General features: G+C 52.5%; 40 protein-coding genes and 1 pseudogene (1 of these 41 cut by a window edge). 22 read left to right on the top strand and 19 right to left on the bottom strand.

The features are described 5' to 3' along the window. The 4 genes and pseudogenes from A0G03_RS08315 to A0G03_RS08300 form a co-directional block, all read left to right on the top strand. A pseudogene (locus A0G03_RS08315) lies at positions 1 to 1,763 on the top strand (carbon starvation CstA family protein); the annotation flags it as partial. A gap of 145 nt (positions 1,764 to 1,908) precedes the next feature. Continuing rightward, positions 1,909 to 2,112 carry a YbdD/YjiX family protein gene (locus A0G03_RS08310; protein WP_005976130.1) on the top strand — a complete coding sequence of 68 codons (204 nt, stop codon included), beginning with the start codon at positions 1,909 to 1,911 and terminating at the stop codon, positions 2,110 to 2,112. A 16-nt stretch (positions 2,113 to 2,128) separates the two neighbouring features. Further along, on the top strand, positions 2,129 to 3,115 hold the full coding sequence (gene yjiA, locus A0G03_RS08305; protein WP_048259173.1) for a GTPase: 987 nt from the start codon (positions 2,129 to 2,131) through the stop codon (positions 3,113 to 3,115). 279 nt (positions 3,116 to 3,394) lie between these two features. Further along, positions 3,395 to 4,777 carry a glycoside hydrolase family 28 protein gene (locus A0G03_RS08300; RefSeq protein ID WP_048259174.1) on the top strand — a complete coding sequence of 461 codons (1,383 nt, stop codon included), beginning with the start codon at positions 3,395 to 3,397 and terminating at the stop codon, positions 4,775 to 4,777. Positions 4,778 to 5,156: 379 nt separating this feature from the next. Here A0G03_RS08300 and ybaK read toward each other — a convergent pair whose 3' ends face one another. From ybaK to copA, 3 genes are all read right to left on the bottom strand, one after another. Further along, positions 5,157 to 5,636 (bottom strand): Cys-tRNA(Pro)/Cys-tRNA(Cys) deacylase YbaK, encoded by a 480-nt coding sequence (gene ybaK / locus A0G03_RS08295; protein ID WP_048259175.1) that lies wholly within the window; start codon positions 5,634 to 5,636, stop codon positions 5,157 to 5,159. A gap of 70 nt (positions 5,637 to 5,706) precedes the next feature. Further along, positions 5,707 to 6,525 (bottom strand): TraB/GumN family protein, encoded by an 819-nt coding sequence (locus tag A0G03_RS08290; RefSeq protein ID WP_048259176.1) that lies wholly within the window; start codon positions 6,523 to 6,525, stop codon positions 5,707 to 5,709. 155 nt (positions 6,526 to 6,680) lie between these two features. After that, positions 6,681 to 9,404, bottom strand: coding sequence for a copper-exporting P-type ATPase CopA (gene copA, locus A0G03_RS08285; RefSeq protein WP_048259177.1), 2,724 nt, complete (start codon positions 9,402 to 9,404; stop codon positions 6,681 to 6,683). Positions 9,405 to 9,520: 116 nt separating this feature from the next. Between copA and cueR the strand changes: the two genes are divergently transcribed. Next, the gene (gene cueR, locus A0G03_RS08280) at positions 9,521 to 9,937 is read left to right on the top strand and encodes a Cu(I)-responsive transcriptional regulator (protein WP_048259178.1); all 417 of its coding nucleotides are present in this window, start codon (positions 9,521 to 9,523) and stop codon (positions 9,935 to 9,937) included. 76 nt (positions 9,938 to 10,013) lie between these two features. On the opposite strand, the gene A0G03_RS08275 is transcribed toward cueR, so the two are convergent. The 7 genes from A0G03_RS08275 to ubiG form a co-directional block, all read right to left on the bottom strand. Next, the gene (locus A0G03_RS08275; protein WP_048259179.1) at positions 10,014 to 10,469 is read right to left on the bottom strand and encodes an NfeD family protein; all 456 of its coding nucleotides are present in this window, start codon (positions 10,467 to 10,469) and stop codon (positions 10,014 to 10,016) included. Next, positions 10,469 to 11,383, bottom strand: a complete 915-nt coding sequence (locus A0G03_RS08270; RefSeq protein ID WP_048259180.1) for an SPFH domain-containing protein — start codon at positions 11,381 to 11,383, stop codon at positions 10,469 to 10,471. Before A0G03_RS08270 ends, A0G03_RS08275 begins: the two co-directional genes overlap by 1 nt. A gap of 184 nt (positions 11,384 to 11,567) precedes the next feature. Continuing rightward, positions 11,568 to 13,178 carry a methyl-accepting chemotaxis protein gene (locus A0G03_RS08265; RefSeq protein WP_048259181.1) on the bottom strand — a complete coding sequence of 537 codons (1,611 nt, stop codon included), beginning with the start codon at positions 13,176 to 13,178 and terminating at the stop codon, positions 11,568 to 11,570. 200 nt (positions 13,179 to 13,378) lie between these two features. After that, positions 13,379 to 13,639, bottom strand: a complete 261-nt coding sequence (yfaE, locus tag A0G03_RS08260; protein ID WP_010284079.1) for a class I ribonucleotide reductase maintenance protein YfaE — start codon at positions 13,637 to 13,639, stop codon at positions 13,379 to 13,381. 3 nt (positions 13,640 to 13,642) lie between these two features. After that, complete coding sequence (gene nrdB, locus A0G03_RS08255; protein WP_048259182.1) at positions 13,643 to 14,773, bottom strand: class Ia ribonucleoside-diphosphate reductase subunit beta; 1,131 nt, start codon at positions 14,771 to 14,773, stop codon at positions 13,643 to 13,645. 110 nt (positions 14,774 to 14,883) lie between these two features. Continuing rightward, the gene (nrdA, locus tag A0G03_RS08250; RefSeq protein WP_048259183.1) at positions 14,884 to 17,169 is read right to left on the bottom strand and encodes a class 1a ribonucleoside-diphosphate reductase subunit alpha; all 2,286 of its coding nucleotides are present in this window, start codon (positions 17,167 to 17,169) and stop codon (positions 14,884 to 14,886) included. 343 nt (positions 17,170 to 17,512) lie between these two features. Further along, complete coding sequence (gene ubiG, locus A0G03_RS08245) at positions 17,513 to 18,238, bottom strand: bifunctional 2-polyprenyl-6-hydroxyphenol methylase/3-demethylubiquinol 3-O-methyltransferase UbiG (protein ID WP_011092791.1); 726 nt, start codon at positions 18,236 to 18,238, stop codon at positions 17,513 to 17,515. A 248-nt stretch (positions 18,239 to 18,486) separates the two neighbouring features. On the opposite strand from ubiG, the gene gyrA reads away from it, so the two are divergent. Next, positions 18,487 to 21,126 carry a DNA topoisomerase (ATP-hydrolyzing) subunit A gene (gyrA, locus tag A0G03_RS08240; RefSeq protein ID WP_048259184.1) on the top strand — a complete coding sequence of 880 codons (2,640 nt, stop codon included), beginning with the start codon at positions 18,487 to 18,489 and terminating at the stop codon, positions 21,124 to 21,126. 115 nt (positions 21,127 to 21,241) lie between these two features. Continuing rightward, positions 21,242 to 24,097: a two-component system sensor histidine kinase RcsC gene (gene rcsC / locus A0G03_RS08235; RefSeq protein ID WP_072062003.1), complete on the top strand. Its 2,856-nt coding sequence runs from the start codon at positions 21,242 to 21,244 to the stop codon at positions 24,095 to 24,097. A 37-nt stretch (positions 24,098 to 24,134) separates the two neighbouring features. On the opposite strand, the gene rcsB is transcribed toward rcsC, so the two are convergent. The 4 genes from rcsB to A0G03_RS08215 all read right to left on the bottom strand — a co-directional run bounded on the left by rcsB (position 24,135) and on the right by A0G03_RS08215 (position 29,217). Then, the gene (gene rcsB, locus A0G03_RS08230; protein ID WP_011092794.1) at positions 24,135 to 24,779 is read right to left on the bottom strand and encodes a response regulator transcription factor RcsB; all 645 of its coding nucleotides are present in this window, start codon (positions 24,777 to 24,779) and stop codon (positions 24,135 to 24,137) included. An 8-nt stretch (positions 24,780 to 24,787) separates the two neighbouring features. After that, positions 24,788 to 27,475: a phosphotransferase RcsD gene (gene rcsD, locus A0G03_RS08225; RefSeq protein ID WP_048259185.1), complete on the bottom strand. Its 2,688-nt coding sequence runs from the start codon at positions 27,473 to 27,475 to the stop codon at positions 24,788 to 24,790. A gap of 16 nt (positions 27,476 to 27,491) precedes the next feature. Further along, the gene (locus tag A0G03_RS08220; RefSeq protein WP_048259186.1) at positions 27,492 to 28,661 is read right to left on the bottom strand and encodes an MFS transporter; all 1,170 of its coding nucleotides are present in this window, start codon (positions 28,659 to 28,661) and stop codon (positions 27,492 to 27,494) included. Positions 28,662 to 28,797: 136 nt separating this feature from the next. Next, complete coding sequence (locus A0G03_RS08215; protein ID WP_048259187.1) at positions 28,798 to 29,217, bottom strand: winged helix-turn-helix transcriptional regulator; 420 nt, start codon at positions 29,215 to 29,217, stop codon at positions 28,798 to 28,800. Between the two features lie 377 nt (positions 29,218 to 29,594). Between A0G03_RS08215 and A0G03_RS08210 the strand changes: the two genes are divergently transcribed. The 8 genes from A0G03_RS08210 to menE all read left to right on the top strand — a co-directional run bounded on the left by A0G03_RS08210 (position 29,595) and on the right by menE (position 38,637). Next, positions 29,595 to 30,365, top strand: coding sequence for an SDR family oxidoreductase (locus A0G03_RS08210; protein WP_048259188.1), 771 nt, complete (start codon positions 29,595 to 29,597; stop codon positions 30,363 to 30,365). A 280-nt stretch (positions 30,366 to 30,645) separates the two neighbouring features. Further along, positions 30,646 to 30,861 carry an SDR family oxidoreductase gene (locus A0G03_RS21965; RefSeq protein WP_053075297.1) on the top strand — a complete coding sequence of 72 codons (216 nt, stop codon included), beginning with the start codon at positions 30,646 to 30,648 and terminating at the stop codon, positions 30,859 to 30,861. Positions 30,862 to 31,285: 424 nt separating this feature from the next. Further along, positions 31,286 to 32,608, top strand: coding sequence for an isochorismate synthase MenF (gene menF / locus A0G03_RS08200; RefSeq protein WP_048259189.1), 1,323 nt, complete (start codon positions 31,286 to 31,288; stop codon positions 32,606 to 32,608). Between the two features lie 288 nt (positions 32,609 to 32,896). Next, a complete protein-coding gene (gene menD / locus A0G03_RS08195; protein WP_048259190.1) occupies positions 32,897 to 34,579 on the top strand; it encodes a 2-succinyl-5-enolpyruvyl-6-hydroxy-3-cyclohexene-1-carboxylic-acid synthase in 1,683 nt (560 codons plus the stop codon). Continuing rightward, positions 34,567 to 35,367, top strand: coding sequence for a 2-succinyl-6-hydroxy-2,4-cyclohexadiene-1-carboxylate synthase (gene menH / locus A0G03_RS08190; protein ID WP_223250582.1), 801 nt, complete (start codon positions 34,567 to 34,569; stop codon positions 35,365 to 35,367). Before menD ends, menH begins: the two co-directional genes overlap by 13 nt. A gap of 5 nt (positions 35,368 to 35,372) precedes the next feature. Continuing rightward, complete coding sequence (gene menB, locus A0G03_RS08185; RefSeq protein ID WP_005976180.1) at positions 35,373 to 36,230, top strand: 1,4-dihydroxy-2-naphthoyl-CoA synthase; 858 nt, start codon at positions 35,373 to 35,375, stop codon at positions 36,228 to 36,230. Continuing rightward, entirely contained in the window at positions 36,230 to 37,201 is a 972-nt protein-coding gene (gene menC, locus A0G03_RS08180; protein WP_048259192.1) for an o-succinylbenzoate synthase, read from the top strand. Before menB ends, menC begins: the two co-directional genes overlap by 1 nt. Continuing rightward, complete coding sequence (gene menE, locus A0G03_RS08175; protein ID WP_048259193.1) at positions 37,189 to 38,637, top strand: o-succinylbenzoate--CoA ligase; 1,449 nt, start codon at positions 37,189 to 37,191, stop codon at positions 38,635 to 38,637. The genes menC and menE overlap by 13 nt, the downstream gene beginning before the upstream one ends. A 17-nt stretch (positions 38,638 to 38,654) precedes the next feature. Here the strand turns inward: menE and A0G03_RS08170 are convergent, their stop codons facing one another. Then, the gene (locus A0G03_RS08170; RefSeq protein ID WP_053075298.1) at positions 38,655 to 38,888 is read right to left on the bottom strand and encodes a hypothetical protein; all 234 of its coding nucleotides are present in this window, start codon (positions 38,886 to 38,888) and stop codon (positions 38,655 to 38,657) included. A 216-nt stretch (positions 38,889 to 39,104) separates the two neighbouring features. Between A0G03_RS08170 and A0G03_RS08165 the strand changes: the two genes are divergently transcribed. Next, on the top strand, positions 39,105 to 39,644 hold the full coding sequence (locus A0G03_RS08165) for a YfaZ family outer membrane protein (protein ID WP_048259194.1): 540 nt from the start codon (positions 39,105 to 39,107) through the stop codon (positions 39,642 to 39,644). A gap of 190 nt (positions 39,645 to 39,834) precedes the next feature. Here A0G03_RS08165 and tyrP read toward each other — a convergent pair whose 3' ends face one another. Continuing rightward, positions 39,835 to 41,043: a tyrosine transporter TyrP gene (gene tyrP, locus A0G03_RS08160; RefSeq protein ID WP_048259195.1), complete on the bottom strand. Its 1,209-nt coding sequence runs from the start codon at positions 41,041 to 41,043 to the stop codon at positions 39,835 to 39,837. Positions 41,044 to 41,388: 345 nt separating this feature from the next. On the opposite strand from tyrP, the gene A0G03_RS08155 reads away from it, so the two are divergent. Continuing rightward, positions 41,389 to 42,582 carry a nicotinamide mononucleotide deamidase-related protein YfaY gene (locus tag A0G03_RS08155; RefSeq protein ID WP_048259196.1) on the top strand — a complete coding sequence of 398 codons (1,194 nt, stop codon included), beginning with the start codon at positions 41,389 to 41,391 and terminating at the stop codon, positions 42,580 to 42,582. Between the two features lie 335 nt (positions 42,583 to 42,917). On the opposite strand, the gene A0G03_RS08150 is transcribed toward A0G03_RS08155, so the two are convergent. From A0G03_RS08150 to tesA, 3 genes are all read right to left on the bottom strand, one after another. Continuing rightward, positions 42,918 to 43,778 (bottom strand): co-chaperone YbbN, encoded by an 861-nt coding sequence (locus A0G03_RS08150; RefSeq protein ID WP_048259197.1) that lies wholly within the window; start codon positions 43,776 to 43,778, stop codon positions 42,918 to 42,920. 110 nt (positions 43,779 to 43,888) lie between these two features. Beyond that, positions 43,889 to 44,659: an SDR family oxidoreductase gene (locus A0G03_RS08145; protein ID WP_048259198.1), complete on the bottom strand. Its 771-nt coding sequence runs from the start codon at positions 44,657 to 44,659 to the stop codon at positions 43,889 to 43,891. Between the two features lie 28 nt (positions 44,660 to 44,687). Then, on the bottom strand, positions 44,688 to 45,371 hold the full coding sequence (gene tesA / locus A0G03_RS08140; protein WP_072062005.1) for a multifunctional acyl-CoA thioesterase I/protease I/lysophospholipase L1: 684 nt from the start codon (positions 45,369 to 45,371) through the stop codon (positions 44,688 to 44,690). Here tesA and ybbA point away from each other — a divergent pair. From ybbA to hybB, 5 genes are all read left to right on the top strand, one after another. After that, positions 45,294 to 46,025, top strand: coding sequence for a putative ABC transporter ATP-binding protein YbbA (gene ybbA / locus A0G03_RS08135; RefSeq protein ID WP_005976200.1), 732 nt, complete (start codon positions 45,294 to 45,296; stop codon positions 46,023 to 46,025). The genes tesA and ybbA overlap by 78 nt on opposite strands. Continuing rightward, entirely contained in the window at positions 46,022 to 48,451 is a 2,430-nt protein-coding gene (ybbP, locus tag A0G03_RS08130) for a putative ABC transporter permease subunit YbbP (protein ID WP_048259200.1), read from the top strand. The genes ybbA and ybbP overlap by 4 nt, the downstream gene beginning before the upstream one ends. A gap of 572 nt (positions 48,452 to 49,023) precedes the next feature. After that, positions 49,024 to 50,157 (top strand): hydrogenase 2 small subunit, encoded by a 1,134-nt coding sequence (gene hybO, locus A0G03_RS08125; protein WP_048259201.1) that lies wholly within the window; start codon positions 49,024 to 49,026, stop codon positions 50,155 to 50,157. A 3-nt stretch (positions 50,158 to 50,160) separates the two neighbouring features. Then, entirely contained in the window at positions 50,161 to 51,171 is a 1,011-nt protein-coding gene (hybA, locus tag A0G03_RS08120; RefSeq protein ID WP_048259202.1) for a hydrogenase 2 operon protein HybA, read from the top strand. Then, on the top strand, positions 51,158 to 51,614 hold the 5' portion of the coding sequence (hybB, locus tag A0G03_RS08115; protein ID WP_048259203.1) for a Ni/Fe-hydrogenase cytochrome b subunit. 743 nt of this gene lie beyond the right edge of the window; the window shows 457 of its 1,200 coding nt (coding positions 1–457); the start codon lies at positions 51,158 to 51,160; its stop codon lies beyond the right edge, outside the window. Before hybA ends, hybB begins: the two co-directional genes overlap by 14 nt.

Here is a 51,614-nt window from a genome sequence, read left to right as displayed (position 1 = left end):
GGGCAGGATTTCATGGTGTTGTTTTTATTTCGACCCGCCGTAATGGTGCGTCGTTAGGCGAAATCGTTAAGAAAGAACTCGGTCCTGTACCGGGTACGATTGCGCTGTTCGGCTGCTTCCTTATCATGATCATCATTCTTGCCGTACTGGCGCTGATTGTGGTGAAAGCGCTGGCAGAAAGCCCGTGGGGCGTCTTTACCGTTTGTTCTACGGTACCGATCGCGCTGTTTATGGGCGTCTACATGCGCTTTATCCGTCCGGGTAAAGTCGGTGAAATCTCGGTGATGGGGATCGTGCTGCTGGTTCTGGCAATCTGGTTTGGTGGTGTCGTTGCACACGACCCGTACTGGGGCCCAGCGCTGACCTTCAAAGATACGACAATCACCTATACGCTGATTGGCTATGCTTTCGTATCCGCATTGCTGCCAGTATGGTTGATTCTGGCTCCGCGTGACTATCTGGCGACCTTCCTGAAAATCGGTGTCATCGTCGGTCTGGCGATTGGTATCGTGATCCTGAATCCCGATCTGAAAATGCCAGCGATAACGCAGTTTGTGGATGGCACCGGTCCGGTCTGGAAAGGTACGCTGTTCCCGTTCCTGTTTATTACTATCGCCTGTGGTGCTGTATCTGGCTTCCACGCGCTGATTGCTTCCGGCACTACGCCGAAATTGATGGCTAACGAAAAAGATGCACGTTTCATCGGTTACGGTGCGATGTTGATGGAATCTTTCGTGGCGATCATGGCTTTGGTTGCGGCGTCTATCATCGAACCGGGTCTCTACTTCGCGATGAATACCCCGCCAGCAGCATTGGGTATTACTATGCCGGACCTGCATCGACTGGGCACGGCGGATGCGCCGATGATTCTGGCACAGTTGCAGGACGTATCCGCACACGCGGCGGCGACCGTTAGCTCCTGGGGCTTCGTGATTTCTCCTGAGCAGATTATGCAAACGGCGAAAGACATCGGTGAACCTTCTGTTCTGAACCGCGCAGGCGGTGCACCAACGCTGGCTGTCGGTATCGCACACGTGTTCCACCAGATCATTCCTGGTGCCAACATGGGCTTCTGGTATCACTTCGGTATTCTGTTTGAAGCGCTGTTCATTCTGACAGCACTGGATGCGGGTACACGTGCCGGTCGCTTCATGTTGCAGGATCTGTTGGGTAACTTCGTTCCTTTCCTGAAGAAAACTGACTCTCTGATTGCCGGTATGATCGGTACGGCGGGCTGCGTCGGTCTGTGGGGCTACCTGCTGTATCAAGGCGTGGTTGATCCACTGGGCGGCGTGAAGAGCTTGTGGCCGTTGTTCGGTATCTCTAACCAGATGCTGGCTGCGGTGGCGCTGGTACTGGGTACTGTTATCCTGATTAAGATGAAACGTACGCAGTACATTTGGGTAACGCTGGTTCCTGCGGTTTGGCTGCTGATCTGTACCACTTGGGCGCTGGGTCTGAAACTGTTCAGCGACAACCCACAGCTGGAAGGCTTCTTCTACATGGCGAACATGTTCAAGGGTAAAATTGCAGAAGGCGGTGCCGATCTGAGCGCGCAGCAGATTTCGAACATGAACCATATCGTGACTAACAACTACACCAACGCCGGTCTGAGCATTCTGTTCCTGATCGTGGTGTACAGCATTATCGCATACGGTATTAAAGCGGCATTGGCTGCACGTAAAGTGGCTGAACGTACCGATCAGGAAACACCGTATGTTCCGGTTCCTGAAGGTGGCGTGAAAGTTTCTTCCGGTCACTAAGCCACACGCGCCCGTCAGATTTTGCGAGACAGCTTGCAAGGTTGAACGTGAAAGATGACGGGTACAGATACCCTGTATAATGTATAACGTTATACAGGGTATTTTTTATCTAGCCGCTATTGCAGGCGATGGTCTGGAGGTAATGATGTTTGGCAATCTGGGAAAAGCAGGAAAATATTTGGGCCAGGCGGCGCGTATGCTGGTCGGTATGCCAGATTATGATACCTATGTGCAGCATATGCAGACCAATCACCCGGATAAACCTGCGATGACGTACGAAGAATTTTTCCGCGAACGCCAGCAGGCGCGTTACGGCGGAGACGGCAAAGGCGGGATGCGCTGCTGTTAACGACTTGGAACCGGTTATGACTCAACCTTTATCATCTGATGTAACTAAACCCGTGTACGTCACTATTCTGACCGGGTTTCTCGGTGCAGGAAAAACCACCTTATTACGGCATATTTTGAATGCCGAACACGGCTACAAGATTGCCGTGATTGAAAATGAATTTGGTGAAGTTCCGATTGATAACACGTTAATCGGTGAACGTGCCAGCCAGATTACGACGCTGAGTAACGGCTGTATCTGCTGCACGCAGTCCAATGAACTGGCCGATGCGCTGCTCGATCTGGTTGATGGTGTGGATAACGGCACGTTGGATTTCGATCACGTTATCATTGAATGCACTGGTATGGCCGATCCGGGGCCGGTGGCGCAAACCTTCTTCTCTCATGAAGTTATCTGCGAACGCTTTGTTCTGGACGGAATCATCACGCTGGTTGATGCGGTGCATGCGCAACAACAGCTCGATCAGTTCACCATCGCGCAGTCGCAGATTGGCTATGCCGACCGCATATTGCTAACCAAAACTGATGTGGCAAGCGAAGATGAGACGCTGCTACCGCGTTTGCAACGCATCAATGCGCGTGCGCCGATCTATCCTGTGGTACACGGTGATATCGATCTGAGCGTGCTGTTTAACATCGATGGCTTTGTTCTTAGTGACAAGCTGGACGTGAAAACGCCGGTATTTCGCTTTGTCGCCCCTACGCAGAATAACGTGCAGTCGATTGTTGTGTATCTCGATGATGCCGTTGAGCTTCAGGCAGTCTCCGATGTGATGGAAAACCTGTTGCTACAATTCTCCGATAACCTGCTGCGTTATAAAGGCATTTTGGCCATCAACGGTGATAACCGTCGCCTGCTGTTTCAGGGTGTCCAACGCTTGTATAGCGCTGACTGGGACAGAGAATGGCTTTCTGATGAAGAAAGAAAGAGCGTGATGGTCTTTATTGGTGTGGATTTACCTGAACAGGAAATCCGTGACGCTTTTGCTCGTCTGACGGCATAACGCTATTTTTCTTATCTGTGCTGGCCGCCCAGGTCAGCACAATCTCTCTGGTCTACGTTCTTTCGTGCTTTCTGCTCTGCTTGTATAGCGCCGCGTCTAACGGAGGCGGTACGCGTCATACGCCTATTCTCTGAATGGGAATCGTGCAATTGCACGAAAAAATCCCTACCTTATTGTAATTATTACGAATACATCTAAAACGTGATCGTCTCTCGCTTTTTAATGGAATGTTGGTGGTATTTTATTAAAACGATATTTCATTATTTAGTGGGGTTAAGTATGCGTAGTGGTCTTGCTCTGTCATTAATGGCTTCCTGCATCACGCTGGGTATTCAAGCTGGTACGGCACAGGCCGCCAGTTCAGTGAAATTCCCAGATAAAATCTGTGACGTCACACAATACGGGGCCGAAGGTCACCGCCTACAGATCGCACTAAATACCGAAGCTTTCCAGAAAGCGATTGATGATTGTGCTGCGGCGGGTGGCGGAACGGTACACGTTCCTCGCGGTAACTATCTGGTCGATCCGTTGTTCCTGAAAAGTAACATCCGACTGGATTTGGCAAAAGATGCAACTATTGTTGCGTCGACCGAAGTGGCGGCGTATCGCGCAACGGAAAAAACCAAGTACACTGAAGCGGAAAATGGCTGGCTTCCCTTTATCAGTATTGCTGATGCGCAGAACGTGGCTATCACGGGACAGGGCACGATTGATGGGCAAGGCGCCGTCTGGTGGGAGCGCTGGCGTGAGAATATTCGCGCAACCGGTAAGAAAGGCGGGACCGATCGCCCCCGTCTGATTTATATCAAAAGCTCCAGTAATGTGCTGGTGGACGGTGTCACGCTTACGCATTCCCCGAGCTTCCACGTTGTGATGCGTTACTCGCATGATGTGGATGTGAACGGCACTCGGATTCTGTCACCGTGGCATGCACCAAACACTGATGCTATCGACCCGATCGACAGCCAGAATATCCGCATTACTAACAACTATATCGACTGTAATGACGACCATATCGCGATAAAAGCCGAGAAGCCGGATAGTCGCTTCCCGAATGGCGTCGTGGATAACATCTATATCGCTAACAATATACTGAAGCAGGGGCGCGGTATTTCCATCGGCAGCGAAACTTCTGGTGGTGTGAATAACGTGCTGGTTGAAAACAACCAGTTTGAAGGTTCCATGTACGGTATCCGCATTAAAACCCTGCGTGGTAAAGGCGGCGAAGTGAAAAACATCACTTACCGTAATACCAAAATGGTAGATGTCGAAATACCGCTGGTTTTTGCCGCTTACTATAAAGCTGCGCCGATTGTGCAGGCTGAGGTAGACAAAATGCTGGCCGAAGGCGGCTTCACGATGGGTGAGCAGATTTATCCACCGGATACCGATCCAGAGCAGCCATTTGATCAGTACAAGACACCGCATTTCAGCAATGTCACCATTGAAAATCTGGAGTCCACCGGTAAGACCAAGGCCGCTGCGTACATTATCGGCGTGCCGGAAGCGCCACTCAGTGGTTTCCACTTTGATAACGTGCGGATTGATGCGGATAAAGGTATTCGCGTAAGGAATGCGGAACTGCAAACCAAAGGCCTGATGGTCAATGTGAAGGAAGGCCCGGTGATGCAGTTGGATAAAGGGGCGAAAGTCGATCAGTAATCGATTATACCCTAAATAATTCGAGTTTCAGGACAAAAACGGCAAGGCGTTTTTGAACAGTGCTTGCGCTGACCCCGAAGGGGTGAGGCCATAAGGCCGAATAACGCGGCAAGGGAAGGAGTCCCGATGAGCTTACTCAAGTAAGTGATTCGGGCGACTGACAAATCTGCCAGAGGCAGGTTTGAACGCTGCTTGCAGCGGCCCCAGCGGGGCGAGACACACATTAGTGTGTCGAGTAGTGCAGCCAACGTACATGCAACTTGAAGTATGACGAGTATATGAAGCGGTAGCAGGGGACACACTGGCCGTGGAGTCCTCTGCTATCTGCTTCGCTTTGATACAATATAGCCAGGCAGGTTATGCTCGTTTAATCGCGGTATTAATCATGCTTGGCGATATCGGCAAAGGTGGCGCGCAGTAGCCGCGCCAGATCGTCTGCCGACAATTCGATATCCAACCCACGTTTACCGCCGGAAATGAAAATGGTACCGAACTGGCGTGCCGGTTCATCAATCACGGTCGGCAGCAGTTTCTTCTGCCCAAGCGGGCTGATCCCTCCCACTAGATAACCTGTTACGCGCTGAGCGATGACCGGATCGGCCATATCGGCTTTTTTGGCGGACAGTGCACGGGCGACTTTCTTGAGATCCAACATTCCAGCGACTGGCGTGATGGCCACAGCAAGATTTTTTGCATCACCATTCAGAGAAACGAGCAGCGTTTTATAAACCTGTTCTTTATTCAGCCCCAGCTTTCTAGCCGCTTCCTCACCAAAGTTGGTTTCGTCGCTGTCGTGGTGGTAGCTGTGTAGCGTAAAGGCGATCTTGTTCTTTTCGAGTAAATTGACTGCGGGTGTCATGACTTCACTATCCTTAAACCCTTTTTGGGTCTTATCTTGCGGACGCGCTGATGCGTCATAGTGTGTTCTTTCACGGAGTGGTTGAATGACAGTTGTTGAGCAGCGTAGGTAAATTCTCATCGCCATACAGATGCAGCGCACCGACGGCTACCACGTAGTTTCCGGGCGGCAGCGCCTGAAGCTGTTGTTGCCAACGACGGTTACGCTGACCCATCAGCAGGTCGGTCATTTCATTGCTGAACGTTGCGGGGATATCCGGTTTATAGGTGCCGGGCTTGCTGTCTAGCCACCAGCCCACCATCGTTTGCAGTAAACGCGCGTTGGTGTGCCAGTGCTTAATGGTGTCTTCCAGCAACAGCAGACCGCCCTGAGGCAACTGTTGTAATAGGTCAACCTGCGTCTGCTGTCCTTCCAGTTCAATAACCTGAATACCATGAGATTTCGCAGCGTTAATCAACTGATAATCAATACCGTAATTGGGGCGTAAGCCCAGCAGCTGTGCCTGTCTCGCTTGCAGCATCAGCGCGGCCTGCCAGCTTGGAAGCGTATTGATATTACTCTCATCGAAAGAGAGCGATTCACAGATTTTTTGTAGCTGGCGGTAGTTCTCCGGGCTGAGGCGCTGCAAGAGCGGTAGCTCGGCATCACTGTGTCCGAAGGGAGAATGAGAGTCAGAGATATCGGCTTCTACAATGAGTGCAGTCGCCTGCTTGAGCTGTTGCAGCAGTGCATCGGGCAGCGGTGCCATATCCAGGCTACCCATATGAATACTGCCGACCAGATGCAACTGTCGTTCATTGGCAAGCTGAACATCTATCGCCGGGTAGGCATAAGCCAGCGGTGAAATAAAACCAAGAAAAGTCGCGATTCTACGCAGCAGTTGCCCCATTGATTCCGCCTCCTGATGTGGGAATAGCTATGCTAAACGCTAGATGCAGAACAATACAAGGTATACCGCGGGTCGAGCTACTGTAGTGGTGTGGTAAGACGATTATGCGTAAGAAAGGGGGCGCCATCATTCGCGATGAAGATGGCGCACTAACATTACTGATTTTTAGGTTTAAAACGCAGTAAGCGGTTGGCGTTACTGACCACCGTGATGGAGGACAGTGCCATGGCAGCACCAGCGACGACCGGGCTAAGCAGCGTTCCGGTCAGTGGATAGAGCACGCCAGCAGCAATCGGAATACCCAGCGAGTTATAGATAAATGCGCCCAGCAGATTCTGCTTCATGTTACGCAGCGTGGCATTGGACAGTGCCAGCGCATCGGCGACGCCGTGCAGGCTGTGGCGCATCAGTGTGATAGCCGCGGTTTCAATCGCAATGTCGCTGCCGCCGCCCATCGCAATACCGACATCGGCCTGCGCCAGTGCGGGGGCATCGTTGATGCCATCACCAATCATTGCTACGCGTTTGCCTTGAGCCTGTAGCTTTTTGATGGCCTCCGCCTTGCCGTCTGGCAGTACGCCTGCGATCACCTGATCGATACCCGCTTCTTTAGCGATACTCTTCGCCGTTAGCGGGTTATCCCCCGTGAGCATAACGAGCTGATAGCCCTGCTGATGCAGGCGCTGCAAGGCGCTGACGCTATCTGCTCGCAGCGGATCGTGGATAGAGAACACCGCGATGATGTGACCATTCACCGCAAGCAGCACAGGTGTTATACCGCGCTGAGCTTGTTCGTTGATCAGCGTTTCACCTGCAGCGATATCGACCTGATGCTGTTTGAGCAGAGGCGGATTCCCCAGCAGCAGATTGGCGTCGCCAATCTTACCGCTGACGCCGAGACCGCGCAGCGTGCGGAACTGCTCGACTTGCGTTAGCGTAAGATTTTCCGCTCGTGCAAGAATTGCCTTCGCCAGCGGGTGATTAGACCCCTGTTCCAGCGAGGCCGCCCATGCCAGTGCCTGCTCCTCTGTTACGCCGCCGAACGTGTGAATTGCCACGACGCGCGGTTGTCCCTCAGTTAGCGTACCGGTCTTGTCAAACACCAGCACATCCAACTTGCTGGCCTGCTGTAACGCATCGGCATCCCGCACCAGTACGCCAAACTCTGCTGCTCGCCCGACGCCGGAAATGATCGACATCGGCGTTGCCAGCCCAAGCGCACAAGGGCAAGCAATGATCAGGACGGTTGTGACGATAATGAGCGTATAGACTATCTGCGGCTGTGGCCCCACGAAGAACCAGATCGCGCCGCTGAGAAGCGCGATGGCAACAACAACGGGAACGAATACGGCAGAAATCCGATCCGCGAGCTGCCCGATAGCGGGTTTGCTGCTTTGCGCCTGCCTGACCAGTCGGATGATACGCGACAGGGTGGTTTGGTTGCCGATCGCGTCCGCACGGAAGAGAACGCTGCCATCCGAAACCAATGTGCCTGCGTGAACCGTATCGCCGGACGTTTTGGATTGTGGGATCGGCTCACCAGTCAACATGGCTTCATCTACCCATACTTCGCCTTGCAAAATCTCGCCATCGACTGGAATACGGTCGCCAGTTGTCAGGCGTAGCGTCATGCCGGACTGGACTTCAGACAGTGGAATAGATTTCTCACCTTCCGGCGTCACGACGCGAGCAGTTGGAGGCGTTAAATCCAGCAGCCGTTCTAAAGCGCGTGAAGAGCGTTGGCGAGCACGTTGTTCCAGAGCATGACCGAGATTGATTAAACCGATGATCATCGCGCTGGCTTCATAGTACAGATGACGCGCCGCCATCGGGAAAAGATCCGGCCACAGGTTAACGGTAATCGAGTAAAGCCATGCCGCGCCCGTTCCCAGCGCGACCAATGTATCCATGGTCGCCGCCCCGTTTTTTAGGCTGCGCCAGCCGTTACGGTAAAAATGATTGCCAGCTAATACCATCACCGCCAGCGTCAGAATACCGATGACGAGCCACGGAGTTTGGTTCTCCGGTGTCAGGCTCATGCTGCCGCCCAATACACCCCACAGCATCAACGGTACACCCAGCAGTAAACCTAGTGCGGCCTGCCATTGAAAACGGCGAATGGCCTGCTGAGACGTTTGCTGCTGGCGCGCGCGGCGTGCTTCTTCGTCCTGAATAATTTCAGCGCCATAGCCCGCCTGCTCAACGGCAGCAATCAGCGCTTCCGGTTTGGCGTGACCGCTCACTAACGCGCTACGCTCAGCCAGATTCACCCGCGCCTGCGTGACACCGCTGACGTTTTGCAGCGCCGTCTGTACGCGGTTCACGCAGCTGGCACAGCTCATCCCCTGAAGCAGGAGCTGTACGCTGTCGTCAACATTGGTGGCCTGGGTAGTTATTGCCGGAAGAATACTCTCGGCCGCTGGCAGCGTTTCCGGCGTCGTCGCTACCTGTGCCAGCGGCTCAGTTTTTGGGTGAACATTCTCCAGCACGCTGGCGTGATAGCCAGCTTCTTCAATGGCGCTAATCAGTATGGTGGCTTCGACGTTGCCATACACGGCGGCTTGTTCTTTAGTGACATCCGTCGCCACGACGCCGGGAATGGCTTCCAGCACTTTACGCGTAGCGGCGACACAGTGGTTGCAGCTCAGGCCTGAAAGCTGAAGAGATACATCCGGCGTGGTGGCAAGCTGTGCGTCGTAGCCTGCCAGCTCGATAGTGTCGATCAACGTTTGGGTATCAATGTCGCCGCTGACTCTGGCGTACTGCTGAGTGACGTCGGTTTGTTCGATAGCGGGTAGCGCGTCCAGTGCTTTTTTAACGCGTTGGACACAGTGCCCGCAGGTCAGTCCCTGCAACGACAAGACGATAGTTTGAGACATAATAATTTTCTCCCGTGATCACAGCCGGAGGTGAAAGACGTTGACCGGCCATCTGATTTCTACTAGTTATTGAATAAGGTAAACCTTCTAGCAAGGGGAGGGTCAAGGGGGAAATCATGAATATCAGTGATGTTGCGAAAAAAACCGGCCTCAGCAGTAAAACCATTCGCTTCTATGAAGAGAAAGAACTTCTGACTACGCCGCTGCGTTCTGAAAATGGTTACCGCAGCTACGATGAGCATCACGTCGAAGAGCTAACGCTGCTGCGTCAGGCACGTCAGGTGGGTTTTAATCTGGATGAATGTCGGGAACTGGTTACGTTATTTAACGATCCGCTGCGGCGAAGTGCGGATGTCAAAGCGCGGACCTTGCAGAAAGTGCAGGAAATCGAGATGCATATCGAAGAGTTGAAAACGATGCGTGAACAGTTGCTGGCGCTGGCTGAACAGTGTCCGGGGGACGGTGGCGCGGAATGTCCGATAATCAATAATCTGGCAGGCTGTTGTCAAAACGATAAATTGTCAAAAAGATAAACCGGCAAAAGAGTAAATGATCAAAAAAGTAAACTGGCATAAAGGGGAGACAGGCTCCCCCAAATAATGCGTTATGTTAGCGCTCGGTTGGCCGCACATGCAGCGTGATGCCATCAATGGCAATCACTTCAACATGAGTACCGACAGGCAGATCCTGCTCTGATTTTACGCGCCAGCTGCTGTCGCCGATGTTTACCCGACCAAAACCGTTAGTAATGGGTTCTGACAGGGTAGCTCGCAGGCCAACCAGCTGTTGTCCGCGCTGGTTGAGCGTCGACTGAGGACGGGACAGCGTCCGTTTACGCAGCCAGTACCACCAAAGCAGCGCCGTGACGATGGTCAGAACGGCGAAAATCGTTCCCTGCCATGGCCAACCCAGCGGCATCACCCACGTTAACAGCCCAACCAATACCGCCGATAGGCCGCTCCACAGTAAATAGCCACTGGCACCCAGCATTTCGGCGGCCAAAAGCAGACCGCCGAGTGACAGCCAGAACCAGTGTGCATTTTCCATCACCAGTTCAATGCCCATTATTGACCTCGGCTATTTTTACTGTCTTTAATCAGTTCCGTGATCCCGCCAATAGCGCCCATCAGGTTGCTGGCTTCCAGCGGCATCATGATCACTTTGCTGTTATTAGAAGAACCGATTTGCTGTAAGGCATCGGTATATTTCTGTGCGACAAAGTAGTTAATCGCCTGAATGTTACCTGCCGCGATAGCTTCAGATACCATTTTGGTTGCCTGCGCTTCTGCTTCCGCTGCACGTTCACGCGCTTCCGCTTCCAGGAACGCGGACTGACGCAAGCCTTCGGCTTTCAGAATCTGTGACTGCTTTTCCCCTTCGGCTTTCAGGATTGCTGCCTGACGAATCCCTTCGGCTTCCAGAATATCGGCACGTTTGTTACGTTCTGCTTTCATCTGCGCGTTCATCGCAGCAATCAGTTCCGCTGGCGGGCGTACGTCACGGATCTCAATACGTGTGATTTTAATGCCCCATGGGTTGGTGGCTTCGTCAACGATATGCAGCAGGCGCGTGTTGATGCTATCGCGCTGAGACAGCATTTCGTCTAGTTCCATCGAACCCAGTACGGTACGGAAGTTGGTCATGGTGAGGTTTACGATAGCCTGTTCCAGATTGCTAACTTCATAGGCAGCACGTGCGGGATCGATCACCTGAATAAAGCAGACGGCATCAATGGCTACATTGGCATTATCGCGTGAGATAATTTCCTGAGAGGGAATATCCAGCACCTGTTCCATCATATTAATCTTGCGGCCGATACGATCCATAAACGGCACGACTAGGTTAAGCCCCGGCATCAGCGTTTTGGTATAGCGACCAAAACGTTCTACAGTCCATTGGTATCCCTGCGGTACGACTTTGATGCCAGACCAGACGATGATAAGTGCAACAAAGATCAAAACGGGAATGACGGTGAGCATAGTATTAACCTCTATCTTATGGCTGTTTTTGTGAGTGTCCCAGAGAAAATTAGACGGAAATGTATTGCGTTGACGATTCTAGCGCCATCCTCGGCTAAAACCTATCTTTGACGGCAGTCGGCCGGATTATCCAGGCCGACTGGTTAACAGGGGAAAGAGGTAATAACGAATGGTTTGTCTGTTATCAGACGCGAGAAGCCACTGCTGGTAAACCCGTCAATAGTCGCTGTGACGCGTTGATGAACTGGGGCGTACTGACAGAATCAGTAAGAACAAAGGTGGATACGGATGCCGATAGCTGTTGCGCCAAATCTTGCAGCGATTGTGTCGCTGCGGTGGACTGTTCAACCAACGACACATTTTGCTGTGTAGCCCTGTCAATTTGCCCGATGGCAAGATTGATCTGATTGATTCCTTCGCTCTGCTCCCCGCTGGCACGTGCGATTTCATTCATAATCTGACCGACAGTCGACGCGTTGTCGACCAGTGCGCCAATGGATGATTCTGCGGTTTCAACCATCTCCATGCCTTCGTAGATTTTTTCTACCGAGTTATCAATCAGTGCTTTAATCTCTTTGGCGGCTAATGCGCTACGTTGTGCCAGATTACGTACTTCACCCGCGACGACGGCGAACCCACGCCCTTGTTCACCCGCTCTGGCGGCTTCAACGGCCGCATTCAGCGCCAGAATATTGGTTTGAAAGGCGATGCCGTCAATGGTACCGATAATTTCCACCATACGCCGCGATGAATCACGGATATCGCGCATTTTCTCTGTCACCTGCTTCATCGTTGTTGTGCTGTCTTGCATATCCTTCGATGCTGCGGAAGCAAGGGTGTCAGCACGGTGGGTATTTGCGGCGGTATTTTGCAGTGTGGACGTTAATTGTTCCACTGATGCAACGGTTTCTTCCAGCGAGCTGGCCTGATGTTCGGTTCGCGCTGACAGATCGCTATTTCCAGCGCTCAACTGCGATGTTGCGGTGGAAATCGCACTGGCACCATCACGAACCTGACTGACAATATCTCGCAGGCTGGTTGTCATATTGTTTAATTCATTAAGTAAGATGCCCGCTTCATCTTTTGTCGAGCCTTGAAGAGAATGCGTCAGATTACCTTTTGCGACCTGCTGGGCTAAATGCAGTGCCTGTGTTAATGGCGGAATAATGCTGCGAATGACGATGCGAGAAATAATAAAGCTAAAGATAATACCCGCTATAATAATAAATAGAAGAAATAATCTGGCTGTTTGATATTCATCGTGCACCGTTTTTTCCGATTGAATCATTCTATTATTTGATTCATCAATAAACTGTTCAGCGAGTGATTTTAGCGTGGTGCCGAGTGGCCAGGTTACATGCAGCGCTTGTTCACGCAGCCCGTCTTTATTTCCTATTTTTGCTTCATGAAGTAAGTTGTCGCTCGACTGGGCAAAGGCCTGATGCGCTTTTTCCAGTTCGCCCAATTTCTCTTGAAGCCTGGGATCGTCGATGACCAGTTTCTGTAGTTGATCCAGAGTGTTGAGCATATTACTGCGATGTTTTTTAATCGCTTCAATTGTAGCGTCGGTGTTCTCCTGCTTTTCATGGATAAAAAAAGCGGACTGTTCGACGAATACGTTATTTATTTCACTAATTAAGGTATTGGCATAAGCCGTGGTGGGGTATAACGTTTGAACAATTTTCTCTACTTGATTATTAAGGCTAGATAAATTAATCGTTGAAATAAAGCCAATAATAGCAAGTATTACCATCCCTGCACCGAATCCGGTTTTTAATTTTGTACTTATTCTCATGTGATATATCCTTTTTTTGCTATGTATAATCAGAAAGGTAAAGCAAATGTATATCTGGTTGTGACGTGATGGTTATTATTATGGCATGGTGTGTTGATGTTATTTATTTGTTCTGAGTAGAGAGAAAATAACCAAATAAGCGAGCTTATTCAATTAAATAATCTTCAATAGCAAGGACAAAAAATATGAAAGAGATGGGGCTAGATATCGAGTTCGATGTCGCCTTGCGGCATACAGCAACAGGGTAGGATTTCATCTTGTTGGATGCAGGCCAGCGGTGTTTGCCGATACGCTACGCGGCCTTTTACCAGACGCAGTCGACAGGAACCGCAATAGCCAGAGCGGCACTGATATTCAATGCTGACGCGGTTGGATTCCAGCACATCCAGCAGGGAAGGGCCATCGTCTGAACAGGAAAACTGCGCACCGGATGTGCGCAGTGTAATAGTTGGATTGCTCATCGATTACAGTTGGAAATCGCTCAGATCGTCATCGCTGACTTCTGAATCGATCTGACCGACCAGATAAGAGCTGACTTCGACTTCTTGAGGTGCGACCTGCACGTTATCAGATACCAGCCAGGCGTTGATCCATGGAATAGGATTGGTGCGCGTCTGGAACGGCAGTGGCAGACCCACGGCCTGCATGCGGATGTTGGTGATGTATTCCACGTACTGGCACAGAATATCTTTGTTCAGGCCAATCATTGAGCCGTCGCGGAACAGGTATTCAGCCCACTCTTTTTCTTGCTGAGCGGCGAGTACGAACAGGTCATAGCACTCTTGCTGGCACTCTTCGGCAATCAGCGCCATGTCAGGATCGTCATGGCCGGAACGCATCAGGTTCAGCATATGCTGCGTGCCAGTCAGGTGCAGCGCTTCATCGCGGGCGATCAGCTTGATGATTTTAGCGTTGCCTTCCATCAGTTCGCGTTCCGCAAAAGCAAACGAGCAGGCAAAGCTGACGTAGAAGCGAATCGCTTCCAGCGCGTTCACGCTCATCAGGCAGATATACAGCTGCTTTTTCAGCGCATACAGGTCCACGGTCACGGTTTTGCCGTTAACCTGATGGACTCCCTCACCCAGCAGATGATAGTAGCTGGTCATCTCAATCAGCGAGTCGTAGTAGCCGGAAATATCCTTGGCGCGCTTCAGGATCTCTTCGTTAGTGACGATATCGTCAAACACCAGCGAGGGATCGTTCACGATATTACGGATGATGTGCGTGTAGGAACGTGAGTGAATAGTTTCCGAGAATGCCCAGGTTTCCACCCAGGTTTCCAGCTCAGGGATAGAAATCAGCGGCAGCAGCGCTACGTTCGGGCTACGTCCCTGAATCGAATCCAGCAGCGTTTGGTATTTCAGGTTGCTGATGAAGATGTGCTTTTCATGATCGGGCAGCGCCTGATAGTCGATGCGATCGCGGGACACGTCAACTTCTTCCGGGCGCCAGAAGAAGGACAGCTGTTTTTCGATCAGCTTTTCGAAAATTTCATATTTTTGCTGGTCGAAACGCGCAACGTTGACAGACTGGCCGAAGAACATCGGTTCGAGCAGTTGGTTATTTTTGTTCTGTGAAAAAGTGGTATAGGCCATGAATCTCTCCAAAAAAATGCTGGAAGCATTTTTTAACGCCAGTTGCGGCTACGGGTTGGACGCCCGCGCTAAAAGGATGAAAGGCTGCAATGCAGCCTTTCATTATTGGCTTAAATCTTACACGCGCCGCCTTCGCAGCCATCGTCCTGCGGTTCTGCCAGCAGGTCGTCTTGCACGTCTTCAGCGCCGTCACGGGTGTTTTGATAATACAGTGTCTTAACGCCAAATTTGTAGGCTGTGACCAGATCTTTCAGCAACTGTTTCATCGGTACTCGACCTGACGGGAAGCGTGATGGATCGTAGTTAGTGTTGGAGGAGATCGCCTGATCGACAAATTTCTGCATCACACCAACCAGTTGCAGGTATCCATCGTTATTTGGCATTTCCCACAGCAGTTCGTAAGCATCTTTCAGCGTTTCGTATTCTGGCACGACTTGACGCAGAATGCCGTCTTTGGACGCTTTGACGCTGATGTGGCCGCGCGGTGGCTCAATGCCGTTGGTGGCGTTAGAGATCTGAGACGAGGTTTCAGACGGCATTAGCGCAGACAGCGTGGAGTTACGCAGGCCGTATTCTTTGATATCGCTACGCAGCGCTTCCCAGTCGAGATGCAGCGGTTCATTACAGATCGCATCCAGATCGCGCTTATAGGTATCGATAGGCAGAATACCCTGTGAATAGGTGGTTTCATTAAACCACGCGCAGGCACCTTGCTCACGCGCCAGCACATTCGACGCCTTCAGCAGATAGTATTGAATCGCTTCAAACGTTTTGTGCGTCAGGCCGTTGGCGCTGCCGTCGGAGTAACGCACGCCGTTTTTCGCCAGATAGTAGGCGAAGTTGATGACGCCAATTCCCAATGTGCGTCGGCCCATCGCACCGCGCTCTGCTGCCTTAATCGGATAATCCTGATAGTCCAGCAGGGCATCCAGCGCGCGTACTGCGAGCGTCGCTAAATCTTCCAAATCATCCAGACTATTAATCGCGCCGAGGTTAAACGCTGACAGCGTACACAGTGCGATTTCACCGCTCTCATCATTCACGTCGTTCAACGGCTTGGTCGGCAACGCGATTTCCAGGCACAGGTTAGACTGACGAACTGGCGCAATCAGCGGATCAAACGGGCTGTGCGTGTTGCAGTGGTCAACGTTCTGAATATAGATACGGCCCGTGGAAGCACGTTCCTGCATCATCAGGGAGAACAGTTCAACCGCTTTGATACGCTGCTTGCGGATGCTGTCATCCTTTTCATATTGCACATACAGGCGTTCGAATTCATCCTGATCGGCGAAGAAAGCGTCGTATAACCCCGGTACGTCAGATGGGCTGAACAGCGTGATCTCTTCACCTTTTACCAAGCGCTGATACATCAGTTTGTTTAACTGCACGCCGTAATCGAGGTGACGAACGCGGTTGCCTTCTACGCCACGGTTGTTTTTCAATACCAGCAGGCTTTCTACTTCCAGATGCCACAGTGGATAGAACAGTGTGGCAGCCCCGCCGCGTACGCCGCCCTGAGAGCAGGATTTCACCGCTGTCTGGAAATGTTTATAGAAAGGGATACAGCCGGTATGGAACGCTTCACCGCCGCGAATTGGGCTGCCGAGTGCACGGATATGGCCTGCGTTGATGCCAATACCCGCACGCTGGGAAACATATTTCACGATAGCGCTGGACGTCGCGTTGATGGAGTCCAGACTGTCGCCGCATTCGATCAACACGCAGGAGCTGAACTGACGAGTTGGGGTACGCACGCCCGCCATGATTGGCGTCGGCAGAGAAATTTTGAACGTGGAAATCGCGTCATAGAAACGTTTAACGTAATCCAGACGGGTTTCACGCGGGTAGCCGGAGAACAAGCAGGCGGCGACCAGAATGTACAGGAACTGGGCGCTTTCGTAGATATCACCGGTGACGCGGTTTTGTACCAGATATTTCCCTTCCAGCTGTTTAACCGCAGCATAGGAGAAATTCATGTCGCGCCAGTGATCGATGAAAGCGTCCATCTGGGCAAATTCTTCGGCGCTATAGTCTTCCAGCAGGTGTTTGTCGTATTTGCCCAGTTCGACCATGTTGGTGACGTGGGTCAGCAGGGCTGGCGGCTCAAACTGGCCGTAGGCTTTTTTGCGCAGATGGAAGATGGCCAGACGCGCAGCCAGATATTGGTAATCTGGGCTTTCGCGGGAGATCAGATCGGCTGCGGCCTTGATGATGGTTTCATGAATATCAGAGGTTTTGATGCTGTCATAAAACTGAATGTGGGAACGCAGTTCCACCTGAGAAACGGAGACATTGTGTAAACCTTCTGCGGCCCAAGTAATGACGCGGTGGATTTTATCCAAATTGATTTTTTCTTTGCTGCCATCGCGTTTTGTAACTAGGAGGCTCTGGTTCATGTTGGGGTTTACCTGTTGATGAAAATAAAAAATATCCCCTGTTTACCCACAGAAATACCTCTGTGACTAACTCTGTGGATAAATACTAGATATAGGTGTTTTTTGATAAAAAGCTACTACATGGTGAGTATTGTAGTGGGGATTCTTTTAAGAACAAGAGTTGATTTTAGGTTAATTTACGGTTCCTAAATCTCGTATTTTGTTAAAATCCTCGCCTGATAAGGCCTGTGGCGATGTCAATATTCTGGCAAAAAAAAAGAAAATTTGACGATTTGATGGCTTTAACAGCAGAAGCGGAAAGGCGCACGGCAAAAAGCCGTGCAGCATTTAAGACTATTCTGGATTAGCACTGTTTGTCGTGGCTGGTATGCAGCATGTAGTTCACGTCTACATTTGGACCAAGTTTAAAGCGGTCCGTTAGCAGGTTGTAGTGCAGCCCGGTGATATGCCTTTCGCGCAGTGGCGTATCATCAACCCAGCGCATCAGCTCTGCCGGGCGAATGAATTTCTTAATATCGTGCGTGCCGCGTGGCACCATTTTTAAAATATACTCAGCACCGATAACGGCCATCATCCACGCTTTCGCATTGCGGTTGATCGTGGAGAAAAACACGTGCCCACCTGGCTTGACCAACTTAGCGCAGGCTTGCACCACGGATTGCGGATCGGGAACGTGCTCCAGCATCTCCATGCAGGTGACCACATCGTAAAGGCCTGAGTGGGCGTCTGCATGTGCTTCTACCGTCTCTTGCACGTAATCGACCGTGACGCCGCTTTCCAGCGCATGCAAGCGCGCGACCTGCAGCGGCTCTGCGCCCATATCCAGCCCGGTGACGTCCGCGCCTTCACGTGCCATGCTCTCGGCCAAAATGCCGCCGCCGCAGCCGACATCCAACACTTTCTTGCCGAACAAGCCTTCCGCGCGCTGCGAAATATAGCCCAGACGCAGTGGGTTAATGCGGTGCAGTGGTTTGAATTCGCCTTCTAAATCCCACCAGCGTGAGGCGATAGCCTCAAATTTGGCAATTTCCTGATGGTCAACGTTCGGAGTTTGATTTTCTACATTCATGTTTCATCGCAGCCTTTCATCATCTTCTACTGCCGCGAGTATACCCCTTCATGTCGTAACGTGCAGCGGTGTCGCTTTTCTCTGCAGGATAAACACGCATTGGGAAAACAGTCTGCTCAGGGCGGAAGGGAGTTTCCCCCGAAACGGCGGTTTGTGATATAATTTTTCACCTTTTGAACAGTTCACCTTTCTGAACGGTTCACTTTTCTGAACACGGGTAGATGCCTAAATAGAGGGATAGCGGCTCCATGAGCGACCTTGCCAGAGAAATCACACCGGTCACTATTGAAGAAGAGCTGAAAAGCTCGTATCTGGATTATGCGATGTCCGTTATTGTCGGACGTGCATTGCCAGATGTTCGAGATGGACTGAAACCGGTACACCGCCGCGTACTGTATGCAATGAGCGTACTGGGTAACGACTGGAACAAACCGTATAAAAAATCCGCCCGTGTCGTCGGGGATGTCATCGGTAAATACCACCCGCACGGCGACTCTGCCGTTTATGAAACCATCGTACGTATGGCGCAGCCTTTCTCACTGCGCTACATGCTGGTTGATGGTCAGGGCAACTTCGGTTCGATTGACGGCGACTCCGCTGCGGCCATGCGTTATACCGAAATTCGCATGTCGAGAATTGCTCATGAACTGCTGGCCGATCTTGAAAAAGAGACGGTCGATTTTGTGCCGAACTATGACGGCACCGAGCAGATTCCTGACGTCATGCCTACGCGTGTTCCCAACCTGCTGGTTAACGGTTCTTCCGGTATCGCTGTCGGGATGGCAACGAACATTCCACCGCACAACCTGACAGAAGTCGTGAACGGTTGTCTGGCGTATATCGACGATGAAAACATTAGCCTCGAAGGGTTGATGGAACACATCACAGGCCCGGATTTCCCGACGGCGGCGATCATCAATGGCCGACGCGGTATTGAAGAAGCTTATCGCACTGGGCGCGGCAAAATTTACATCCGTGCGCGTGCCGAAGTTGAAGCAGACGCGAAAACCGGACGTGAAACCATTATCGTGCATGAAATTCCGTATCAGGTGAACAAAGCTCGCCTGATCGAGAAAATTGCCGAGCTGGTCAAAGATAAACGTATTGAAGGTATTAGCGCACTGCGTGACGAATCCGATAAAGATGGTATGCGCATCGTTATCGAGATTAAGCGTGACGCCGTGGGCGAAGTGGTTCTGAATAATCTGTACTCTCAGACGCAGCTTCAGACGTCATTCGGCATCAACATGGTGGCACTGCATCAGGGCCAGCCGAAGATCATGCCGCTGAAAGATATTCTGGTTGCGTTTGTGCGCCACCGTCGTGAAGTGGTGACGCGTCGTACCATTTTTGAACTGCGTAAAGCCCGTGACCGCGCCCATATCCTGGAAGGTCTGGCGATTGCGCTGGCGAACATCGATCCGATTATCGAACTGATTCGTCGTGCTGCATCACCTGCTGAAGCAAAAGCCTCACTGATCGCACAAGCGTGGGAATTGGGCACCGTTGCCACCATGCTGGAACGTGCGGGCGATGATGCTGCACGTCCAGAGTGGCTGGAGCCAGAGTTCGGCATCCGTGAAGGTCATTACTACCTGACGGAACAGCAGGCACAGGCGATTCTGGATCTGCGTTTGCAGAAACTGACTGGCATGGAGCACGAAAAGCTGCTGGATGAATATAAAGACCTGCTGGCGGAGATCGCCGAGCTGCTTTATATCCTCAATAGCCCTGAGCGCCTGATGGAAGTGATCCGCGAAGAGCTGGAAGCGATCAAAACGCAGTACAGCGACGGGCGCCGCACAGAAATCACAGCGAACACCGCCGACATCAACATCGAAGATCTGATCAATCAGGAAGATGTGGTTGTCACGTTGTCTCACCAGGGTTATGTGAAGTATCAGCCGCTGAGCGACTACGAAGCACAGCGTCGCGGTGGCCGCGGCAAGTCCGCTGCACGTATAAAAGAAGAAGATTTTATCGATCGTCTGCTGGTGGCCAACACCCACGATACGATTCTGTGCTTCTCCAGCCGTGGCCGTTTGTATTGGATGAAGGTATATCAATTACCGGAAGCCAGTCGTGGCGCGCGTGGTCGTCCGATCGTCAACCTGCTGCCGCTTGAACCGAATGAGCGTATCACCGCGATTCTGCCGGTACGTGAATACGAAGAAGGCCGCCACATCTTCATGGCAACCGCGAGCGGTACAGTGAAGAAAACGGCGCTGACGGAATTCAGCCGTCCGCGTAGTGCGGGGATCATCGCGGTTAACCTGAACGACGGTGACGAGCTGATTGGCGTCGACCTGACCGATGGCAGCGATGAAGCAATGCTGTTCTCTGCGGAAGGTAAAGTGGTGCGCTTCTCCGAACAGGCAGTGCGCTCCATGGGCCGTACGGCAACGGGTGTGCGTGGTATCAACCTGCAAGGTGAAGATCGCGTGGTATCGCTGATCATTCCTCGCGGCGAGGGCGATATCCTGACCGTCACGCAAAATGGTTTTGGTAAGCGTACTGCCGTGAATGAGTACCCAACCAAGTCGCGAGCGACGAAAGGGGTTATCTCTATCAAGGTCAGCGAGCGTAACGGTAAAGTGGTTGGTGCGGTTCAGGTTGATACCGCAGACCAGATCATGATGATCACTGATGCGGGAACGCTGGTGCGTACGCGTGTATCTGAAGTCAGCATTGTGGGTCGTAACACACAGGGTGTGACGCTGATTCGTACAGCGGAAGACGAACATGTTGTTGGTCTGCAACGTGTTGCCGAACCGGTAGAAGATGAAGAGCTGGATGGCGTAGTAAAAGTCGAAGGCGAAATCGCCGAAGACGATGATGCTATCGACGACATTGATGGCGATGATGATATCGCTGAAGATGACGAATAAGCCTTTTCCTTAAACCGGAATGAGTAGAGTAAGCCAGCGCGATGCGCTGGCTTTTTTTATCGACTCTCGGTAGTGTATCAGCAAACGGGTTCTCCCCTCATTCAACGGTATCCACTTGAAATATCTCGCCTCATTCCATACCACATTAAAAGTCTCCCGCTATTTGTTTCGGGTTCTGGCGGTCATGCTGTGGGTGTTGGGCGCGCTGATATCCGTTTTCTATGTCACTAAAGTATTGAATGAAAAAGAGTCAGAGCTACGGCAGGAATATAATCTCAGCTTTGATCAGTCGCAGGGTTACATCCGACATGCGTCGGATATTGTGCGCGAACTCCAGTATCTAGCGGCAAATCGTCTGGTGCTAGCGAGAGAAAAAGCAGAACCGCCAACGGAAGGAGGCCCCGGTGTCTCCGTTTATGCCCTTGCTCCTGGCGCAACGTGTTCCACGCAATATGGCGGGAATGCGGCACTGCTCTCATTGAGCCATTTTTTCAACGGCTGGCAGGATAATTTCTCTGCCGTCTACGATCTTAATCGGGTCTTTTTTGTCGGCGGCGATCGGCGCTGTATGGTTGATTTTGGCATCCGCAACCAGTCACTTGACCGCGATAACTTGCTTAAAAACGTGCAGGATCGGTTTCAGGATCAGAAGAAAAATCGCCCCCAAACCGGTCGTGATGAAACGCTCTATTGGATTACTCCCGCGTCTATCCCCGATGTCGGTTATTTATATGCGCTGACGCCGATTTATGTGGATAACAAGCTGGAAGTCATCATGGGGATTGAACAGACGATTCGTCTGGATGATTTCGTCACCGTGGGTAAGTTTCCCATCAATGCCAGACTGCTGGATCAATATAATCAGGTTGTTTTGCAGTTTTCCGATGCTAAAGATCGCTATACGTCTTCGGTAGACAGTTATCCTTCCGATCATAACTATTTTGGCTATGTGAATGGATATGATGAACTCATTCTGAAAAAGTCGCTGCCGCCGACGTCATTCAGCATCGTGTATGCGCTGCCGTTGAAAGTCCTGCTCTCTCATATCAGCGCATTGATGATTAACATGCTTGTACTGAATATTCTATGGGCAATTTTTCTGTTTGTGTTGGCTTTGGTATTTGAGCGGAAAATGCTGTTGCCTGCGGAAGTGAATGCGTTCCAGTTGGAAGAGAATGAGCAATTCAACCGCAAGATTGTGGCGTCGGCGCCAGTAGGGATTTGCATCCTGCGTATTAATGACGGCACGAACATCCTCAGTAACGAGCTGGCGCACAACTATCTCAACCTGCTCACGCATGAAGACAGATTGCGAATTACCCGCATCATTTGCGAGCAGCAGTCCAAGTTTGTCGATGTCATGACCAGCCGCAATCATCATCTGCAAATCAGCTTTGTCCATTCGCGCTATCGTAATGAAAATGTGGCAATTTGCGTACTGCTTGATGTCAGTGCGCGCGTCAAAATGGAAGAATCGCTACAGGAAATGGCGAATGCCGCCGAGCAGGCAAGCCAGTCGAAATCGATGTTCCTTGCCACCGTCAGCCATGAATTGCGTACGCCGCTTTATGGGATTATCGGTAACCTCGACCTGCTGCAAACCAAGTCGCTGCCGAAGGACGCCAACCGTCTGGTCGTGGCGATGAACAACTCTTCTTCGCTGTTGCTGAAAATCATCAGCGATATCCTCGATTTTTCCAAGATTGAGTCGGAGCAGTTGAAGATAGAACCGTGTGAGTTTGCGCCGCATGAGGTTATCAGCCATATCACCAGTAACTATCTCCCGCTGGTGGTCAAAAAACGCCTGACGCTGTACTGCTTTATCGCTCCGAATGTTCCTGTCAGCCTGTTTGGCGATCCAGTGCGTTTGCAGCAGGTATTATCTAACCTGTTGAGCAATGCCATCAAATTTACGGACACGGGCTGCATCATCTTTGAAGTAGGCTGTCGCGATGGCTATCTGGAATTTGTGGTGCGCGATACCGGCGTGGGTATTCAACCGCGCGAGGCAGTGAAGTTATTTGATCCGTTCTTCCAGGCGGGAAGCGGTGTGCAGCGTCATTTTCAGGGCACAGGTTTAGGGCTGGCGATTTGTGAAAAGCTGGTCAATCTGATGGACGGCGACATTACCATCGAATCGGAGCCTGGGCTCGGCAGCCTGTTTGGCGTCAGGATTCCGTTGTATAAAGCGCGCTATGCCCCTATGGCAATCAACGCCAGCCTGCAGGGGAAAATATGCTGGCTGAGGGTGCGTAATGCTCGGCTGGAGGCGTATCTACTCGCTCTGTTGCAGGAGCAAGGTATGCAGGCTGTGCGTTACCAGAATCAAATTGTGTCGCCCGATGATGTGATGATTAGTGATTACACCTCGGCAGAGGACATTGGCGTTCGGGCGCATATCGTGATGAGTGGCGCACATAACGGATCAGCGCAGAAAGTTAGCGAAGGGCACTGGTTGCAAGGGACATCGACACCTCAGCACTTGCCTGATTTGCTCGAGAAAATCTATCGCTCAGAAAGTGAGGACAGAACTAGTCCCGAGATTTCGCCGCCGCTGACCAGCTATGTGCGTGCTGAGAATGGCGACATTATGATTCTGGTGGTTGACGATCATCCGATCAACCGTCGACTGCTGGCCGATCAGCTTGGTTCTCTGGGCTATCAGGCGATGACGGCAAATGATGGTGTAGATGGGCTGAGTGTATTGAGTAAAAACCACATTGATATCGTGCTGACAGACGTCAATATGCCGAACATGGATGGTTATTTGTTCACACAGCGTATGCGTGAACAGGGATTACGTTTCCCGGTTATCGGTGTAACGGCAAATGCGTTGGCGGAAGAACGAGATCGTTGCCTTGGGGCAGGGATGGATAACTGTTTGTCAAAACCGGTTACGCTGGATACGTTGCAGCAGGCGCTGTCGTATTACAGTAACGTGGTGCGTCAGGCGAGAACATCTGTGGAATAACCTGCACCAGCGGTTGCCGGTGCAGGAGAGGAAAAACTTAGTCTACCTGCGTGCCATTAACGGAAGACAGGTAGTTCAGCAGGGCGATATCGTTCTCGACGCCCAGCTTGGTCATGGCTGACTTCTTCTGGCTACTGATCGTTTTAATACTACGATTCAGTTTTTTGGCGATTTCGGTAACCAAAAAGCCTTCTGCAAACAAACGCAGCACTTCACTTTCTTTCGGGGACAGGCGTTTATCGCCGTAGCCGCTGGCACTGATTTTCTCCAGTACTTTGGATACGCTATCCGGCGTGAATTTCTTCCCTTTTTGCAGGGCTGCCAGCGCTTTGGGTAAATCGGTCGGCGCGCCCTGTTTCAGCACGATGCCTTCGATATCCAGATCCAATACTGCGCTCAAAATCGCCGGATTATTGTTCATGGTGAGAACAATAATCGAGAGGTGAGGAAAGTGGCGCTTAATGTATTTAATGAGGGTGATGCCATCGCCGTATTTATCGCCAGGCATGGATAAATCGGTGATTAAAACGTTAGCGTCCAGCTTAGACAGGTTATTGATCAGCGCTGTTGAGTCTTCAAATTCGCCAACCACATTGACCCATTCAATCTGCTCAAGCGATTTTTTGATGCCAAAAAGGACAATAGGATGGTCGTCGGCAATAATTACGTTTAGGTTACTCATCGTTTTGGTTACTCATCTTGTTGGCTACCTTGCTGCCCTTTAGGTTCTATTGGGGATAGTAATGCACTGACAAACCGCTCAATTTCATGAAGGTTAGCCTCGATTTGTACACTATCGTGCGCGGTAATATGCTGTTCAAGCTGTTCACACAGCTGTTTGCCAGGATGCAGATTCAGCATGGCAAACACGCCTTTCAGCCGGTGTGCCGTCTGCGAAAGCAACGGGAAATCGCCTGCTTCCGCTTCAGTATACAGCCTCTTTAAATCATCCGGTACTGTCTCCACGAACAGCGAATAATAGTCACTTGACGCCAATTGAGCGGCGTAAAATTCGACATCGTTCGGTTCCCCCTCTTGCATTGCATCGGGTGGTGTTTCCAGTTGCAGTTCAATCAGCTTAAGCAATGCCTCCAGCAGGAGGTGGCTGATATTATAGTTCACCCGCAAACGGCGCGGGCCCAAAGGCGTTACTGTGTCATCTTCATGACTCAGCAGCAGCGTATAATCCGCTTTTTTCTCCGGGTCATCAGTAATAAAGATATCCGCTTCCTGATTAATCTGACGTTCATCGCTGACTTGATAATTCGCGCCCCAGTTTGTCAGCATATGGCCGACAATATGCTGTACTTCATCAGATGTCACATCCAGCAGAACGGTAATACCATCCAGCAGTTTTTCTTCCTCTACGGGAAGCGTTTCCGGTTCCAGTTTGAGCGTCAGGATATAGTGTGTGCCTAACCCGGACTTACTGTTGATAGTTAATGCGCCGCCCAGTTTATTACAGAGTTGATTGCACAAAAATAAGGTCAATCCTGAATTTTGTCCGAAACGATCGGAAGCGGCAGGATGTAGGAAAGGATGTCGAATATTTTCCGGTTCTTTGCCTGAAACATTCGTCCCTGTATCGCTAACCTGAATAATCAGCGTGTCCGACTCATTATTTTTTCTATCAATCGACACCGTAATTTTGCCGTAATCCGTATTGGTTACCGAATAATTTAGCAGCAGCGCCAGCGTTTTTTTCAACAGCCCTGCATCACCGATGTAAGTTTGATTACTGTCCAAATTGTAATGATGGAATAGGGTCAGCCCTTTTTGATTCAATCGCGGCAGTAGTTCAAGGAGCACATTATCGATAAGCGCCAGCGGTGAAAAGCTGTCGTTGACCACGGCCCATTCCTGCGCTTCCAGCTTTTCATGCAACGCGATATTTTCCAGCAGTTCGATTGCGCAGCGGGTATCTGCTGTGAGTTGATCCAGCGTTTGTGTTGGTACGGTTGCCGTATCGCTGTGGCGTATCGCATGAATATGCTGCTGTAGTGAAATCAGCGGCTGTTTGAATTCGCTGAGCAGGTTTTGGAATAAACGTTTTCTGGCATGAATATTCTTTTCGTATTCACGTTGGGCTAGCAGTAATTTCCGCTGCACCAGAATCTCTTTATCCTGCTCACGCAGTAGGAAGAGGCAATAGTCTGGCGAATATTGGCTACGGATTTGGCGGATTTCATACATCTCATTATTAATGGTGACCTGAATGATGCCCTGATGCTCGTCCGCCATATTGGTGATTTTTTGCAAGCTCAGGTGCGGAAGCAAATGCTCCGCACGTTCATTTTGTATGATCACTTTGTTGCTGTTGAAATCATAAACCAGCACGCCCATCGGGATTTTTCCCGTTGTTTCGCGGTAAATATCCAGTTTCTTCTCTAACTGATGAGATAAATCCTCTCCAGGATGCACATACTTCCGACGGAAAAGATAAAAACCCGCGATGGATACACTCAGCAGAACCAGATTCAACAGCAGGAGCCAGATGTTATTGCGCAATGAATCAATAATCAGTGCTTTTACGGGCATCTGAAAAACGATTTTTATTGGTGCATTCACGAGCGTAGCGGAGATGTCCAGATTAGAACCATGAAGCTGCACATCGGCCATGCCTTCACTCGCATTGCTGCTATCCATATTGCTGGCCGCTGGCGTATCCGGCTTCAGCATAAGGTACTCACGCGGAATGGTGTCTGGAATTAAATCGTTAATCGGCAGATCGAACGCCAGAATTGTCGCCAGATGACCCGGCTGATTGAATGTAGTGCGCAGCGTAAAATAGTAGTCGTTATAGAAACGTAATTTACGCAGCGGAGAAAAACTTTCGCGTTCGTCTAACACATTCGCCTGTTGCAGCATTTCCGTCCGGCGGGCTTCGGCGATAACCGTAATATAATTGCCGCGGAACTGTGAGGAGATATCTTTCAGCGTCTGCGTAGAGATCATCGTCAGGCTATTGTCGATGCCATTCAGGTAATACATGGAATAGACGTTATTCTCTGCTCCCCAGAGAATATCGAGGTAACGCGATATGCGGCGGACCGATGTCAGCGTTGCCTTATCATGTTGCCCAAAAATCAGAGCATCCGTCTTCTGACCGTTTTTTTCTACGTAGAAAACATCGGGCATTAAATTAATCGCGGTAATGCTGGCGTCGCTAGTGGACGGTTCGCTGTTCAGGCTGCCGTAAATTTGGTACGTGAAGAAACGGTAGGTATCGATACGTTTCTGTATGCCTTGGGCAATGGTCGTCAGTGAATGTTTTTTGTCCGCCAACAAATCGTTGATGTAGCTATAGCCGAACGTTCCGGTAATAAGGAACGATAATACGGTAAGGAGGGTAAAATAACGCAGGATCATGGCTGGCATCAATTAACGCTCCTGATTAGCGGATTACGGCACGCGCGCTGGCGCTGACGGCAAGCAACAGCAGTGCGACAAACCCGAATGCGGTGGCTAGATTGCTGAACTGGGCAATAAAACCGAGAATGGTCGGGCCGATCAGAATACCTGCATAGCCTACCGTTGTAATAGAAGCGATGGCCAAATTTGGCGGCATGATTTTTTGATTCCCCGCGGCGCTGAAAAGGATTGGTACCACATTGGATGCGCCGATACCGACCATAACGAAGCCAAGAATAGCGGTGATTGGGTTATCAATGCTGATCGTTAACACCAGACCGAGAGCAGCACAGAGGCTGCCACCGGTAAGAATGGCGTAGCGTCCAAGCGCATTAACGATGCGGTCACCATTCAGCCTGCCCAGCGTCATTGCCACGGAAAACGCGGCATAGCCCATGCCCGCTTGCGCGCCGCTCAGGTTGCGTTCAACCGTTAAAAAGAGGGCGCTCCAATCCAGTATGGAACCTTCGGCTAAGAACATAATGAAGCACAGTGAGCCAATGAACATCACCCAACCGCGTGGAATAACAAACAGTGGGCCGCTGCTATCTTGATTCGTGGTGCGCAACAGGTGCTTGTGCGCGGTTGTCATGAATATCAGCATGAGGGCGACAATAGCCAGAATAGCCATCAGTGGAGACAGGCCAAGCCACAGCAGGGCGCTGACGCCACCAGCCCCGATAATCCCCCCGACGCTAAAGAAACCATGAAAGCCAGACATCATAGCTCGGCCGCTGGCACGTTCCACGATGATAGCCTGGATATTCATCGCGACATCGATCATACCGATGGACGCGCCAAAAAAGAGTAGCACGATCGCCATCATAGGCAGTGTCTCTGCCTGCGTCAGTGCGGGCAACACCAGACAAAGCAGTGCACTTGCCAGCAAAATAACGCTGCGGCATCCCAGCTTGCTGGTGAGAAAACCGGTGAGTGGCATGGCCAACAGTGATCCAATCCCGAGAGAAAGCAGCAACATCCCCAGAGAGGCATCGCTGATAGCCAGTCGCGTTTTAACAAACGGCACTAACGGTGCCCAGGACGCCATGGCAAAGCCTGCAACAAAGAAAACGATACGTGTCGCTGCCTGTGCTTTTTTGCCTGGCAGATTCTGATTACTGCATAACGGGTTGGAATTCAGTGTTGTACTCATCCTGAATGAGGCTATCCGGTCGACGTAACAAGGGCCTATTTTTACCATAATTAGCAGTCTGAATGAAAAGAATCGTGGTGCTCATCACGCCTATAATTGACAACAAACTTTGCTGGCTACTCCCCTTCGTGCAGCCTTAGCTGCTTTTGGCTTGCAGATCGAATGTGGCACGGGCTTGCTCGATGACTTCAAGGTTTTGCTCAGCCCACACCCACACGCCACAGAACGCCGCTCCAAGCCCAAGACCGAGATCCGTCAGGCGGTACTCCACTTTTGGCGGGATAACGGGATGTACGGTGCGGATCACTAACCCTTCACGTTCCATCTCACGCAGGGTTTGTGTCAGCATTTTCTGGCTGATTCCTGCTACTTTCTTTGCTAATTGTGTGAAGCGCAGTTCCCCGTTTTCAGCCAGAACCTCAAGGATGAACATCGTCCATTTGTCCGCTACTCGGCCGATCACTTCGTTAACCAGTGCTTCTACTCGTGGATCCTGCTTCGTCGCTGATGAAAGCTTTCTCTGGACTTCTGAGTATTTAGCGAAGTCGATGCTCATAGGTCACTCTCTTTCTTGTGGGTAATGGAGATCATTATGGTGCTTTTCTTTCCCGAAGTTTGCGTATCGGAGTGTCGATAGTCAAGTATCGAAGTTCCTTAAAGCCCGTATTCTCTACGCTTACTATTTGGTAAGTATTGCACTTTATGGTGCCTACTTCCCAAAAGTTTGTGAGGTGCTTATTCTTTGAAGCCTACCCGCTTTCCAGTAGAAAAGTGCGTCTGGCATTTGTGCGCAGCCCTGTTTCGTCGAACTGCGACGTTGTGCCCTATTACGCACGAATACTGTCGGAAGACGGGCATCGACTATGCGGCTGCATAGCGCCTGAATTTAAAAGAGATAGTTCCTGAATGTAAACGAGAAGGGGAAAGCTAATTATGCAAACGGCAAATAACACAATACTCATTACGGGAGGGGGTTCCGGCATTGGTCGCGAGCTCGCACAGCGTTTCAACGATCTCGGCAATACGGTCATTGTGACGGGTCGGCGAGCTTCTCTCCTGCAGGAGACGATCGATGGACGACAAAATATGCACGCGTTCGAATTAGATATCGATGATCCCAAGGCTATCAATGCGTTTGCACAGCGGATCGTGACGGAATATCCATCCCTCAACATCCTGATTAACAATGCTGGCATCATGCGTTACGACGATCTGAGTACTAGAAGCGATCTGTGCGATGCGCAGGCGCAGGTTACTACGAATGTGCTTGGGCCTATCCGCTTCACAAATGCCTTTATCGATCACCTGAAGAGCCAACAGAATTCAGCAATCGTTAATGTGTCTTCCGGTCTGGCTTTCGTTCCGCGCGCTGATGCGGCGGTTTATAGCGCGACTAAGGCTGCCGTTCACTTCTACACCCTGTCATTGCGGCATCAGCTTGTGGATCAGGTGGAAGTCATCGAACTCGTGCCACCGGGTATCCAAACCGAGCTCACGCCCGGTCAGTCGGATCGCGAAGGTTACATGCCTCTCAACGCATACATCGATGAAGTTATGGCACTATTTTGCGAGCAACCGACGCCAAACGAGATCGTTGTGAAGCGCGCTCAACTGCAACGCTTGGCTGAGCGTGAAGGGCGCTTCGAACAGGTGTTTGATTTGATCAACGTGCGGGCAACTCAGCAGCGCGCTAAGGGCAAATAAACCGTCCTCATACAGGCGGTATCGCTCTCTGCCGCAATCTCAAATCAATGGTGAAGGATTTCGTTATGTCCACACAAGATTTCAACAATCCCGTTCGTTCTGGTGAGGCTAGCCTTTCCAGACGCAAGATCCTGACCGCCGCCGCCATGGCAGCGCCAGCCGTGCTGTTAATGGGTACGGCGAGTAGCGGAGCTCAAGCCGCACAACCCAAGCCGGCTACTGGAAAAGTCGCATTGGTTACGGGATCGGCGCAGCCACTGCCAAGGAATTGGAAGGCCGCATGATTTCGGTCAATGCCATTGCTCCGGGATTGGTCAACACGACTATCTTCACCGATGGCAAGACGCCGCAGCAAATTGCTGGTTTTGCCCAGCGCACGCCGCACAAGCGATTGGCTGAACCAGAAGATATTGCCAACGTCATCTCTACGCTTTGCAGTAACGACGGCGGGTGGGTGAACGGTCAAACCGTGTTTGCCAATGGTGGCATTATCTGACGGTGGGGCAGTGTACGTCTATGATGGCGGAAACCGCTGCGCTGGCTTGATAAATTTAGGCTGGCACATCGGATCGTCGTAACACGGATGGGGGCGTTCAGCGAAGTGCTTGGCCTGGAACACTGTAAAAAAAATGCCGATTAGATAATCGGCAAAAGAAATCAGTCAAATTGAAGCAATAATGATGATGGAGTGGGATTTTAGTGCGATGCACGCGCTCAGTTTTGTTATTTGATGCGATTTCAGGTTGTGCTCACCGTTATTGTCATGCCCGTAAGGGTGGCGACCAGAGATGGCACGTCATAAAAAATGCGATCGGGCGTACTCTGCTGAAGGTAGCCTCTTGGTCTTGAATAACCTCTCACCCACGACGTGTTTTTTTCCCGTATAATCCCCTACTTTGTGTTAGGTCTCCGGGGTAACGGTGAAACAACTTTCCGACTTGCTGCGGCATTTGCAGCAGGATTTGCGCGAGCCACAGCCTGAACGCGCAGGTTTCAGACAAATAACGCGTTCCTTAACTCTCAGCGAGGCGTCTGAGCTACTACCGTGGCTGGCGACCCAGCCAGTGTACCCCCAATTCTATTGGCAGCACCGTCAGGATCGTGAAGAAACCGCCGTTTGCGGCAAGGTGTGTGGATTTCATCATCTTCAGGATGCTGAGGCATTCCTCGTTCAGCAGCAGTGCGATCCCGATGTGCGCATCTGGGGATTGAACGCGTTTAATCAGATAAAAGAAGGTAGTACCTCATCACCTGGCTATCTGTTTTTGCCTCGGGCAGAGCTGCGACGTCAGGATGATACGCTCAGCCTGAGTATTAACCTGTTCAGTGAAACGTCATTACAGCAGGATGCCGATGAAGCCTCGGCATTTATTAACCTGCTGCTGCCACCAGCGTCACTGCCTATTTTGCATGCGGAAGTGCAATCCGTCGGGCACCAGCCGGAGCGCCAGGGGTGGATTGATTTACTCCAGCGGGCGCTGCATGACATTAAAGCCGGGCTGATGGAAAAGGTCGTTCTGGCGCGCGCAACCACGCTAACGCTCACACAGTCGCTTCAGGCAACCACCTTTATGGCCGCCAGTCGTGCGGCGAATCACCACTGTTTCCATTTCATGCTGGCGCACGATGCGCGTCATGCGTTTCTCGGTTCTAGCCCTGAGCGGCTCTATCGCCGACGGGGGAGAGAACTGGAAACGGAAGCGTTGGCAGGAACGGTCGCAAGCGATCGTAATGTGCTTAAAGCCGCTGAGCTGGCTAGCTGGCTGATGAAGGACACTAAAAATCAGCATGAGAACATGTTGGTGGTGGATGATATTTGCCAGCGGTTACAGCAGTCGGCGCTGTCGCTGGATGTGATGCCGCCGGAAATTGTGCGTCTGCGCAAGGTGCAGCATTTGCGTCGTACCATTCATGCCACGTTACGCACCGCTTCTGATAGCGCGTGCCTCGATGCATTGCAGCCTACGGCGGCGGTAGCGGGGTTACCGCGGCAAGAAGCGCGCCGTTTTATTGCGGCGCATGAACCGTTTGAGCGTCGCTGGTATGCGGGTTCTGCGGGTTATCTTTCCCGTCAGCAGTCTGAATTCAGCGTGGCGCTACGTTCGGCCGAGGTGCGGGATCATGTTTTGACACTTTATGCCGGCGCCGGAATTGTGGCGGGTTCTGATCCAGAACAAGAATGGCAGGAGTTAGAAAACAAAGCCGCTGGGCTGAGATCCCTGCTAGACGGTGATATGTCATAGTTTTGTTTTATGATTGTTGTGTCAGGTACTGGTTTATATCAAAGTCAGCGTAGTAAAAAAAAATATAATAAGGCTGATCGCGATAGTCGTTGAAGGGCAACCAGGCCACCAACAGTTTGATCATTATTATTTGCTATACCCTAAATAATTAGAGTTGCAGGCAGGCGGCGAGTGCACGACTCCCAGGAGCTTACATCAGTAAGTGGCTGGGGCGAGTAAGAGAAGCCAACGTACATGCAGCTTGAAGTATGACGGGAATAACCTGCAACCTGAGTTGTTGAGTCCATCATGTCAACAAGTGTATTTAATCGCCGCTGGGCTACATTATTGCTGGAATCGCTGACCCGCCACGGTGTCCGGCATATCTGCATCGCGCCTGGTTCTCGCTCCACCCCGCTGACGCTGTCCGCGGCGGATAATCATGCGCTGATTTGCCATACGCATTTCGATGAGCGAGGGCTCGGGCATCTTGCGCTGGGGCTGGCAAAAGCCTCGCGTGAACCTGTTGCGATTATCGTGACATCCGGCACGGCTGCCGCGAATCTCTATCCCGCAATCATTGAAGCCGGGCTGACTGGTGAACGGCTGGTCGTTCTGACGGCTGACCGCCCGCCGGAGCTGATTGACTGCGGTGCGAATCAGGCGATTCGTCAGCATGCACTGTATGCCTCACACCCTACGCTGGCGCTGGATTTACCGCGCCCTACGCCCGATATTCCGGCCACCTGGCTGGTTTCCTCTGTGGATAGTGCTATGGCGCGGCTTACGCACGGCGCGTTGCACATTAATTGCCCCTTTGCTGAACCACTTTATGGTGCCGATGACGGCACGGCTTATCAGGACTGGCTAATGACGCTGGGCGACTGGTGGAATAGCCGCGAGCCTTGGCTGCGTGAAATGCGCCAGAGTTCGCTGGTGGTGCAGCCAGACTGGCCGCAGTGGCGGCAGAAACGTGGCGTCATTCTCGCTGGTCGCGTTAGCTCTGAACAAGGCACGCGTCTTGCTGCGTGGGCGAACGAACTGGGCTGGCCGCTGATTGGTGATGTTCTGTCGCAAAGTGGGCAGCCGTTACCCTGTGCAGATATTTGGCTGGCACACCCTGAAGCGGCGAGTCTGTTACGGCAGGCGGAAATCGTCCTACAGTTCGGTGGAAGCCTGACCGGAAAACGTCTGCTGCAATGGCAGGAACAGTGCCAGCCGCAAGAGTTTTGGTTAATTGATGATTTGCCGGGACGACTGGATCCCGCGCACCATCGCGGTCGCCGTCTGGTCGCGGACGTTGGCGAATGGCTGTCGGCGCATCCAGCAGACAAACAGACGCCGTGGGCGGACTTGCTGGTGGATATTGCCGATAGAACGCAGCGGCAGGTCGACGCGCATCTGTCTTCCCGCTTTGGTGAAGCGCAGCTGGCGCAGCGAATACCGGCGCTTTTGCCGCCGGACGGGCAGCTGTTTGTCGGCAACAGTCTCGTGGTACGTCTGATCGATGCGCTGGCACAGCTTCCACAAGGGTATCCTGTGTATGGTAATCGAGGAGCCAGCGGTATTGATGGCCTGATTTCCACACTGGCAGGTGTACAGCGTGCCACGGCGAAAGCGACGTTGGGCATCGTCGGCGATCTCTCCGCGTTATACGATTTGAATGCGCTGGCGCTGTTGCGTCAGTCTCCCGCTCCGTTAGTGTTGATCGTGGTGAACAATAACGGTGGACAGATATTTTCCCTGCTACCAACGCCGGTTGCACAGCGCGAAGCGTTTTACTGTATGCCGCAAAATGTGGAGTTCGGACATGCTGCTGCGATGTTTGGCCTGAATTACGTGCGAGCCGAAAGCTGGGAACAGCTGGCGGACACGGTGTCGGATTGCTGGACTCAGGGTGGCGTCACGCTGCTTGAAGTGGTGGTTGAACCGAAAGACGGCGCGGAAACGCTCAATGAACTGGTCGCGCAGGTGGCGGCGTGGACTCACTAGATTTTCAGGGGCTAGTCTGCCGGAAAGTGACGAGTGGCGCGGTTGCTCCGATGCAGCCGTGGCTGGTGTGCGTGCATGGTTTATTAGGCAGTGGTGAAGACTGGCTGCCTGTCCTACCGTTTTTTCGTGACTGGCCCGTGCTGCTGGTGGATTTACCCGGACACGGCGCGTCGCGAGCCATTGCTACCGCGGATTTTGCCGATATCAGCCGTCAGCTAACCGCAACGCTGCTGGCGCAGGGTATCGAGCGTTATTGGCTGTTGGGCTATTCGCTCGGCGGGCGCGTTGCGATGTACCACGCCTGCGAGGGGTATCGTGACGGTATGCTGGGGTTACTGGTTGAAGGCGGACACCCCGGTTTGCCAACCCCCGAGCAGCGTACGGAGCGTATCCAGCATGATGCACGTTGGGCGCAGCGCTTTCGTCAGGAGCCACTGCCGGATGTGTTGCAGGACTGGTATCAGCAGGCGGTTTTTGCCGATATTGACTCAGTACAGCGCGAACAGCTGATCGCGCGCCGCAGCACTAATCACGGCGCATCTGTTGCGGCGATGCTGGAAGCCACCTCGCTGGGGCGACAGCCTTTCTTGGCGGAGCGTCTCCAGTATCTGTCGAGACCTTTTGTTTACTTATGCGGTGCCAGCGACGTGAAATTTCAGACGCTGGCGGCGCAATATGGCCTGCCGTTACTGAGCGTTGCTCTGGCGGGTCATAATGCTCATCAGGCGAATCCGGCGGCCTACGCCGAGCGGGTTCGCACTTTTCTTTCGCATCCCGTTAAGGATTGATAACTATGCTTTATCCGAGTGAAGAACTGCTTTACGCACCGATTGAATGGCACGATTGCAGCGGCGACTTCGCCGATATCCTCTACCATAAATCCATCGATGGTATTGCCAAAATCACCATTAACCGTCCTCAGGTACGCAATGCGTTCCGTCCGCAGACGGTAAAAGAGATGATTCAGGCGCTCGATAATGCCCGTCACGATGACGGTATCGGGACGATTATCCTGACCGGTGCTGGCGATAAAGCATTCTGCTCCGGCGGCGATCAGAAAGTACGCGGTGACTACGGCGGCTATCAGGATGACAGCGGCGTGCATCATCTGAACGTGCTGGATTTCCAGCGCCAGATCCGCACCTGTCCAAAGCCAGTCATCGCGATGGTGGCCGGATATTCCATCGGTGGTGGACACGTTCTGCACATGATGTGTGATCTGACGATTGCGGCAGAAAATGCCATCTTCGGTCAGACTGGCCCGCGTGTCGGTTCCTTTGACGGCGGCTGGGGTGCTTCTTACATGGCACGCATCGTTGGTCAGAAGAAAGCGCGTGAAATCTGGTTCTTGTGCCGTCAGTACGACGCTGCGCAAGCGCTGGATATGGGGCTGGTGAACACCGTTGTACCGTTGGCCGATCTGGAAAAAGAAACCGTGCGCTGGTGCCGTGAAATGTTGCAAAACAGCCCGATGGCGCTGCGCTGCCTAAAAGCGGCGCTGAACGCGGACTGTGATGGTCAGGCTGGTTTGCAGGAACTGGCAGGCAACGCCACCATGCTGTTCTATATGACGGACGAAGGGCAGGAAGGTCGTAACGCGTTCAATGAAAAACGCCAGCCGGACTTCAGCAAATTCAAACGGAATCCGTAATGCGCCAGGTCACTCTCTATCGTTACAGCGTGCCGATGGAAGCCGGAGTGGTGCTGCGCAATCAGCGCCTGAAAACCCGCGATGGCCTTATCGTTCGCCTGCAAGAAGGTGAGCGGTTGGGCTGGGGTGAGATTGCACCGCTGCCAGAATTCAGTGTGGAAACGCTGGCGGAGGCGCAATCGGTCGCGCTTGAACAACTGGCTGCGTGGGCGACAGGGCGTGCATTTTCTGACGATCTTCCGCCGTCTGTTGCCTTTGGTTTGAGCTGCGCGCAGGCCGAATTGGATCAGTACCTGCCACAGGCGGCGGACTATCGCAAAGCGCCATTGTGCAATGGCGATCCTGATGAGCTGTTCGAGATGCTACAGGCGATGCCGGGCGAGAAAGTGGCAAAAGTTAAAGTTGGCCTGTACGAGGCGGTGCGTGACGGGATGATCGTTAACGTACTGCTGGAAGCCTTGCCGGATCTGAAACTCCGTCTGGATGCCAACCGCAGTTGGACGCGAGCCAAAGCGGACGGCTTTGCCCGCTATGTTGCCCCGTCATTACGTTCACGCATTGCGTTTCTCGAAGAACCCTGCAAAACCCGTGATGAATCTCGTGAGTTTGCGCGGGAAACCGGCATCAACATCGCCTGGGACGAAAGCGTGCGCGAAGCGGATTTTCGGGTGGAAGCCGAACCGGGCGTGAGCGCGATTGTGATCAAGCCGACGCTGGTCGGCAGTCTCGCACGCTGCCAGCAACTGGTGCAGGAAACGCATCAGGCTGGGTTAACGGCGGTGATCAGCTCCAGCATTGAATCCAGTCTGGGCTTAACGCAACTGGCGCGTTTGGCACACTGGCTGACGCCGGACACGGTTCCTGGGCTGGACACGTTGGATCTGATGCAGGCGCAGGTGATTCAACGCTGGCCGGATAGTACGTTGCCGCTTCTGGCTGCAGAGCAACTGGACGTGGTATGGCGATCCTGACTGACTGGCCGTGGCGACACTGGGCTAGCCAGACGCCCCAGTCTGTCCCGTTGAATGAGTCTGTCTCGTTGAATGAGCCTGTCGCGCTGATTGAAGATGAAACCCGCTGGAGCTGGCAGGCGCTCGCCCGGCGGGTAGATCGTCTGGCAGAGCATTTCGTACAGCAGGGCGTGACTGCCGAAAGTACGGTAGCGCTACGCGGGAAAAACAGCGTACAGATGCTGTGCAGCTATCTGGCGTTGTTACAGTGTGGTGCGCGTGCGTTACCGCTGAATCCACAGTTGCCCGATACGTTAACCGAGACGCTGTTGCCCGCGCTGAATGTGACCTATGGCCTGTGTCTGGCGGATAAACCGTGGCCGAATGCTGTACGCTCGCTTTCTTTACCATCAGATTCCTCGTCATCGGGTGATACCGACGAAACTAACTACACAACGCGATTACGCTGGCAGGCTGATCGGCTGGCGACGCTGACATTGACATCCGGTTCCAGCGGAATGCCGAAAGCGGTGGCGCATACGTTCGCTGCTCATCTCTCCAGCGCGGAAGGTGTGGTTAAGATGATGGCTTTTTCTGCCAGCGACAGTTGGCTGCTGTCACTTCCGCTCTTTCACGTTTCTGGGCAGGGCATCGTCTGGCGCTGGCTTGCTACTGGGGCAACGATGGTTGTTCGCGCGCATCAGCCTTTGGAGAGTGCGCTGCGTGATTGCACCCACGCTTCTCTGGTGCCGACTCAGCTATGGCGACTGCTCTCGGAAAATGCCTTTCCTGAAGCATTGAAAGCGGTATTGCTCGGCGGTGCGATGATTCCGCAGACGCTGACGCAACAGGCGGAGGCACGCGGTGTCAGCTGCTGGTGTGGTTACGGTCTAACTGAGCTGGCGTCCACGGTCTGTGCTAAGCGTGCCGATGGGCGTTCAGGCGTCGGAATGCCGCTGCAAGGGCGAGAGATCCGGCTTATGGGCGAGGAGATTCTGCTGCGTGGCAGCACGTTGGCTGCTGGCTATTGGCGTGACGGAAAACTGATTCCACTAGTCGATGATGACGGCTGGTTCCACACGCGCGATCGCGGACTATTTGCCGAGGGTGAATGGCATATTCAAGGGCGTCTGGATAATCAGTTCTTCAGCGGCGGGGAAGGGATCCAGCCGGAGAATATCGAGGCCGTGCTGTTGACGCATCCCGATGTTCAACAGGCATGTATTGTTCCCGTTGAAGACGCGGAGTTTGGCCACCGTCCTGTTGCGGTGTTGGAGTTGACACACACCACGACGCTTGATGCGGTACGCGATTGGCTACAGCCGCAGCTTGCTGGCTTTCAGCGCCCGGTTGCGTATTGTGCGCTGCCAGCCGAACTGAAGAATGGTGGAATTAAGCTGTCTCGCCAACAGGTAAAAAACTGGGTCAAGGCAATGTATCTCCACCCTAAAAGGTAGGGTAGCTCGGCTGGATGCTATTTATCTGGAGTGTGAGGGTCTGAACCCACCTTGAACCTCTGATGATTGGCGCTGGTTTCGCGATCAAACTGCGCCAGTTTTTCTAAAAACCAGATGTCCTGAAACTGTATCGGGCTGCGTCTTTCGGCATTCACCGTAGGATGAACGTCTTTCTCTGTGGTGCTTTTCCCTACCGCTACTTTTCCTTCTCTCACGATCGCTTCCTTCCGCTTGTTTTCCCCATCATCCATGATGAGTACTATTGTCCACTTTGTGTTTTTTGGGCAAATAGGTGGCGCTTATTGCTGCTATTGTCAGCAATTTCCAATGAGCATTTTTATGATTATTAACAGAATAAATCCCTGCTCAGGGCAATTTCATGCTGGAGTGGGGAGATGTTTCGGGTAGAATCGGCAACGATAACATCTTTACACGCGCGTTTAACGACGGTTTTAAGGATATTGAAAATGAAAAAGTTTGTGATTGCCTGTGCGGGAAGCCTGTTACTTGCAAGTGCTTCTGTACATGCCATTAGCCTTTCTGGGGAAGCTGGTCGTGATTACGCTGGTGCCAGTGCGGGCTTCGGTCTGGGTATTCCTGGTCTTGCTGGCAATGTGAGCTACTCCCACGGCGACAACAACAATGACGTCTACGGTTTTGGTCTGGGATACACCATTCCCGTTGGCCCACTCAAGCTGACTCTGGGTGGCAAAGCGCTGTATTTGAACCAGGATCACGGCAATGATGGCTATGGCGTTGCACTGGGTGGTGGCGTGCAGTGGCCGCTGAGCCGCCAGTTCTCGCTGTATGGCGAAGGTTATTATGCACCGGATGCTTTCTCCAGCCATGTCGACCACTATGTTGAAGGGAAAGCGGGCGTACGCTGGCAGGTGTTTGCACCGCTGAGCGTCGATGTGGGCTATCGCTACATCAATATGGCGCGTGAAAACGGCCCAGATAACAAGTTGGCTGATTCTGCCTATGTCGGCGTTGGTCTGAGCTTCTAATATACCCGTTATACTTAAAGCCGCAGGTGTGCTGGCTTTATGTTGTAGCCGGAAAGAAAAAAGAGCGTGAATGTTGAGTTCACGCTCTTTTTTTATGACGGGCATCCTTGTCCGTCACCCTTCGGGCCGTTGCTACGCAACGTTGAAAAACGCTCCCTGCGTTTTTTTATGTCTAGGGCGGCCGAAAAGATTAGCTGATTGACGGCAGCCAGCCTGCCACCATCGCCAACTGGATCAGGATGATGCTTATGCCGCTGACGAAGACCATAGCCAGAACCGGCACACCGCCACGAGTTGCACGTATTTCAGGATTTTGTTTGCGTACTTGCCAGCTCAGCAGAACGGGAATGAGTAATGCCAGCACGGCCAGTGCAATCGCCGCATAGCCCAGCGCCATGACAAACCCTTGTGGGTAAAAGAGTGCGAATACCAGCGGTGGAATAAAGGTCAGCAAGCCCGTCTGTGCACGCCCTGTGACGCTATTTTTACGCTTAAATAGATCGGCTAAATAATCGAATAATCCGAGCGCCACGCCGAGGAAAGAGGTCGCCAGTGCCAGATCGGCAAACAGGTGGACGGCCAATTCAACGTGCGGTGAGGCAACCAGAGTACGAATCGCCTGCATCAATCCATTCAATCCTGCCTGATCGGTTAAAATAGCATTGAATGTCGAAGAACTCAGACTGCCCAACATCGCGAGCTGCCAGAAAATATAGGCAATCAGCGGTATCACGCTACCGATAAGGAATATCCGGCGCAGCTTACGACTGTCACCACCCATGTAGTGCACGATACTGGGGATACTGCCGTGAAAGCCGAATGAGGTCAGAATAACGGGTAATGCTGAGAGCGTCAGACCCTGTTGCAGCGGCAGCGTTAACAGATTGACGCGCTGAATGTGCGGAACCATGACGGCTAGCATGATGACGAGCATCAGTACTTTGCCGCTAAACAGGATGCGGTTAAATAAGTCGACAGAAGATGTCCCGATGCAGACGACGCCGCCAGCAACCAGTGTGAAGAGCAAAATCCCTGCGGACAGCGGAAGTGAGTAGCCACTCCACTGGCTGATGCTGCTGGCGAGCAGTTCGCCTGCGCCGCTGATATATGCCGCCGTTAGCGCATACATCAGAAATAGCATGCTGAAACCGGTAATCCACTGCCCCCAACGGCCGAGGTAGATTTTTGCCAATGTGCCTAATCCCGTGTGCGATGGTTGATGCTGATATACTTCAACCAGCAACAAGGCGCTGTAACACATCAGTGCCCACAGGACGATCAATATCATTAATGTGGTACCAAATCCGACGCCCGCTGTTGCCAATGGCATCGCCAACATTCCTGCTCCAATTGTGGTACCAGCAACGATAAAAATACTGCCAATAGTACGATTTTTCACCTATTCCTCTATATATAGCGTGGTTATACTCCAAATAATTCGAGTTTCAGGAAGGCGGCAAGAGAAGGAATCCCGATGAGCTTACTCAGGTAAGTGATTCGGGTGAGTGAACGCAGCCAACGCACATGCAACTTGAAGTATTACGGGTATATGCAGATATTTTTGGCAGCAGGGTAGAGTATTCAGTGATTCCTGTCAAAACGCTGTTACGAAGGGTGTAATTTTATATTTACACTGGAGTGAGATGCGTCGGCGTGGCGCATTATCGGGCTGGCTGAAAGAAATATTGTGTTTGTTCATCTGACTTTCTAAAGTGGTTCCAGAATCATCATCAGGAGTGAAAAAATGCTTAGGGTTGAGATGTTATGTACCGGCGATGAAGTACTGCATGGTCAGATTATTGACACCAATGCAGCCTGGCTGGCGGATTATCTGTTTCAGCAGGGACTACCGATGACCAGCCGGATGACGGTGGGTGACGAGCTCGATGCGCTGGTGACGGCGATAACGCAGCGTAGCCAGATAGCCGATATCCTGATTGTGAATGGCGGCTTAGGGCCGACCAGCGACGATCTCAGCGCATTAGCTGCGGCCACCGCAGCAGGTGAAGGGCTGGTTGAGCATGCCGAATGGCTGGCGCGTATGGAGGCTTTCTTTGCCGAGCGCGGCAGAGTGATGGCGCCCAGTAACCGCAAACAGGCGCAAATCCCCGCCAGCGCTGAGATGGTGGATAACCCGGTGGGCACCGCCTGTGGTTTTGCGCTGCAATTGAACAAATGCCTGATGTTTTTTACGCCGGGCGTACCCTCTGAATTCAAGGTCATGGTCGATCAGCAAATTATGCCGCGCTTGCGCGAGCGTTTTGCTGTCGCAGACGCGCCGCTGTGCCTGCGTTTGACCACCTTTGGCCGCTCCGAGAGCGATCTGGCAAGCCAGTTGGATGGCATGGCGTTACCGCCGGGCGTGGTGTTGGGCTACCGTTCTTCTATGCCGATTATCGAGCTGAAATTGACTGGCCCAGCGGCACAGAAGGAAAAAATGGAGCAGCTGTGGGAAACCGTGCGCACCGTCGCAGGGGAAAATGCCATCTTTGAAGGCACGGAAGGGCTCCCTGCACAGCTGGCTCGACGTCTTGCCGAACGTGATATGACGTTAGCGGTGAGTGAACATTTCACTGCTGGGTTGCTCAACTGGCAGCTCCAGTCTGCAAGCGTTCCGCTGGCGGGCGGAGAATTGTTGGCAAACGCTCAAGACACCAGCCTATCTGGGCTAGTTGACTATGCACGCCATCTGGCAGAGCGCCAAGGCGCATCGTTAGCGCTGGTGGTCGGTAGTCGGGACGATGCTGAGCTTTCCTTGGCTCTGCATACGCCCGAAGGATCTTTCGCCCAAACGATACAGTTCAACGTACAGCGCTACAGTCTGAAAACCCATCAGGAAGTCGTCGCGATGCTGGCGATGAATATGCTGCGCCGCTGGCTAAACGGCTGGTCAGTCTACGGCGGCCACGGCTGGATCTCGGTGTTGAAGACGCTGTAGTCAGCGGGGAATTGAGAATCTGATCCTCATCCTGCCTCTTAGCCACATTTCTATTCGGCTTTCGGGGGGGTCGTGCGCGATAGTACCGTTATTTTCATGCTACCTCGTAGCACGCGCCCGACACGGGGCGTCTCAAGCGCCGCTCGCCCCGTGACCCCAGGCTTTTTGGCGTGAATTACGCCGCTACGCGGTGCCTTCGTCGATATCAGGCTTAACGGACCGCTTGCGACACGTTCCCGACGTGGCGCAAGCTTTCGCCACATCCATGTGGCTCATCCTAAGCCAGCTATCTCCTCAGCATAATTTTTTACGCCGGTGGGGAGACAGTCTGTGAATTAATATAACAAAGAATAAAGCTGACGACGGTAGCGGGCGGCGAGGGCGTCGCTGGTGCCGAGGGCGGCCATGATGTCCATTAGCGTTTTACGTGCGCTGCCGTTAGCGACGGCCAGATCTTTCTTCAGGAATCCCATCAGCAGTTCAAGCGCTTCTTCATTACGACCAACCTGATGCAGTTGCAGAGATAGCTGCACTGCCAGATCTGCATTTTGCGGGTCCGCGTCCAACTGCTGCTGCAAATGCTGAATTTCTGGTGTATCTGCTGCCTGTTTCAGCAACTCAATCTGAGCGACGAGGCTGTGATAGCGAGTGTCTTGATCTTGCAAAGGAATGGTAGCCAACACGGCTTCGGCGTCTTCACTGCGTTTAATTTGAATCTGTACTTCCGCCAACATCAGGCCGATGTCGCTGCGCTGCTGGCTGAGTTGCCAGGCGTCTTTCAGCAACTGCATTGCTTCCGGCAGTTTGTCTTCCTGAATCAGCTGCTGTGCCTGAGCGACTTTTAGCTCTTCTTCTTTCGGCAGTGCGCGTTTCAGCAATTCGCGAACCGCTTCTTCCGGCTGTGGGCCTTGAAAACCATCCAGCGGCTGTCCGTCTTTAAACAGATAAACGGTTGGGATTGAGCGCAGGCCAAACTGGGCGGCTACGCGCTGCTCGGCATCACAGTCAACCTTCGCCAGAACAAACTGTCCTGCGTATTCCTGCGCCAGCTTGTCCAGCACTGGCTCCAGTTCCAGGCAGTGTTGGCTACGCGCCGACCAGAAGTAAAACAGGACGGGCAGTGTCGCGGAGTGTTCCAAAACCTGATTTAGGTTGGATTCGTTAACGTCAACGATAGTCGCTTGTTGTTCTAACATGAGTATTCTCTCTTACTTCTTGAATTCGTTTGATCTTTAGATGGGGCCTGTTGATGTGACTTACAAGCCTCGTGCAGAGGTGAGTGCGCAATACGTCACCCTCTGCCGCCTTATCCTCGTAATACTTTATCCAGCAGACACCCCGGTAACAGACGACGCAGCCAGGTTAAGGCGTGAGCCACCAGCGTTACGGGGTAGCGTAATTTAGGTCGTGAACTTTCCAGCGCATGATGGAGTTTCGGCAGTATCGCTTCCGGCGGCAGCGTGAAGCGTTTGGCGATACCGGGATTGGTGACCGGCTTGTCCGTCTGCGTTTGCGCCACGTTATCAGTAAAGCGTGTGCTAATCGGGCCGGGTTCGATCAGGCTGACGCGCAGCCCGCTGCCGTGGAGTTCCATGCGCAAGGCATCCGACCAGGCTTCCAGTGCATATTTGCTGGCGGCATACGCGCCGCGTCCCGGCGTGGACACCAGCCCCATGACCGAACTGGTCTGGATGATGCGGCCTTCGCCGTGTGGCAGCATTGCGGGCAATAGCAACTGTGTGAGCTGATGCGTACCGAACAGATTGCTGGAAAACTGTTGTTCGAGCTGTTGGCGTGAAATCGTATTGAGTGGCCCATACAGGCCGTATCCGGCGTTGTTAAATAAACCATACAGGCGGCTATCGGTCAGTCTGATCACGTCCGCAGCGGCCTGTTCAACGCTGGCGCTGTCATCCAGATCGAGCGTGATTGCTTCCAGACCCAACGCGGCCAGACGCGTGACATCCTCTGCGCGGCGGCAGGCCGCAATCACGCGATAACCGCGTTTTTGCAAATCCTGTGCGGCAATTAGGCCAATGCCGCTGGAGCAACCGGTAATGAAGACCGTTTTTTGCATAACTTTACCTAATTCAAAAGCCTATTTATTAAGACTCATGGTTAACTAAGGGTTCCAGCTGCTTCGCCATCCATTCTGCGATAAACGGTTGTGCATCACGGGTTGGATGGATGCCATCTTCCATCATCCACTCCGGTTTAAGATACACCTGCTCCATAAAGAAAGGCAGCAGAGGAAGCGCAAACTGCTCCGCAAGTTTGGGGTACATATTGCTGAATGACTCGGTGTAGCGGCGGCCATAGTTGGTTGGCAAACGAACCTGCATGAGCAGCGGCTTAGCGTTAGCCTGTTTGACTAGCGTAATGATTTTCGCCAGATCCTGCTCGATATTGGGTGCAGGAAATCCCCGAAGCCCGTCATTGCCGCCCAGTTCAATCAATACCCAACGTGGCTGATGTTGTTTCAGTAGAGCCGGAAGTCGCGCCAGCCCCTGTGCGGTGGTATCGCCGCTAATGCTGGCATTAACCACGGCGATGCCTTTTTTCTGCGTCTGCCACTGCGTGTTCAGCAGCGTTGGCCAGGCGTTAGCGGCTGGCATCTGGTAGCCCGCACTGAGGCTATCGCCCAGAATTAATAATGTGTCAGCGGCGAAAGCGCGTACGCTGCATAATCCCAGAAGCAAAAGGACGAAAACATGTTTGCGAAGACCAGCCCAGCGAGTGCTACGCCAAGCAAAACTGCGCACGTAGAAAACATTCTTGAAGTTCATCATCTTAGTAAGCACGTTGGTCAAGGAGAGAATCGGCTTTCCATCCTTACCGGAGTTGAGCTCATTGTCAAACCTGCGCAGACAATTGCCCTGATTGGCGAATCCGGTTCCGGTAAGTCAACCTTGTTGGGGATTCTGGCTGGTCTAGATGATGGCACTGAAGGTGACGTTAGCCTGATGGGAAAATCGCTGAACGCACTGGATGAAGAAGGTCGTGCGGCACTGCGTGCTCAACACGTCGGTTTTGTCTTCCAGTCTTTCATGCTGGTGCCGACGCTGAATGCGTTGGAGAACGTGCAATTACCGGCGTTGCTGCGCGGTGAAAGTGACAGCCACAGCCGTGGGCAGGCCGAGCAACTTCTGCAACAGCTCGGGCTAGGTGAGCGCTTACATCATCTTCCCGCCCAGCTTTCTGGCGGTGAACAGCAGCGTGTGGCGCTGGCGCGTGCCTTCAGCGGTCGTCCTAACGTGCTGTTTGCCGATGAGCCTACCGGGAATCTGGATCGTAAAACCGGTGAACGCATCGTTGATTTGCTGTTTTCCCTCAATCGCGATTATGCCACTACGTTAATTCTGGTGACGCACGATGAGCAACTGGCGGCACGCTGCGAGCGACGTCTGCGGTTAGTCGACGGCAAACTGCGGGAGGACGCATGATCTGGCGGTGGTTCTGGCGCGAATGGCGCTCTCCTTCCTTACTGATTGTCTGGCTGGCGTTAACGCTGGCGGTGGCCTGCGTGCTGGCGCTGGGTACGATCAGCGACCGCATGGAAAAAGGGCTCAGTCAGCAGAGTCGTGATTTTCTGGCGGGTGACCGCGTGCTGCGTGCATCGCGGCCTGTCGCGGATACCTGGCTTCTGGACGCGCAGCAGCGCGGGCTGACGCTCAGTCGGCAGATCTCCTTTATGACCATGACGTTCGCGGGCGATACGCCGCAGTTGGCGCAGGTCAAGGCTACTGACCAGCGCTATCCGCTGTATGGTAATTTGCAGACGCGTCCTGAAGGGCTGCATGCCGAAGCGGGAACGGTGCTGGTGGCACCGCGCCTGCTGGCGCTACTCGGCTTGAACGTCGGTGACATGCTGGACGTCGGCGATACCTCGTTGCGTATTAGCGGTGAACTGATTCAGGAACCGGATTCCGGCTTTAATCCGTTCGAAACCGCGCCGCGTATTCTGATGAATCTGGACGATGTCGAGAAAACAGGGGCGATTCAGCCGGGCGGCCGCATTACCTGGCGCTACATGTTTTCCGGCAATGAAAAACAGATTAGTGAGTTCAGTAATTTCATCAAGCCACAGCTCAAGCCCGATCAGCGTTGGTATGGCATGGAAGATTCTGAAGGCGCACTGAGCCAGTCGTTAAAGCGATCACAACAGTTCCTGTTGTTGTCGGCGTTGCTCACGCTGCTGCTGTCTATCGCCGCCGTTGCAGTGGCGATGGGGCATTACTGCCGCAGCCGCTATGATTTGGTCGCTATTCTGAAGACATTGGGAGCAGGCAAACAAGCGCTGAGGCGCTTAATCATCGGCCAATGGCTCTCTGTGCTCGGGCTGGCGGTAGTTTGCGGTAGCGTGCTTGGGCTGGGATTTGAAGCGCTGTTGATGAAAATGCTGGCTCCGGTGCTACCTGCTGCATTGCCAGCCTCTGGGCTATGGCCGTGGGTATGGGCGTTGGGATCGCTGGTGTTGATTTCGCTGTTGGTTGGGCTACGGCCGTATCGACTGCTGCTGGCGACACAACCGCTGCGCGTGCTGCGTCAGGATGTGGTAGCGAACGTGTGGCCGCTGCGCTACTACCTGCCAGTTGTTGTGCTTATTGTTGTCGGCCTGCTGGCCGTGTTGTCCGGTGGTGGCGTGCTGCTGTGGTCGCTGCTCGGCGGTGTGGCAGTGCTGTCGCTACTGTTGGGCGTTATCGGTTGGGGCGGACTGCTGCTGTTACGGCGTTTGACGGTTAAACGACTGGCGTTGCGTCTGGCTATTAATCGCCTGTTGCGTCAGCCGTGGTCGACACTCAGCCAACTGGCCGCGTTTTCGCTGTCCTTCATGCTATTAGCGTTGCTGCTGGTGATGCGTGGCGATTTGCTGGAGCGCTGGCAGCAGCAGTTGCCTCCGGGCAGTCCGAACTATTTCCTGCTGAATATCACGGCGGAACAGGTGCCGCAGGTGAGGGATTTCCTCTCTCAGCATAACGTGATGCCGGAGCAGTTCTTCCCGATTATTCGTGCGCGGTTGACGGAGATTAATCAACAGATCGCGACGGAAGTGATCCATGAGGACGATCCGGGTGGTAACACGGTAAACCGTGAATTGAACCTAACCTGGATGAACGGGATTCCACAACATAACGTGCTGGTGGAAGGGGAAGCACCGAAGGCGGGCGAAGTCTCGATGGAAGCGAAAGAAGCCAAAGAGATGGGCATCAAGATTGGTGATACGATGACCTTTACTGGTGATACGCAGCCGTTTAGCGCCACGGTGACCAGCTTCCGTCAGGTTGACTGGGAAAGCCTGCGCCCGAACTTCTTCTTTATTTTCCCCGTGGGGGCGTTGGATAACCAGCCACAGTCCTGGCTGACCAGCTTCCGCTACGATGGCGATGAGAAGATGATTACCCAAATGAATCGTCAGTTCCCGACGGTGAGCGTGATGGATATCGGCAGTATTCTGCGTCAGGTAGGGCAAGTCTTGCAGCAGGTCAGTCGTGCGCTGGAGATTATGGTCATACTGGTGCTGTTCTGTGGTGTCTTGCTGTTGCTGGCACAAATTCAGGTCGGGATGCGTCAACGGCGTCAGGAGTTGATGGTGTACCGGACGCTGGGTGCGGGATTACGCTTGTTGCGCACCACGCTGTGGTGTGAGTTCGCGGTACTGGGTTTGGTGGCCGGAACCGCGGCGGCGATTGGCGCGGAATCCGCCCTGTGGCTGTTACAGCGGAAGGTCTTTAACTTTGCCTGGGAACCGAATGTCACTATGTGGATAACGCTTCCGTTAATCGCGGCGTTCCTCCTCTCGCTCTGCGGCGGTTGGCTGGGTGTGCGGCTACTGCGCGGCAAAGCGTTATTCCGGCAGTTCGCGGGGTAACGATTGCATACCGCCATACTTCAAGTGGCATAGGCGTTGGTTTTGTTACCTGGCCCATTCGTGGGCCTTATCCTAAAGGGGTAACGCCTTGCGTTATTCAAAACGCTAACGTTTTCCCCCGCATTTCTAATTATTTAGAATATATAACGTCAAATGCTCGATATTAGCGATGTGCTGATTTGGTGGCTGGAGTTAATTATTTCGGACCGGTTTTATTTTAAAGTATTGTTATTTTCGCTGGAGGAAATAATAACGACGAAAGTGTCATTCTTATAAGTTCGCCTCTTTTTTATTTATCAAACGGGAATGCTTTTTATTTGAGAGTCATAAGATTCTGCGATAAATGACGCCCATAAAATAATAATGATTATTATTTCCTTCCGATAGTGCTTTCCATGTGTCAACACCAGTGAGGTAACTGAAGCGATCTTACTCATGTTTTTATGAATAATAAATTTTTGATGATTAAAAAATGATGCAAATCAATTCGATGTTATGTGCAAGGAGTAATCAGTATTGCCATTAAGTTTGTAGTGAGTTGCTCACTGGCTAACTGAAGGTATGTAAGAATAATGACTGAAGAAAATAAAATGTTTTTCCGTGAGGGTGTCAATCGTCGTGATTTCATGAAGCTGTGCGCTGCGCTGGCTGCAACCATGGGGCTGAGCAGTCGAGCGGCGGCTGATATCGCTTCCTCGGTGAGTTCTTCTGCGCGGCCACCCGTTATCTGGATTGGAGCACAGGAATGTACAGGCTGTACGGAGTCTTTATTACGGGCGACTCACCCGACTATTGAGAGTCTGTTGTTAAACGTTATCTCTATGGAATATCACGAAGTGCTTTCGGCGGCGTTTGGTGAGCAGGCGGAGGAAAACAAACACCACGCTATTGAGAAATACAAAGGCCAATATGTGCTGGTTGTGGATGGATCTATCCCCATAAAGGATGGTGGAATCTACTGCATGGTGGCCGGTAAGCCAATAGTTGACCACATTCGCGAAGCCGCGCAGCACGCCGCAGCGATCATCGCAATTGGGTCTTGCTCCGCATGGGGTGGGGTTCCTGCAAGCGGTGTTAATCCTACCGGCGCGGTCAGTTTGCAGGAAATCCTGCCTGATAAAACGGTCATCAACATCCCTGGCTGTCCCCCTAATCCGCATAACTTCCTGGCCACCGTCGCCCACATCATTACCTATCAGCGTCCCCCTGCGCTTGATGCGAAAAACCGTCCCGAGTTCGCCTACGCCCGTCTGATTCATGAGAATTGCGAGCGCCGCCCGCATTTCGATGCGGGGCGTTTTGCCAAACAGTTCGGTGATGATGGCCACCGACAGGGGTGGTGTCTGTACCACCTCGGCTGCAAGGGGCCGGAAACGTACGGTAACTGCCCGACTCTGGAGTTCTGTGATGTCGGTGGTGGCATATGGCCGGTTGGGATCGGCCATCCATGCTATGGCTGCAATGAGCAAGGTATCGGTTTTACTAAAGGGATAGCTCAACTCGCCAGCGTCGAAAACCCCACACCGCGTAATGCCAAACCAGACGTGATGAGTCAGGAAGGGGGGAATGTCAGCCTGAGCACGGTCGGGTTGCTTGGCGGTGTTGTGGGGCTGGTGGCTGGCGTCAGTTTGATGACGGTGAAAGAGCTGGGGCGGCAACAAAAGACCAATCGTAACGATGGTGATCAGCCCTCGCGCAAGGAGTAAGCCGTGGACAGACGTAATTTTCTAAAACTGGCTACTGGCGGGATGATGACGGTCGGCATCGCCCCCTCTGCGTTGGCGAAAGCAGAGAACAAGCCGCCAATTCCGAACTCGCTTGGCATGCTGTATGACTCAACGCTGTGCGTGGGGTGTCAGGCATGCGTCAGCCAGTGTCAGCGTATCAACCATAGTGATGCACCGCATGGGGCGACCTACGCCTATGCGGGCACGGAACCGATATGGTCGAACAACGATAAGCTCAGCCCCTACACCAACAACATTATTCAGGTGTGGAGTGATGGGAGCGGCGTACATAAAGACCAGACGGAAAACGGTTATGCCTATATCAAAAAACAGTGCATGCACTGTGTGGATCCCAACTGTGTATCCGTTTGTCCGGTGCAAGCATTACGTAAAGACGCCCATACAGGCATCGTGCATTACGATCCCGATGTGTGTACCGGTTGCCGTTACTGCATCGTGGGGTGCCCGTTTAATGTGCCGAAATATGACTATGACGACCCGTTCGGAAAAATTCACAAGTGTGAGCTTTGCAATCAGAAGGGCGTTGAGCGGTTGGATAACGGAGGGTTGCCGGGGTGTGTTGAAGTCTGCCCAACGGGGGCGGTGATTTTCGGCACGCGGGAGCAACTGCTGGACGAAGCTAAAATGCGCCTTGCAGGGAAAACAGGAGAGCCTTACCGGTTTCCACGCCAGACATTGCAGGGGAACGATCGGTACGAACATCCTCTTCCACATTATCAGCAACATGTATACGGCGAGTTGGAGGGGGGCGGAACACAGGTGCTGGTGTTGACTGGCGTACCGTTTGAAAACTTAGGGTTGCCACCGCTGGATAGCCTATCAACGGGGGCGCGTTCCGAACATGTGCAGCACTCTTTGTATAAAGGCATGGTTCTGCCGTTTGCTGCACTGGCAGGGATCACTTTCCTGGTGCAGCGCAACATGGGTAAGCACGATCAGGACGAAAAAGAGGATGAACATGACGATGCATAAAACGAGCCCCCTTGGCGGGCGGCTGGTGAGTTGGCCCGTGATGTTGCTGGCACCTTTCATTGTGTTGTGCCTGTTGTTGATCGTGAAAAGGCTGGTGCTGGGGATTGGTTCCGTTTCCGATTTAAATGGTGGCTATCCATGGGGTATCTGGATTGCTTTCGATCTGTTGGTCGGAACCGGTCTGGCGTGTGGTGGCTGGGCGTTGGCCTGGGCTGTCTATGTTTTTAACCGCGGTGAATATCATCCATTGGTGCGTCCTGCGCTGCTGGCTAGTCTGTTCGGTTACTCACTCGGCGGGTTATCCATCACGATCGACGTGGGGCGTTACTGGAATCTGCCTTACTTCTTCATTCCCGGCCATTTCAATACGTCGTCAGTGCTTTTTGAAACGGCAGTGTGTATGACGATATACATCGGCGTGATGGTGTTGGAGTTTGCTCCGA

Source organism: Pectobacterium peruviense (assembly GCF_002847345.1).
Lineage (GTDB): Bacteria > Pseudomonadota > Gammaproteobacteria > Enterobacterales > Enterobacteriaceae > Pectobacterium > Pectobacterium peruviense.
Note: the sequence above shows the minus strand (reverse complement) of the source record. Positions and strands in the feature narration are given on the sequence as shown.

Coding starts and splice junctions, on each gene's coding strand:
- A0G03_RS08170 (WP_053075298.1), bottom strand. CDS start 38,888: ATGGATGATGGGGAAAACAAGCGGAAGGAAGCGATCGTGAGAGAAGGA.
- ybbA (WP_005976200.1), top strand. CDS start 45,294: ATGTTTGCGAAGACCAGCCCAGCGAGTGCTACGCCAAGCAAAACTGCG.
- nrdA (WP_048259183.1), bottom strand. CDS start 17,169: ATGAACCAGAGCCTCCTAGTTACAAAACGCGATGGCAGCAAAGAAAAA.
- A0G03_RS08275 (WP_048259179.1), bottom strand. CDS start 10,469: ATGGGCATTGAACTGGTGATGGAAAATGCACACTGGTTCTGGCTGTCA.
- A0G03_RS08165 (WP_048259194.1), top strand. CDS start 39,105: ATGAAAAAGTTTGTGATTGCCTGTGCGGGAAGCCTGTTACTTGCAAGT.
- A0G03_RS08220 (WP_048259186.1), bottom strand. CDS start 28,661: ATGAGTACAACACTGAATTCCAACCCGTTATGCAGTAATCAGAATCTG.
- nrdB (WP_048259182.1), bottom strand. CDS start 14,773: ATGGCCTATACCACTTTTTCACAGAACAAAAATAACCAACTGCTCGAA.
- A0G03_RS08270 (WP_048259180.1), bottom strand. CDS start 11,383: ATGCTCACCGTCATTCCCGTTTTGATCTTTGTTGCACTTATCATCGTC.
- rcsB (WP_011092794.1), bottom strand. CDS start 24,779: ATGAGTAACCTAAACGTAATTATTGCCGACGACCATCCTATTGTCCTT.
- A0G03_RS08150 (WP_048259197.1), bottom strand. CDS start 43,778: ATGTTAGAACAACAAGCGACTATCGTTGACGTTAACGAATCCAACCTA.
- menD (WP_048259190.1), top strand. CDS start 32,897: ATGTCAACAAGTGTATTTAATCGCCGCTGGGCTACATTATTGCTGGAA.
- A0G03_RS08290 (WP_048259176.1), bottom strand. CDS start 6,525: ATGGGGCAACTGCTGCGTAGAATCGCGACTTTTCTTGGTTTTATTTCA.
- cueR (WP_048259178.1), top strand. CDS start 9,521: ATGAATATCAGTGATGTTGCGAAAAAAACCGGCCTCAGCAGTAAAACC.
- hybO (WP_048259201.1), top strand. CDS start 49,024: ATGACTGAAGAAAATAAAATGTTTTTCCGTGAGGGTGTCAATCGTCGT.
- A0G03_RS08210 (WP_048259188.1), top strand. CDS start 29,595: ATGCAAACGGCAAATAACACAATACTCATTACGGGAGGGGGTTCCGGC.
- yfaE (WP_010284079.1), bottom strand. CDS start 13,639: ATGAGCAATCCAACTATTACACTGCGCACATCCGGTGCGCAGTTTTCC.
- A0G03_RS08300 (WP_048259174.1), top strand. CDS start 3,395: ATGCGTAGTGGTCTTGCTCTGTCATTAATGGCTTCCTGCATCACGCTG.
- menC (WP_048259192.1), top strand. CDS start 36,230: ATGCGCCAGGTCACTCTCTATCGTTACAGCGTGCCGATGGAAGCCGGA.
- menE (WP_048259193.1), top strand. CDS start 37,189: ATGGCGATCCTGACTGACTGGCCGTGGCGACACTGGGCTAGCCAGACG.
- ubiG (WP_011092791.1), bottom strand. CDS start 18,238: ATGAATGTAGAAAATCAAACTCCGAACGTTGACCATCAGGAAATTGCC.
- gyrA (WP_048259184.1), top strand. CDS start 18,487: ATGAGCGACCTTGCCAGAGAAATCACACCGGTCACTATTGAAGAAGAG.
- A0G03_RS08145 (WP_048259198.1), bottom strand. CDS start 44,659: ATGCAAAAAACGGTCTTCATTACCGGTTGCTCCAGCGGCATTGGCCTA.
- A0G03_RS08155 (WP_048259196.1), top strand. CDS start 41,389: ATGCTTAGGGTTGAGATGTTATGTACCGGCGATGAAGTACTGCATGGT.
- tesA (WP_072062005.1), bottom strand. CDS start 45,371: ATGATGAACTTCAAGAATGTTTTCTACGTGCGCAGTTTTGCTTGGCGT.
- A0G03_RS08310 (WP_005976130.1), top strand. CDS start 1,909: ATGTTTGGCAATCTGGGAAAAGCAGGAAAATATTTGGGCCAGGCGGCG.
- ybaK (WP_048259175.1), bottom strand. CDS start 5,636: ATGACACCCGCAGTCAATTTACTCGAAAAGAACAAGATCGCCTTTACG.
- rcsD (WP_048259185.1), bottom strand. CDS start 27,475: ATGCCAGCCATGATCCTGCGTTATTTTACCCTCCTTACCGTATTATCG.
- menB (WP_005976180.1), top strand. CDS start 35,373: ATGCTTTATCCGAGTGAAGAACTGCTTTACGCACCGATTGAATGGCAC.
- copA (WP_048259177.1), bottom strand. CDS start 9,404: ATGTCTCAAACTATCGTCTTGTCGTTGCAGGGACTGACCTGCGGGCAC.
- A0G03_RS21965 (WP_053075297.1), top strand. CDS start 30,646: ATGATTTCGGTCAATGCCATTGCTCCGGGATTGGTCAACACGACTATC.
- yjiA (WP_048259173.1), top strand. CDS start 2,129: ATGACTCAACCTTTATCATCTGATGTAACTAAACCCGTGTACGTCACT.
- ybbP (WP_048259200.1), top strand. CDS start 46,022: ATGATCTGGCGGTGGTTCTGGCGCGAATGGCGCTCTCCTTCCTTACTG.
- A0G03_RS08215 (WP_048259187.1), bottom strand. CDS start 29,217: ATGAGCATCGACTTCGCTAAATACTCAGAAGTCCAGAGAAAGCTTTCA.
- A0G03_RS08265 (WP_048259181.1), bottom strand. CDS start 13,178: ATGAGAATAAGTACAAAATTAAAAACCGGATTCGGTGCAGGGATGGTA.